Raw genomic sequence first — 55,185 nt, 5'->3', positions numbered from 1 at the left:
ATGCTGCGCGAGAAGCTGGAAACTCTGTTGCCGAACAGCCTGGGGCAAATGGCCGATATCGCCGGACGCTGGCGTGAAAATGTGAAAGCGCAGTTCAGCTCCATGCGTTCACGTCGTCGTTTTTGGGAGCATGCATTTGCCGGACGCTTTGCCAGCCTCGCTTCTGCGGGAAAGCTCGCAGAAGCAGAACGGGCACTGCAACAACAGTTAGAAAATGCGGAAGACATCTCGCATAGCGGACATGTCACGCTGGTCGGTGCCGGGCCCGGTGATGCAGGATTGCTCACCCTTCGCGGGCTGCAGGTGATGCAGCAGGCTGATGTGGTGCTTTACGACCATCTGGTCAGCGAAGAAGTGCTGGATTTAGTGCGCCGCGATGCGGACAAGATTTGTGTGGGTAAACGTGCGGGCAGCCATTCTGTTGCGCAGGAAGAAACCAACCGTCTGCTGGTCGAACTGGCGCAGCAGGGGAAAAAAGTCGTGCGCCTCAAAGGCGGTGATCCGTTTATTTTTGGACGCGGCGGCGAAGAATTACAGGCAGTGCAGGCGGCGGGTATTCCTTTCCAGGTTGTGCCTGGCGTAACCGCTGCTGCCGGCGCGACAGCTTATGCCGGGATCCCGCTGACGCACCGCGATTATGCACAGAGCGTGATCTTCGTGACAGGGCATTGCCGCCCGGAAAATAACGGCGTGCAGTGGGAGACTCTCGCGAAAGGCCAGCAGACATTGGCGATTTACATGGGCACGCTTAAAGCGGCAGAAATCAGCCAGCAATTGATCGCTCATGGTCGCGCAGCGCTTACACCCGTTGCGGTCATCGGACGGGGAACACGTTCTGATCAGCAGGTGCTGACCGGAACACTCGATAATCTTGAACATCTGGCTCAACAGGCGCCGACGCCGGCGTTACTGGTGATTGGTGAAGTGGTGTCACTTCATCAGCAACTGGCCTGGTTTGGGCATCATCCTGAGACTGACGGCACCCAACGCCCGTCGGTTGTGAATTTGGCTTAAAGGATCTGTTATGGACGAAAAACGACTGACTCATTTGCGGCAACTGGAGGCGGAGAGTATCCATATCATCCGTGAAGTGGCTGCTGAATTCGCCAACCCGGTGATGATGTATTCCATCGGGAAAGATTCCTCGGTGATGCTGCATCTGGCACGCAAAGCCTTCTTCCCGGGAACCTTGCCCTTCCCGCTGCTGCATGTGGATACCGGCTGGAAATTCCGCGAAATGTATGAATTCCGCGACCGCACGGCGAAGAATTACGGCTTTGAGCTGCTGGTGCATAAAAACCCGGAAGGTGTGGCGATGGGCATCAACCCGTTCGTGCACGGCAGCGCGAAACATACGGATATCATGAAAACCGAAGGTCTGAAACAGGCGCTGAATAAATACGGCTTTGATGCCGCTTTCGGCGGCGCGCGCCGTGACGAAGAAAAATCCCGTGCCAAAGAACGTATCTATTCGTTCCGTGACCGCTTCCACCGCTGGGATCCCAAAAATCAGCGCCCTGAGTTGTGGCATAACTACAACGGCCAGATTAACAAAGGTGAAAGCATCCGCGTGTTTCCGCTCTCCAACTGGACTGAGCTGGATATCTGGCAGTACATCTATCTGGAAAATATTGAGATTGTTCCGTTATATCTGGCCGCGCCACGTCCGGTGCTGGAGCGTGACGGTATGTTACTGATGGTGGATGACGATCGTATCGATCTGCAACCGGGTGAAGTGATCGAGAAGAAAATGGTGCGTTTCCGCACATTGGGTTGCTGGCCGCTGACCGGGGCTGTTGAATCCGAAGCTCAGACGCTGCCGGAGATCATCGAAGAGATGTTGGTGTCGACCACCAGTGAACGCCAGGGACGCGCGATCGACCGTGATCAGGCCGGGTCGATGGAACTTAAAAAGCGTCAAGGGTATTTCTAAGGAGCCGCAGCTAATGAATAACGCAATTGCACAACAAATCGCGGAGCAGGGCGGCGTTGAAGCTTACCTGCACGCTCAGCAACACAAAAGCCTGCTGCGCTTCCTGACCTGCGGCAGCGTCGATGATGGCAAAAGTACCTTAATCGGACGTCTGCTGCATGACACCCGTCAGATCTACGAAGATCAGTTATCTTCACTACATAACGACAGCAAACGTCACGGAACACAGGGTGAAAAACTCGATCTGGCACTGCTGGTGGATGGCTTACAGGCCGAACGCGAGCAGGGTATTACCATTGATGTGGCATACCGTTATTTCTCTACCGAGAAACGTAAATTCATCATTGCCGATACCCCGGGGCACGAACAGTACACCCGTAATATGGCGACCGGTGCATCGACTTGTGATCTGGCGATCCTGCTGATCGACGCCCGTAAAGGCGTGCTGGATCAAACCCGCCGTCACAGCTTTATTGCGACTTTGCTCGGGATCCGTCATCTGGTGGTAGCCGTTAACAAAATGGATCTGGTGGATTACAGCGAAACGGTTTACGAGCAATTCAAACAGGATTATCTGGATTTCGCTCAGCAACTGCCGACCGATCTGGACATCAAATTTGTACCGCTTTCTGCCCTGGAAGGCGACAACGTCGCCACGCCGGGAGATAAAATGAGTTGGTACACCGGCCCGACTCTGCTCGACGTACTGGAAACGGTCAACGTTATTAACATCCGTGAACAGCAACCGATGCGCTTCCCGGTGCAGTATGTTAACCGCCCGAACCTCGATTTTCGCGGCTATGCGGGAACGCTGGCATCGGGTTCAGTGCGTGTTGGCCAGAAGGTGAAAGTGTTGCCATCGGGTGTGGAATCTACCGTGGCACGCATTGTGACCTTCGACGGTGATTTACAGGAAGCCTGGGCGGGTGATGCCATTACGCTGGTGCTGGCCGATGAACGTGATATCAGCCGTGGCGACACGCTGGTTGATGCGCAAGAAACGGTTAAACCGGTACAACATGCCAAAGTCGATGTTGTGTGGATGGCTGAGCAGCCACTGAGCGTCGGTCAAAGCTATGACATTAAAGTCGGGGGTAAGAAAGCCCGTGCGCGTGTTGAGAATATCGAATATCAGGTTGAAATTAACTCACTGACTCAGCGTGTGGTTGAAAATCTGCCACTTAATGGTATCGGACTGGTGGAACTGGCCTTCGACGAACCTCTGGTGCTGGATAGCTATCAGAGCAACGCGGTGACCGGCGGCATGATTTTTATCGATCGTCTGACCAACGTCACTGTCGGAGCCGGTCTGGTGCGTGAGGCGATTGAACAGGTGTATCAGGAGTCGGATAAATACAGCGCATTTGAGCTGGAACTGAACAGCCTGGTTCGCCGTCACTTCCCGCACTGGGGCGCACGCGATTTACTGGGTGGTAAATAAGATGGTGTCACCGGATGGCACTTTACGTAAAGATGACAACGTTGTCTGGCATCCGCACGCGGTGACACGTGCGGATCGTGAAAAGCAGCAGGGTCATCGCGGTGCGGTGCTGTGGTTTACCGGGCTTTCGGGCTCAGGGAAATCCACCGTGGCCGGTGCGCTCGAGCAGGCGCTGCACCGGCAGGGGGTCAGCACTTATCTGCTCGATGGTGATAATGTCCGCCACGGGCTGTGCCGTGATCTGGGCTTTACCGATGACGACAGGCGCGAAAATATTCGTCGCGTGGGTGAGGTGGCAAAACTGATGGTGGATGCCGGGCTGGTCGTGCTGACGGCGTTCATTTCACCTCACCGCGCCGAGCGTGACATGGTGCGTGATTTGCTGGAAAACGGTCAGTTTGTTGAGATATTTGTGGATACGCCGCTGGCTATCTGTGAGGCACGCGATCCGAAAGGTTTATATAAAAAGGCCCGTGCGGGTGAACTGAAAAACTTCACCGGTATCGACGCAGAATATCAGCCGCCGGAGACCCCGGATGTGCATCTTGATGGTGAACAATTGGTAACACAATTGGTGCCTCAATTATTAGAAGTGATGCGCCAGCGCGCTATTATCAATCCCTGAATGTTACCGGCCAAACGCCACAGAGCGTGCCGGTTTACACTGAAATACAGGGATCAACTATGCAGGCGTTATTGAGCAGACTTGTCAGCCGGAACCGCGTCGATCGTACCGGGGAGATCAGCCTCCGGACACGTGCGCCGATCACGACAACAGACAGTGCAGATACCGAAGAACCGTCCTATTCCATGCAGGGTGGGTTTATCGGTTTTGTCTTCTACTGGCTGGCGTTTGCGATCCCTTTTCTGGTTTATGGTTCTAATACCCTTTTTTTCCTGCTTTACACCTGGCCGTTCTTCCTGGCGCTGATGCCCGTTTCCGTACTGATAGGCATTGCGTTAAGCATGTTCTTTCGCGGTGGCTGGTTCAAAACCTCGGCCGCCAGCGGCATCTGTGTGATTGGCATGTTTTGGACCGTCTTCTCATTCTTGTCTGGCTGGTGATTTTTTCTGGCGGTTTTCCCGGCAAATTCCCTTCACGATGTAACCCATTGTGTCATTCTCACCCATTATTGCGTGCGTAAGTCTGATTCTCACTGGCAATTACCTTGCCACAGTGGAGTCAGAGGGAAAGTTGTGGGATGATTGTCCAGCTTTTTTAGGGGGCGGGGATGGGCAAACTAACACTGCTATTACTGATTTTACTTGGCTGGCTACAGTATTCGCTGTGGCTGGGTAAGAATGGTATTCACGATTATGTACGTGTAAATGATGACGTTCAGGTGCAACAAGTTAATAACGGCAAACTGAAATCACGTAATGATCAACTTTTCGCAGAAATCGACGATTTAAACGGCGGTCAGGAAGCGATCGAAGAACGTGCACGCAACGAACTGGGCATGATTAAACCCGGCGAGACTTTCTATCGTCTGGTGCCTGACAATAAACGTGCGCCGGGCAGCACCGTTTCGCAAAACAACCTGAATCAATAGCCATGAGCCATACCGCAGTTTCCCTTCCAGAGGTCATCGCCGTGTTACCGGCTGCCGGTATTGGCAGCCGTATGCAGGCCGAATGCCCCAAACAATACCTTTCTGTCGGCGGTAAAACGCTGATAGAACATTCAATTTATGCACTGCTGCAAAGCGGCAGCGTCCGTCAGGTTATCGTGGCGCTTAGCCCGCACGACACGCAGTTCGCCCAACTTCCCATTGCCAGCGATCCGCGTATCCGCGTGGTGGCAGGCGGTGCTGAACGGGCTGAATCGGTTATGGCCGGGCTGGATGTTGCCGGAGATAACGGCTGGGTGCTGGTGCATGACGCTGCGCGCCCGTGCCTGCATCCTGATGATCTTAATAATCTGCTGGCGATTGCCACCACCAGCAAAATCGGCGGGATCCTCGCCGCGCCGGTGCGTGACACCATGAAGCGTGGTGAACCCGGTCTGGCAGCAATTGCACATACAGTGGATCGTCAGGATCTGTGGCATGCGCTGACGCCGCAGTTTTTTCCGCTCGAATTATTGAAAACCTGCCTGCGCCGTGCACTCAATGAAGGTGCGGTGGTCACAGATGAAGCCTCTGCAATGGAATATTGCGGTTTTCATCCTTTGCTGATCCCGGCACGGGCCGATAATATCAAAGTCACCAGACCAGAAGATCTGGCCCTGGCTGAATTCTATTTAACCCGCTTATCCCAGGAGGAAAACGCATAATGCGTATCGGTCACGGTTTTGATGTCCATAAGTTTGGCGGAGAAGGCCCGCTGGTGATCGGTGGTGTGCGTATCCCTTATCCGCTGGGTTTACTGGCGCATTCAGATGGCGATGTTGCCTTGCACGCGGCAACTGACGCGCTGCTTGGCGCGGCTGCGCTGGGAGATATCGGCAAGCTTTTCCCGGATACGGATCCTGCATTCAAAGGTGCTGACAGTCGCGAACTGCTGCGCGAAGCTTACCGCCGTATCCGAGCAAAAGGCTACAAGCTGGGCAATCTGGATATCACTATCATTGCACAGGCACCGAAAATGGCTCCGCACATCCCGCAGATGCGTGTGTTTCTGGCCGAAGATCTGCAATGTCATATGGATGACGTCAATGTAAAAGCCACGACCACCGAACAACTGGGCTTTACCGGCCGTGGCGAGGGTATTGCCTGCGAAGCCGTTGCCCTGCTGGTTAAGGAATGATGTTGTGGAAGATTACCGCATGATAGATATGTCCCGTCTCACCTGGTTACTGGGTGAGCCTGTCGCCAGCGGTCAGCTGAAAGCCAATCCCGAAGACTTTATCGTCGAAGAGGATCTGGGTTTTGAGCCGGACGGTGAAGGTGAACATCTGTTGGTGCGGATCCGCAAAAATGGCTGCAATACCCAATTCGTCGCGGAGCAACTGGCGCGTTTCGCCAAAGTGCATCCGCGCGACGTCAGTTATGCCGGTCTCAAGGATCGTCATGCGGTCACGGAACAATGGTTTTGCCTGCATTTGCCGGGTAAGGCTGACCCTGATTTAAGCCAGTTTGACCTCGAAGGCTGCGAAGTTGTCCGCGTCTCGCGCCATCGTAAAAAGATGCGTATCGGCACGCTGAAAGGCAACGCATTTACACTGGTGCTGCGACAGTTAAGCAATATTGCTGATGTTGAAGCACGTCTGGAAAAAATCACCCGGCAGGGCGTACCGAACTATTTCGGTACCCAGCGTTTTGGCCGTGGCGGCAATAATCTGGTGCAGGCGAAACGGTGGGCAACCAACGAAACCCGTCCCAAAGAACGTGCGAAGCGCAGTTTCTATCTTTCCGCCAGCCGTAGCGCGATGTTCAACATTATTGCCAGCCAGCGTCTGGCTGAAGGTTACGTGCGTGAGCCGATGTTGGGCGATGCCCTGCAACTCAGCGGCCGTGGCAGCTGGTTTGTTGCGAAAGCCGAAGAGTTCGTGTCGCTGTTACCGCGTGTTGAAAGCGGTGAATTACTGATCACGGCACCTTTACCGGGTGATGGCCCGCTGGGCACACTCGAAGATGCCGAAGTTTATGAACAGGCCTGTCTCAAGGATCAGGGAGATTTACTGTCGCTGCTCAAGCGCGAGCGAGTCGAACCGGCACGACGTGCCATCATGCTGCAACCGTTGCAGATGCAGTGGCAGCGCTGGGATGATGTCACTCTGGAACTCAAATTCTGGTTACCGGCCGGCAGTTATGCCACCAGCGTGGTGCGTGAACTGATGAATCTGGATGAAAGTGATGCGGATATTACTGAGTAACGACGACGGCGTACTGGCTCCCGGCATACAGGCGCTGGCGTCCGCGCTGCGTGAGTTTGCTGATGTGAAGCTGGTGGCCCCTGATCGTAACCGCAGCGGTGCATCTAATGCGTTGACGCTGGATGGCCCGTTGCGTATTCAGTCTTACCCTAACGGTGATACCGCCGTGATTAACGGTACGCCGACCGACTGTGTGTACCTTGGTGTGAATACGCTGATGCGCCCGAAGCCGGATATTGTGGTTTCTGGCATCAATGCAGGGCCAAATCTGGGCGACGATGTGATCTATTCCGGCACGGTTGCCGCCGCGATGGAAGGACGCCATCTGGGCTTTCCTGCGTTGGCGGTGTCGCTGGACGGACATCAGCATTATGACACGGCAGCAATCATCACCTGCCGGCTCCTCAGGGCACTGGCACGTGAGCCTTTGCGCACCGGCAAGATTTTGAATATTAACGTCCCGGATCTGCCACTTTCGCAGGTCAAAGGGATCAGGGTGACGCGTTGCGGTAGCCGTCATCCGGCCGAGCAGGTATTTTGTCAGCAGGATCCGCGGGGTCAGGACTTGTACTGGATAGGCCCGCCGGGAGATAAATTTGATATCGCACCTGATACTGATTTTGCTGCTGTAGCGCAAGGTTATGTTTCAGTGACGCCACTACAGGTGGATTTAACCGCCTATGCGGCTCAGGATGTCGTGGTCTCATGGTTGGAAAAGGCCGGGGTGAGCGCGAATGGTGAATAAACCGATGTACAACCTGCTGGAACAACTGCGCCAGCAGGGTATTCATGATGAAAAACTGTTGCATGCCATCGAGTCTGTGCCGCGTGAGCGTTTCGTGGATGAGGCCTTTCAGCATAAAGCTTACGAAAACACGGCGTTGCCTATCGGGTCCGGTCAGACCATTTCTCAGCCTTATACCGTGGCGAGAATGACCGAGTTATTGCGCCTTACGCCCTCGTCCCGCGTGCTGGAAATTGGCACCGGTTCAGGCTATCAGACGGCCATTCTGGCACATCTGGTTGAGCATGTTTTCTCGGTTGAGCGCATCAAAGGGTTGCAATGGCAGGCGAAAAGACGCCTCAAGCAACTCGATTTGCATAATGTTTCCACCCGTCATGGTGACGGCTGGCAGGGCTGGCCTTCGCGTGGCCCGTTTGATGCCATTATTGTCACCGCCGCACCTCCTGAAATACCTCAAGATCTGTTACAACAACTCGATGATGGCGGTGTATTAATTCTGCCAGTGGGCGAAGAAAATCAGACATTGCAACGGGTCACCCGGCGTGGTGGTGAGTTTGTTGCAGAGACTATCGAAGCTGTTCGTTTTGTCCCGCTGGTGAAAGGCGAACTCGCCTGACACCGGCCATACGCCGGTACCTTCAGGACTAACTCCTTAAAATTTAAATACAACTGATATATGGTGCTGTACTGGCGATGTTGATAGCATCCACTACAGTTTTTTATGGCACTGCGGCATTCGGGCGAAGACCTGAATGAGTATGTTGCCTGCCCGCACCGTGTCCGGTGACACGAAAAGCGCCAGCTGGCGCGGTGTGCGCGGTTAAAGAGATATTCTGAGATTGCCGTAACGGGGGAAATATGAGCACGGGAAGCCCAATAAAAACACTAAGCCGCATTGCAATGTGTACTTTTATCAGTGCCTGGATGGCGGGATGTACGAACAATTCAACGACATCCGCACCCATCAGCAGCGTCAATGGCGGCGGTAACAGCGGCAATAGTAGTCAGAATACTCTGAATTCTGCTCCGCAAATGGCACCTGCCGTCGGACCCGGCGGACATATTGTTTACAACCGCAGCTATAACTCGATCCCTAAAGGAAGTTATAGCGGCAGCACCTACCAGGTGAAGCGCGGCGACACCCTGTTCTATATTGCCTGGATCACGGGCAATGACTTCCGCGACCTGGCCGCACGCAATAATATTCCTGCGCCATACAGCCTTGAAGTTGGCCAGACAATCCAGATCAATAACGTTTCTTCTGCGGCGAGCACCGGGGGTACGGTAGCGGTCGCAGATGCCACAAATGGTGGTGTTCCGAAAGCTCCAACCGGGGGCATGCTCACAGGTTCTGTGGTTGCATCTCAACCAACTACCACGTATTCTGATTCTTCTGGTAAACAGAATGTAGGCAGGATGTTGCCTTCATCAGGTGCAGTTACTACCACCACAACACCTGTTGCTGTAGCCAGCACTCCCGTCGCCACCTCAACAAATAATGGCGGTCCGGTTTCCTCCTGGAAATGGCCGACTGACGGGAAAATTATCGATAATTTCTCTGCTTCTGAAGGGGGAAATAAGGGGATCGATATTGCTGGTTCGCGTGGACAGTCTGTCGTAGCAACCGCCTCGGGGCGTGTGGTTTACGCGGGTAATGCTCTTCGCGGTTACGGTAATCTGATCATCATTAAACACAATGATGATTACCTGAGCGCCTATGCACATAACGATACAATGCTGGTCCGGGAACAACAAGAAGTGCAGGCGGGACAAAAAATAGCGACTATGGGTAGCACCGGAACCAGTTCAGTAAGATTGCATTTTGAAATTCGTTACAAGGGGAAATCCGTAAACCCGCTGCGTTATCTTCCGCAGCGATAAATCGGGGCAGAGCATCGATTCTGCCCTCGGGACCACGGGTAGGAGCAGCTTATGAGTCAGAATACGCTGAAAGTTAACGAGTTACATGATGATGTAGATTTCGATGAGAACAGCGCTGAAGCCTTTGACGAGAAAGCAATAGTCGAAGAGACTGCCGACAACGATGCTGAAGAAGAATTGTTGTCGCAGACTGTAAGCCAACGAGTGCTGGACGCCACTCAACTGTACCTCGGTGAAATCGGTTATTCCCCTCTGCTTACTGCAGAAGAGGAAGTTTATTTTGCACGACGCGCGTTGCGGGGAGATGTTCCTTCCCGCCGCCGTATGATTGAAAGTAATCTGCGTTTAGTGGTTAAAATTGCCCGCCGCTACAGTAATCGCGGTCTGGCACTGCTGGATCTGATCGAGGAAGGTAACCTGGGTCTGATCCGTGCGGTTGAAAAATTTGATCCTGAGCGCGGTTTCCGTTTCTCTACCTATGCAACATGGTGGATCCGTCAGACGATTGAACGGGCGATCATGAATCAAACCCGTACTATCCGTTTACCCATTCACATCGTTAAAGAACTGAACGTTTACCTGCGTACTGCACGTGAACTTGCACATAAACTGGACCATGAACCGAGTGCTGAAGAGATTGCTGAGCAGCTCGACAAACCGGTACATGACGTCAGCCGTATGTTGCGCCTGAATGAACGCATTACTTCTGTGGATACTCCGTTGGGCGGTGACTCAGAGAAAGCGTTGTTAGATATTCTGGCGGATGAGAAAGACAACGGCCCGGAAGACACCACACAAGATGACGATATGAAACAAAGTATCGTTAAGTGGTTATTCGAGTTGAATGCAAAACAGCGTGAAGTTCTGGCGCGCCGTTTCGGCCTGTTAGGCTATGAAGCAGCGACGCTGGAAGATGTAGGCCGCGAGATTGGCCTGACACGTGAGCGTGTTCGTCAGATTCAGGTAGAAGGTTTGCGTCGCCTGCGTGAAATCCTGCAGGGGCAGGGACTGAGCATCGAAGCATTGTTCCGCGAATAACTTATTCGCCGGGCAGTGGTTGCATCATGTTCTATCCTGTAAGAACAACACATAAAAACGGTGGGTCAATCCCACCGTTTTTTTATGCTTCCTGTTCTGACCAGCGGATATCTACACCATATCTTTCAGACGATATATCCATTCCAGCGCCTGACGTGGCGACAGAGAATCTGCATCGAGAGATTCCAGCGCTTCAACCGCCGGAGACACTTCTTCCGTCAGTAATGCCAATTGCGGGCCATCGACTTTGCTGGCTGCAGCGTTGTTGGACAACGTTTCCAGCTCTTTCAGTTTCTGACGCGCACGCTTAATCACATCTCGCGGAACACCCGCCAGCGCCGCAACGGCCAGACCGTAACTCTTGCTGGCCGCGCCATCCTGTACGCTGTGCATAAAGGCGATCGTGTCGCCGTGTTCAATAGCATCCAGATGAACATTGACCGTGCCTTCCATTTTTTCCGGCAGGGTAGTCAGCTCGAAATAATGGGTGGCGAACAGCGTCATGGCTTTAATACGGCTGGCGAGATTTTCCGCACACGCCCATGCCAGCGACAAACCATCATACGTTGACGTCCCTCTCCCGATTTCATCCATCAATACCAGACTGTTTTCGGTGGCGTTATGGAGGATATTGGCGGTTTCGGTCATTTCCACCATAAAGGTAGAACGCCCCGAAGCCAGATCGTCCGCCGCACCGACACGGGTAAAAATGCGATCCACAGGCCCGATAACAGCGGCTTCTGCGGGCACATAGCTGCCGATATGCGCCATCAGGACGATCAGCGCCGCCTGACGCATATAGGTACTTTTACCGCCCATATTCGGACCGGTGATGATCAGCATGCGCCGTGCCGGAGACATATTCAGCGGGTTGGAAATAAACGGTTCGCTCAGTACCTGTTCAACCACAGGATGGCGGCCACCGGTAATATTAATGCCCGGTTTTTCACTCATCGTCGGACAGGCGTAATTCAATGTGTACGCACGTTCTGCCAGGTTGCTCAGAACATCCAGTTCCGCCAGTGCACTGGCGCTTTGCTGTAATGCGGAAAGGTGTGGCATCAGTAGATCGAACAGCTCTTCGTACAGCGCTTTTTCCAGAGACAAGGCTTTGCCTTTTGAAGTCAGCACTTTGTCTTCGTACTCTTTCAACTCAGGAATGATGTAGCGCTCAGCGTTTTTGAGCGTCTGGCGACGGACATAGTGGATCGGCACCAGATGGCTCTGACCGCGGCTGACCTGAATGTAATAACCATGCACGCCGTTGAAACCGACTTTCAGCGTATCCAGCCCCAGTTTCTCGCGTTCGCGGATCTCTAATCTGTCGAGATAATCGGTCGCGCCGTCTGCCAGGGCTCGCCATTCATCCAGCTCGGCATTGTAGCCCGGTGCGATTACACCGCCATCACGTACCAGAACCGGCGGCGTTTCGATGATTGCGCGCTCGAGCAGTTCCACCAGTTCGGTGAACTCACCGGTTTGTCCGACCAGTGTTTTTACATGTGCGGCGTCGGTTTCCTGCAATATTTCCCGGATTTCCGGCAGTTGCTGCATCGCATGACGCATACGAGCCAGGTCACGCGGGCGGGCGCTGCGCAATGCGAGCCGTGCCAGTATACGTTCGAGGTCGCCGACCTGTCGCAGTACCGGTTGCAGATCTGCCGTGAGATCCTGCAATGCACCGATCGCCTGCTGGCGATGTGTCAGCAATTTGATATCGCGGCTTGGCATGTGGATCCAGCGTTTGAGCATGCGGCTGCCCATCGGCGTGACAGCCTGATCGAGCACGGCCGCCAGCGTGTTTTCTATACCACCGGCCAGATTTTGCGTCAGTTCCAGGTTACGGCGGGTTGCCGCATCCATAATGATACCGTCCTGCTGGCGTTCCATCGTGACGCCCCGGATATGCGGCAGGGCAGTACGCTGGGTATCCTTAACGTATTGCAGCAGACAACCGGCAGCGCGCAGTGCCTGAGTGGCCTGCTCAACGCCGAAGCCGCTTAAATCGCGTGTGCCAAATTGCAGGTTCAGCTGCTGTTTGGCAGTTTCCAGCTCGAATTCCCACATCGGACGGCGGCGCAGGCCACGGCGGGAAGAAATCAGCGACATGGCTTCAAAGCTTTCCGGGTAGAGTAACTCCGCCGGATTGGTGCGCTGTAATTCGGCCGCCATGGTTTCCGGATCATCAGGCTGTGCGACGCGGAAACGGCCGGAACTGATATCCAGCGTGGCGTAACCAAACCCGCGTCCGTCCTGCCAGATCGCCGCCAGCAGGTTATCGTAACGCTCGCTCAGTAATGCTTCGTCACTGACGGTGCCCGGCGTGACGATGCGTACGACTTTGCGTTCAACCGGCCCTTTGCTCAGTGCCGGGTCGCCAATTTGTTCAGCAATCGCAACGGATTCACCGAGCTGGACCAGCTTCGCCAGGTAACCTTCTACTGCATGATAAGGCACACCTGCCATCGGGATCGGCTCACCGGCAGATGCACCGCGTTTGGTCAGGGAGATATCCATCAGTTGCGATGCGCGTTTCGCATCGTCATAAAACAGCTCGTAGAAGTCACCCATACGGTAAAACAGCAGAACATCCGGGTTCTCTGCTTTAAGGCGCAGGTATTGCTGCATCATTGGGGTGTGGGCATCCAGTCCGGTCATATTGTTTTGTTTTTCATTGAGTTGATTCAATTTTAAATCATCCTGTTGGCTCTTACCGCCTGGGGCAACGACTTTACAACGGATCCTAACGTGAGTAGAGCCAAAAAACTACGCTGCGTTCTGAACTTGCGTAACGTCACGCAACTTATCTGAAAATGTAACCTTTCTGCTGTGGTGTAAAGACGGTGATTTTCAGTTTTTTCGGCCTTGATAATGCTCTACCATATCCGCACCTCTTTTTTTGCATGGTTACGGATATCCGATGCGCCATCTGGCAGTCATTCTTCCCCTGGTTCTTATACTTTCTGCATGTAGCAGTCATAAAAGCGCACCTCAGCCTGCAGGTCCGCGAAATCCTTTTTCCGATGGAAGAAATGCCAGCGCGAGTACCGTGCCTGACGGTGGATTTCTGCTCCAGCCGGAGCATACCGGTGCCGTCCAGACCGGCGATTTCGCCTATGATCCGGCCATGAACCAGTTTGTTGACAAAATGGTACGCGAGCATGGATTTGACCGTCAGCAACTGCATGACGTCCTGTCGCAGACTAAGCGTCTGGCCTTTGTCTTAAGACTGATGGATCAGCAGGCACCTTCCGGCCCGCCATCGACCGTGCCGAACGGGGCGTGGAATCGCTACCGCAGTAAATTCATTACGCCGGATAACGTGCAAAATGGCGTGGTGTTCTGGAATCAATATCAGGATGCGTTACAGCGTGCAGAGCAGGTTTACGGCGTGCCGCCAGAAATCATTGTGGGTATTATCGGTGTGGAAACCCGCTGGGGGCGCGTAATGGGTAAAACCCGTATTATTGATGCGCTGGCGACCTTATCCTTTGCCTATCCGCGTCGGGCTGAGTATTTTTCCGGCGAACTGGAAACCTTCCTGTTGATGTCGCGCCGTGAAGGCGACGATCCCCTGAGTCTGCGCGGTTCTTTCGCGGGCGCGATGGGCTATGGTCAGTTTATGCCTTCGTCTTATAAAGATTATGCCGTCGATTTTAATGGCGACGGTCATGCTAACCTGTGGGATCCCATTGATGCCATCGGCAGTGTCGCTAATTATTTCAAGGCCCATGGCTGGACGAAGGGCGCGCCGATTGCGGTACCGGCAGCGGGGCAGGCACCCTTGCTTGAAAATGGCTTTAAAACCAAGTATCCGTTATATACGTTGAAAGCGGCGGGGCTGAGCCCGTTGGGTTCACTGGGTAACTACCAGGAAGCAAGCCTGCTGCGCCTTGATATGGGCACTAATTATCAGTACTGGTACGGACTGCCGAACTTTTACACTATTACCCGTTATAACCACAGCGTTCATTATGCGATGGCGGTATGGCAGTTAGGTGAGGCAGTGAAAGCGGCACGTTAATGCCGGTTCAGGAATTGTTCATGGGGGCCGCAAAACGCGGCCCTTCTTTTTTGTTTTTATGCCAATTCTGAATACATCGCGCAAAACGCGTCGACATGACTCACAGACCTGAAGAGAAATGCTAACATCAGGTCAGTTTCAGATGACCTGCCAGGAGGGAATATGGACGAGAAACGTTTACATGAGCTGAGTGTGGAAATCGGCGCTGCGCTTAAAGCACACGGACTATGGATCACATGCGCAGAATCCTGCACTGGCGGGCTGATTGCTAAATCCATCACGGATATTGCTGGCAGTTCCGCCTGGTTTGATCGCGGATTTGTCACTTACAGCAATGCGGCCAAGCATGAATTGCTGGGTGTGCGCGAAAGCACGCTTGAACAATATGGTGCGGTGAGTGAGCAGGTGGTGCATGAAATGGCAGTGGGTGTTCTGCACGCAGCGGGCGCGGACGTTGCCGTTTCGGTAAGCGGTATTGCCGGTCCTGATGGCGGTTCCGAAGAAAAACCTGTCGGCACTGTCTGGTTTGGTTTTGCCGGTAAAAACGGGCATGTTCTGATGGTTAAACAGCATTTTTCCGGCGATCGCGAAGCGGTGCGTTTGCAAGCCGCTGTTTTTTCGCTACAAACAGCATTGGATGAGTTTATTAAAAATTAGTCTTGATACTGTATGAGCATACAGTATAATTACTGCCAATTACCTGTACATAAATTATATTCAATGATGCAGGCGGGATGTTCCCCTGTATCAGACGAGGAGTAAAAATGGCTATTGATGAGAACAAGCAAAAAGCGTTAGCTGCAGCACTGGGCCAGATCGAAAAGCAATTCGGTAAAGGCTCCATCATGCGTCTGGGGGAAGATCGCTCCATGGACGTCGAAACGATCTCTACCGGCTCTTTGTCTCTGGATATCGCGTTAGGTGCTGGCGGCTTGCCAATGGGCCGTATTGTTGAAATTTATGGTCCTGAATCGTCCGGTAAAACCACACTGACCTTGCAGGTTATCGCGGCTGCACAGCGTGAAGGCAAAACCTGTGCGTTCATCGATGCAGAACATGCGCTGGACCCTATCTACGCTAAAAAACTGGGTGTAGATATTGATAACCTGCTGTGTTCACAGCCAGATACCGGAGAGCAGGCGCTCGAAATCTGTGATGCGCTGACCCGTTCAGGTGCAGTTGACGTTATCATCGTTGACTCCGTGGCAGCACTGACACCAAAAGCTGAAATCGAAGGCGAAATTGGTGACTCTCATATGGGCCTTGCAGCACGTATGATGAGCCAGGCAATGCGTAAGCTTGCCGGTAACCTGAAAAACGCCAACACCCTGCTGATCTTCATCAACCAGATCCGTATGAAAATCGGCGTAATGTTCGGTAACCCGGAAACGACTACCGGCGGTAATGCCCTGAAATTCTACGCCTCTGTACGTCTGGATATCCGTCGTATTGGTGCTATCAAAGAAGGTGATGTGGTTGTCGGTAGCGAAACGCGTGTGAAAGTTGTAAAGAACAAAATCGCAGCGCCATTTAAGCAAGCTGAATTCCAGATCATGTACGGCGAAGGTATCAATATCAACGGCGAACTGATCGACCTGGGCGTGAAGCACAAACTGATCGAGAAAGCCGGTGCCTGGTACAGCTACAACGGTGAGAAGATTGGTCAGGGTAAAGCAAACTCTTGCAACTACCTTAAAGAAAACCCGAAAGTCGCTGCAGAGCTGGACAAAAAACTGCGTGATATGTTGCTGAGCGGTACCGGTGAGCTGAGTGCTGCGACCATTGCTGAAGATGCTGACGACAATATGGAAACCAGCGAAGAATTTTAATTTCGCGGTTGTCTGACAGAGACATTTGAAGGCAGGGGATAGTTATCCGTGACTTTCAGAAGTCGTTAAAATGCCAGTCTGGTTTCCAGACTGGCATTTTGCATATCAGGGGAAACCTTATGCACGATGAAAAAGCGCCCAATGAAAAAATTATCGACCTGAAAAAACTGCTGGAAGAAGTGGCGCAGAACAGTGAGTCCACGCTGTTTGAGCCCCCAAAAAAAGAGGGTGATGCGGCTAAAATCAACACCCTGATGAACCGCGCTATGCGTTTGCTTTCTCAGCGTGATCACGGTGAAGCCGAGTTGCGTCGTAAATTGCTCACTCCACCGATGCCTTTTGTTAAACCTCAGAATAAGAAAAACAGTGGGTTATCGCGTAAAAAGCCGGAGCAAAATGCATTTGCTGACGAAGAAGCGGTGAGAGGTAAACCTGAGCCACGGCCTGTGCCAGAAGCCATTTCGGAAGAACATGTGCAGGCGGTGATTGATTACTGCTATCAACATCACTGGCTCGATGATGCCAAATTTGCCAGCCGCTATATCTCTGGCCGCAGTCACAAAGGTTACGGTGCGGTGCGCATTCGTTCGGAATTACTGCAAAAAGGTGTCGATAAAGAAATCATCACCGTGGCGCTGGAAAACACTGATGTTGACTGGTGTGTTCTGGCACGGGATTTGGCAGTCAGGAAATTTGGTGAAAATTTACCGACCGACTGGAAGGAAAAATCGAAAGTTCTGCGTTATTTACTCTATCGGGGCTTCTTTCAGGAAGAAATACAGTCTATTTATCGCGATTTTGACGATTGACCGCATACGGTATTTTACTTCCCCGCGCAGAAATTTTATCTTATCCGCACTTTTTCGTTCGTGAGCTGTACAGATTGCTGTCATATACAGCGTTATCCGGCTCAAGAGCCGTTCTTCCAGCATGATTCCGGGACATTTATGAGCAAGAGCACCGCTGAGATCCGTCAAGCGTTTCTCGATTTCTTCCATAGTAAGGGACACAACATTGTTTCAAGCAGTTCGCTTGTCCCGACAAACGATCCGACACTGTTGTTTACCAATGCCGGGATGAACCAATTTAAAGACGTTTTCCTCGGTCTGGATAAGCGCGATTACAACCGCGCCACCACGTCTCAGCGTTGTGTACGTGCGGGCGGTAAGCATAATGACCTCGAAAATGTCGGCTATACCGCACGTCATCATACCTTCTTCGAGATGCTGGGTAACTTCAGCTTCGGTGATTACTTTAAGCACGATGCCATCAACTACGCCTGGGAATTACTGACCGGCGAAAAGTGGTTCAACCTGCCGAAAGAGAAGCTGTGGGTCACCGTCTATGAGACTGATGACGAAGCTTTCGACATCTGGGAGAAAGAAGTCGGCGTTCCAAAAGAACGTATTATCCGCATTGGCGATAATAAAGGCGGTGCATTCGCTTCTGATAACTTCTGGCAGATGGGCGATACCGGTCCGTGCGGCCCTTGTACTGAGATATTCTATGATCATGGCGATCACATCTGGGGCGGCCCTCCGGGTTCTGCTGAAGAAGATGGCGACCGTTATATAGAAATCTGGAACCTGGTGTTCATGCAGTTCAACCGTCAGGCTGACGGCACGATGTTGCCTCTGCCAAAACCATCTGTAGATACCGGGATGGGGCTTGAGCGTATCACGGCGGTTATGCAGCATGTGAACTCCAACTACGATATCGACCTGTTCCAGAAACTGATCGCGGCAGTGGCAGACGTCACTGGCGCGACCGATCTGACCAACAAATCACTGCGCGTTATTGCTGATCATATCCGTTCATGTGCATTCCTGATTGCGGACGGTGTGATCCCATCGAATGAAAACCGTGGCTATGTGCTGCGTCGTATCATTCGTCGTGCAATCCGTCACGGCAATATGCTGGGCGCGAAGGACACTTTCTTCTACAAACTGGTTGCTCCGCTGATTGAAGTTATGGGTCCGGCTGCGACGGAACTGAAAGAACAGCAGGCGATGGTTGAGCAACTGCTGAAAACCGAAGAAGAACAGTTTGCCCGTACCCTGGAACGTGGACTGGCGTTGCTGGACGAAGAATTGTCCGCATTGGAAGGCGACACTCTGGACGGCGAAATTGCTTTCCGTTTGTATGACACCTTTGGTTTCCCGCTGGATCTGACTGCTGACGTGTGCCGGGAGCGTAATCTGAAAGTGGATGAGGCTGGTTTCGAAAAAGCGATGGACGTTCAACGCCGCCGTGCGCGTGAGTCCAGTGGTTTCAGCGCGGACTATAACAGCATGGTGCGTGTTGATGGCGTCACTCAGTTCTCCGGTTACGAACATCTGCAGCGCCATTCCAAAGTCGTGGCGTTGTTTGTCGATGGTCAGCCCGTGAATGATATTCAGGCTGGCGTTAATGCTATTGTGGTTCTGGATGATACGCCGTTTTACGGTGAGTCTGGTGGCCAGGTGGGTGATAAAGGCGTTCTGAAAACGGCTGCTGGCATCTTCTCTGTTTCTGATACCCAGAAATATGGTAAAGCGATCGGCCATCAGGGCGCACTGAACGCGGGTAAACTGAGTGTCGGCGACAGTGTCGAAGCAGAAGTTGATGCCGCACGCCGTGACCGCATCCGTCTGAACCACTCTGCAACGCACTTGCTGCATGCTGCGCTGCGTCAGGTGCTGGGCAAGCATGTGGCTCAGAAAGGCTCTCTGGTTAACGATAACTATCTGCGTTTCGACTTCTCGCATTTTGAAGCAATGAAACCAGAAGAAATCCGTCAGGTAGAAGATCTGGTGAATGCTCAGATCCGTCGCAATTTGCCTATCCAGACCACCATCATGGATCTGGACGAAGCGAAAGAAAAAGGGGCAATGGCGCTGTTTGGTGAGAAGTATGAAGACAGCGTTCGTGTACTGAGCATGGGGGATTTCTCTACCGAATTGTGTGGCGGTACGCACGCCAGCCGTACTGGCGATATCGGTTTGTTCCGTATTCAGAGTGAATCCGGTACTGCAGCTGGTGTTCGTCGTATTGAAGGGATTACCGGTGAAAACGCGATTAATGCACTGCATCAGCAAAGCGATTTGCTCCAGGATGTGGCGCATTTAGTGAAAGGCGATGTGAACAGCATCACCGATAAAATCCGTTCTTTGATTGAACGTTCACGTGTACTGGAAAAAGAACTTCAGCAGGTGAAAGGTCAGCAAGCCGCGCAGGAAAGTGCCTCACTGTCCAGCCAGGCGAAAGAAGTGAAAGGGGTTAAGCTGTTGGTTCGTCAACTGGATAACGTAGAGCCTAAAATTCTGCGTACGATGGTTGATGACCTGAAAAATCAGCTGGGATCAGTAATTATCGTTCTGGCAACCATTGCTGATGATAAAGTCAGCCTGATTGCTGGTGTCACGAAAGATCTGACCGATCGTGTTAAAGCCGGTGAGCTGATTGCTTCTGTGGCACAGCAGGTCGGTGGAAAGGGCGGCGGTCGTCCAGATATGGCTCAGGCAGGCGGCAGTGATGTGCAGGCATTACCTGCCGCTCTGGCGACGGTTGAAGCCTGGGTTGAAGCTAAGCTGTAATAAGAAATAAATAGCTAACCATGAAAACGCCATAATCTATTGTGCTGTATGGCGTTTTCAGTCTTAATGGCGCTGTAAGCTTCGCGATTAAAGTCGCGACAATGATGATATCGGCTAAACTTAAAGTACACATGGCTGAAGTTGCAGGCTGCTTACATTTTATGTAGGGGTCATGGCTTACGTTTTACCCGCTTATGATCGATAATGGCCGGGAAACTGAGAGACCCGACTCTTTTAATTATTCAAGGAGCAAAGAATGCTTATTCTAACTCGCCGAGTTGGTGAAACCCTCATGATTGGCGATGAGGTTACTGTTACCGTTTTAGGTGTTAAAGGTAATCAGGTGCGCATTGGTGTGAATGCGCCGAAAGAGGTCTCTGTTCACCGTGAAGAGATTTATCAGCGTATTCAGGCTGAAAAGTCTCAACAGTCGAGTTACTGATTTACGAGGCGTCTCGCTAATGGCGAGGCGCTGAACCTCTTTTATGTGCCTTATCATTTATCCCTCCTTCGTTTCCCTGCATTTTCTTTTTTAATTTCTTCCTGTGTTTTATCTCCCGTGTTGTCTTTTCCTGAAAATGAAGGCGTTTTTTTCGCGTTCACGGTCATTTTTTGCATTCAAACTGCTCAGGTTGCGCGTGAAATGTCCAAACGGGTGATTGTTAGGAAAAAAGGGTTTGACTTATAAGGGCCAGAAAGTAATATGTGCGCCACGCAGTGCCGATGAGCTTGAACAAAGTTAGTCAGCACACTCGAAAGAGGCGTATGGTGAGGTGGCCGAGAGGCTGAAGGCGCTCCCCTGCTAAGGGAGTATGCGGTCAAAAGCTGCATCCGGGGTTCGAATCCCCGCCTCACCGCCATTTAAAATGCACCCATAGCTCAGCTGGATAGAGTACTCGGCTACGAACCGAGCGGTCGGAAGTTCGAATCTTCCTGGGTGCACCATACTTTCCTGAGCGTATGTTGATTTGCAATCAAATGAGCGTGACGGGCAAACGCAAAAGCGGATGCAGTAAGGAAAATGGTCAGGTAAATCTGCAGTAAGAATCAAAATGCACCCATAGCTCAGCTGGATAGAGTACTCGGCTACGAACCGAGCGGTCGGAAGTTCGAATCTTCCTGGGTGCACCATATTTTGTGTGTGTTGAAGCGATGATAAGATTTTACATTGTCCTCAACATGCAGATAGCACGAAGGAAGATAACGTTGCTGAAGCAACGGCCCGCAGGGCGAGGCGATAGCCGAGTAATCTTCCTGGGTGCACCATTCTTTCTCTAAGTATTTCCCGAAAAAAAAATCAGTATTACCCCCCCCTGCACCCATAGCTCAGCTGGATAGAGTACTCGGCTACGAACCGAGCGGTCGGAAGTTCGAATCTTCCTGGGTGCACCATATTCTAAACATGTTTGAGCGACGGCTTTCGTATAGAGTCCTCCGGCATGAAGGTAGCACGAAGGAAAATAACGTTGCTTTAGCAACGGCCCGCAGAGCGAGGCCCTGCCGAGTAATCTTCCTCGGTGCACCAGATTAGAAAACCCGCTTCGGCGGGTTTTTTGCTTTTTACATTTCGCAGCTGTTTCTCCTTCTTCTTTTTCATTTTTCTGGCCTTTCTGACGTGTTCGTATGTGCTGTGTACGTGGACAAAATGCGACTTTCTACAGACTTTGCGATAAAGTAGTTTTCCAGTTTTTTCGTGATCACGGAGCATCCCGATGTACGATCGATACGAAGGGCTAATATTTGATATGGATGGCACCATATTGGATACCGAACCTACGCACCGTAAGGCATGGCATCAGGTATTGACCAAATACAATATGCAGTTTGATGTCGCATCCATGGTTGCTCTGAATGGTTCTCCGACCTGGCACATCGCCAGGTTTGTTATAGACAGTAATAATGTTGAGATGGATCCCCATCTTCTTGCAGCTGAGAAAACGGCTGCAGTGCAGGAAATGTTACTCGATACCGTGCGGCCTTTACCGCTAATTGATGTCGTCAAATCCTATCATGGGCGCCGGCCAATGGCGGTAGGAACGGGCAGCGAGCACTGGATGGCGGATGCATTGTTACGACATTTAGGATTGCGCGATTACTTTGATGCGATTGTGGGTGCCAACGATGTGAAGAACCACAAACCGGCACCGGACACGTTTTTGCGCTGTGCGGAGCTGATCGGCGTGCCTCCTGAAAAATGTGTCGTCTTTGAAGATGCAGATTTCGGTATTGAGGCAGCAAAACGCGCCAATATGGATTTTGTGGACGTACGTAAGCTGTGAGTAGCGCCCTGGCGCTGGCTTCCTTATTCGGCAGCAGCTTTTTAAGCGCCACATTACTGCCTGGAAATTCAGAAGTTTTATTAGTGGCTTTATTGTCAGCTGGCAGCGCAATGCCAGCTGCACTGGTTTTGTCTGCATCTGTTGGCAATACCTTAGGCGGCATAACCAACGTCATCATCGGACGCTTTCTGCCACAGCTTAAGCCTCAGCGTGGACTCAATATTGCACAAGGCTGGCTGAAGCGCTTCGGACCCCCGGCATTATTGCTAAGTTGGTTACCGGTGATGGGTGATGTGTTGTGTGTATTAGCAGGTTGGTTGCGAATGCCGTGGGGGCCTGTAGTCTTTTTCATGCTTATCGGAAAAGCGGTGCGTTACATACTTTTGACTTTTGTAACGCTGGAGGGGCTCTCATGGTTCGGTTAGATTGGCATCAGCTATCAATTATGGTCACATCTATGCAGATTCAGTATGCTTGCAAATTAATGGTTTCACCGAACGGGAGGTCAATTTGATCCCGGATGTATCTCAGGCGCTTTCCTGGCTGGAAGCCCACCCTCAGGCATTAAAAGGTATTCGTCGTGGTATCGAGCGTGAAACGCTTCGGGTTAATCCTGATGGTTCATTAGCGACGACGGGACACCCGGAATCTTTAGGTTCAGCTCTGACGCATCGCTGGATCACCACCGATTTCGCTGAAGCCTTATTAGAATTCATTACGCCCGTCGATGACAATATTGAACATCTGATGGCGTTTCTGCGTGATATTCATCGTCACGTGGCCCGTGAGCTTGGTGACGAGCGTATGTGGCCGTTCAGCATGCCGTGCTTTATCGAATCAGGGCAGGATATTGAACTGGCACAATATGGCGCCTCGAATGTCGGGCGTTTCAAGACGCTTTATCGCGAAGGCCTGAAAAACCGCTATGGCGCACTGATGCAGGTAATTTCCGGCATCCATTACAATTTTTCGTTGCCAATGACGTTTTGGCAGGAGCGGTTGGGTGTTACCGATACCGAAAGCGGGAAAGAGGCCATCTCTGCAGGTTATTTCAAACTCATCCGAAACTATTACCGTTTTGGTTGGGTGATCCCGTATCTGTTTGGTGCGTCGCCTGCAATCTGTTCCTCATTCCTGAAAGGCCGTGTAACGGATCTGCCTTTTGAATATACCGAAGGTGGGTTGTGTTATCTGCCTTATGCGACATCGTTGCGCCTGAGTGATTTAGGGTATACGAATAAGTCGCAGAGCAATCTGGGTATCACTTTTAATGATCTGAACACCTATGTTCAGGGTGTGAAGAAAGCGATCCGCACACCGTCTGCTGAATATGCGGAAATGGGGGTGAAAAAGGACGGCAAGTATCTCCAGCTGAACACCAATGTGTTACAGATTGAGAACGAACTTTATGCGCCAATCCGGCCTAAGCGCGTCACCAAATCGGGTGAAACCCCTTCGGATGCGCTGATGCGCAGCGGGATTGAATACATTGAAGTCCGTTCGCTGGACGTTAATCCGTTCTCGCCAGTCGGTATCGATGCAACCCAGGCGCGTTTCCTGGATCTGTTTTTGGTATGGTGTGCTTTAGCCGATGCGCCGGAAATGAACAGTGATGAGTTGCTTTGTACGCGCAAAAACTGGAACCGCGTCATCCTTGAAGGGCGTAAACCGGGTCAGACAATTGGTATTGGGTGTAACGATGAACGTCAGCCATTAGCCAGCGTCGGCAAAGCATTGTTTGCTGATCTGAATCGGGTGGCTCAGGTCATGGATAATCAAAACGGTGATCATCTTTACCAGGATGTCTGTAAAGAGTTAGCTGCTGCGTTTGATGATCCTGAACTGACTTATTCTGCCCGCATCCTCAAAGATCTGAAACAGCAGGGCCTCGGTAACCTCGGGCTGGACTTGGCGGAAAAATATCGGCAGATGCTGGTGAGTGAACCGCTGGAAGTGTTGGATGAAAGTGCCCTGCTGGCTGAGCAGGATGGTTCATGGCAGCGTCAGCGCAACCTGGAAGCCAGTGATAAGCTAAGCTTTGAAGAATACCTGGCTGCAAATGCAGGCAGTAGTGATAAGTAGAAAAGAAAAAGGCCACAATTAATGTGGCCAAATAAACATCTCTGTTTACAGGGATGATGATAACAAATGCGCGTCTTTCACTAATTAAGACCCGCATGCTGGGAAAAGGTTTCCTGAGTTCGCAAAAAAAATTAATTTATTTAGGAGAGGTGACGATATGCCACTGTTGGATAGCTTTACCGTAGACCATACCCGTATGGCAGCACCTGCTGTTCGCGTCGCAAAAACCATGAATACCCCGCACGGGGATACCATCACTGTGTTCGATCTGCGTTTCTGCCGCCCGAACATTGAAGTGATGCCGGAACGTGGTATCCATACGCTTGAGCACCTGTTTGCGGGTTTCATGCGTAATCATCTGAACGGTAACGGTGTGGAAATCATTGATATTTCTCCGATGGGTTGCCGTACCGGTTTTTACATGAGCCTGATCGGTGTGCCGGAAGAGCAACGGGTTGCTGACGCCTGGAAAGCAGCAATGGCTGACGTTCTGAAAGTGAAAGAACAGCGCCAGATCCCAGAGCTGAATGAATACCAGTGCGGGACTTACGAAATGCATTCCCTGCAGGAAGCCCAGGAAATCGCACAACACATTATCGATCATGATGTTGTCGTGAACCGTAACGATGATCTGGCTCTGCCAAAAGAGAAATTGTCTGAACTGCACATCTAGTTTTTAGTTCGTGTTGATGACAAAAAAGACGCGAAGTTCGCGTCTTTTTTATGTCTGAAATTCAGAGGGTTAGTGCTGATTTACAGTGCTTTGCAACGGTTGTAACGGCCGGACCTGCACCTGTTTAATCATGTTGTCCTGTACATCCAGGATCTCAACTTCATAATCTTCAATGCGCAGGCTGGTTCCGATTGTCGGGATCTCTTCCAGTACTTCCAGCAGCATGCCGTTGATCGTTCTTGCTTCTTCGGCGGGAAGATGCCAGTTAAAGGCTTTATTCAGTTCCCGCACGTTCGCACTGCCTTCAATCAGCACTGAGCCATCGCTTTGTGGCGTGACTTCTTCAGCCAGCGTCGGTGACATTGAGGTTGTGAAATCGCCGACGATTTCTTCGAGGATATCCTCAACCGTGACCAGCCCCTGAATATCACCGTATTCATCAACCACGATGCCCACTTTCTTTTTATTCCGCTGGAATTTTACCAACTGAATGTTCAGCGGGGTGCCTTCCGGAATGTAGTAAATCTCATCAGCGGCGCGCAGCAGATTTTCTTTGGTAAACTCTTTTTTCTCGGTCATCAGGCGATAAGCTTCGCGCAAACGCAACATCCCAATTGCGTCGTCGAGTGAGTCCCGATAAAGCACAATACGGCCATGAGGCGAGTGAGTAAGCTGACGAATAATCGACTTCCAGTCGTCGTTGATATCAATACCAACGATTTCATTGCGCGGCACCATGATGTCATCAACAGAGACTTTCTCCAGATCAAGCACGGAAAGCAGCATGTCCTGATTTCGGCGCGAGATATTGGAGCGAGACTCGTTCACGATGGTACGCAGTTCTTCTTTACTGACGGCATCACTGAGGCTGGTGGTGGTTTTGATGCCGAACATTCTCATCAGCAAACGCGAGAGACTGTTAAGGATCCACACCAGCGGCATCATAATGGTCTGCAGCGGACGCAACAAAATGCTGCTCGGGAAGGCGATACGTTCAGGATTCAGTGCGGCAAATGTTTTAGGCAGCACTTCTGCAAACAGCAGAACGACAAATGTCAGGACGCCCGTGGCAATTGCCACACCGGCATCGCCGTACAGACGGATACCCACAATAGTTGCCAGAGCGGAAGCAAGGATGTTGACCAGATTGTTGCCGATAAGTACCAGGCTTATCAGCTGATCCGGGCGTTTTAACAGCTTTTCGACGCGCCGCGCCGCGCGGTTACCTTGTTTAGCCAGGTGACGTAACCGGTAACGGTTGAGTGTCATCATACCGGTTTCGGAGGCTGAAAAATAAGCCGAAACCACCACCATGATGATCAATGTGATGATCAGGGTTGTTGTTGAGACGTGCTCCAACGGGTATTCCTTTTAATTAATGAACCATGATTTGCTGGATCAGGCGACTGCCAAAATAGGCAAGGGTCAATAGGATGGCGCCCGCCATGCTGAACCATACCACGCGACGGCCACGCCAGCCTTCGTGATAATGGCCCCACAGCAGGACGATATAAACGAACCATGCCAGTATCGATAAGACGGCCTTGTCGATATTCTCCGGGCTGAACAGGTTGTTCAGATACAGTAATCCGGTGCACAGCGTCAGTGTCAGTAAAATCACGCCAATCTGGGTGATGTGAAAAAGTTTGCGTTCAATACTCATCAGCGGCGGCATATCAGCCGTAAACGTCAGGCGTTTATTCTTCAGCTGATAATCCAGCCATGCCAGCTGCAACGCATAAAGAGCGGCAATCATCAGCGTAGCATAAGAGAACAATGCCAGGCCGATATGTACCAGTAAGCCTTTGCTTTCCTCAAGGTGCGTGATGAACTCACCCGGAAGAAACGTCACGAACGCCAGATTGATCAGCGAAAAACTGTAAACAATAGGCAAAACGAACCAGCCGCGATTGCGCGAGGCGACGATGGTCATTACCGTTCCGATGATTAAACTGACTACCGAGCCGATATTGACCAGGCTGAGGTTCTGGCCGGTGCTGACATCAAAAATACGCTGCTGCAACGCCACGGCGTGGCAAACCAGTGCCACCACAACAGACATCAGTGCTAAGCGCCGGTATGCGCTGTTCTTCCGGATGATGCTCGGAATAATCAGTGCAAGGCTGAACAGATAGGCCAACATGGCGACGAGAGCAAAAACTGACATAGCGTTTCGGTTGCATCGAAAAGTGAATGAGAACCGCAGTATAACGTTACCCGCGTCACGCTCCAACCTATCTGAGATGCCAAAGCAGAGATCGTCCGCACTTCGTGTTATAATCCCGCAATTACGTCGCAAAAGCGGCCTGTCATTACGTTGAGCAAGAGACGATGTTTGAGAATTTAAGCGATCGATTGTCGCGCACACTGCGCAATATCAGCGGCCGCGGGCGGCTGACCGAAGAGAATATCAAAGAGACATTACGTGAAGTGCGTATGGCGTTACTGGAAGCGGACGTTGCGCTGCCGGTCGTGCGTGACTTCATCAACCGGGTGAAGGAAAGCGCTGTTGGCCATGAGGTCAATAAGAGTCTGACGCCGGGTCAGGAATTCGTCAAAATTGTCCAGAAAGAACTGGAAACCGCGATGGGTGAGGCTAACACCGAACTCAACTTAGCGGCACAGCCTCCGGCTGTGGTGCTGATGGCAGGTTTACAAGGTGCCGGTAAAACAACCAGCGTCGGTAAACTGGCGAAATTCCTGAAAGAAAAGAAAAAGAAAAAAGTACTGGTCGTGTCCGCCGACGTTTATCGCCCGGCGGCGATCAAGCAGCTGGAAACCCTGGCGCAACAAGTTGAAGTGGATTTCTTCGCGTCTGACGCGCAGGAAAAACCGGTTGATATCGTTAACCGTGCCCTGCAGCAGGCGAAACTGAAATTCTACGACGTGTTGATTGTCGATACTGCCGGCCGTTTACACGTCGACGAAGCGATGATGGACGAAATCAAACAGGTACATGCCGCGATTAATCCGGTGGAAACCTTGTTTGTTGTCGATGCCATGACCGGTCAGGATGCTGCGAATACCGCAAAAGCGTTTAACGAAGCGCTGCCGCTGACCGGTGTGATCCTGACGAAAGTGGATGGTGATGCCCGTGGCGGTGCTGCGCTGTCGATTCGTCATATCACCGGCAAACCGATCAAATTCCTGGGCATGGGTGAAAAAACCGATGCACTGGAGCCGTTCCATCCGGATCGTATTGCCTCCCGTATTCTGGGCATGGGCGACGTTCTCTCTCTTATCGAAGACATTGAGAGTAAAGTTGACCGCGCGCAGGCAGAAAAACTGGCCAGCAAACTCAAAAAAGGCGACGGCTTTGACCTGACCGATTTCCTCGAGCAGCTCAAGCAAATGCGTAATATGGGTGGCATGGCGAGTATGATGAGCAAACTGCCGGGTGTCGGTCAGTTGCCGGATAACGTCAAATCCCAGATGGATGACAAAGTGCTGGTGCGGATGGAAGCGATCATCAATTCGATGACGCTGAAAGAGCGCGCTAAGCCAGAGATTATTAAAGGTTCCCGTAAGCGTCGTATCGCGATGGGTTCCGGCATGCAGGTGCAGGACGTCAACCGCTTACTTAAGCAGTTCGACGATATGCAGCGCATGATGAAGAAAATGAAGAGTGGCGGCATGGCGAAAATGATGCGTGGCATGAAAGGTATGATGCCACCGGGTTTCCCTGGCCGTTAATCGACGTCACTGCCTATATATCAGCCATATAGGCGGCTCATGCAAAATGGTGGCTAAGGTTTCTACGCTTTAGATTGCTTTTTGCGCCAAAATGAGTAAAATTTTCGGGCTTTTTATATTGCAACCAGACCCCGTTCCCCGATGGGGTCTGGTTGTTTTATTAACTAAAGAGGATGTTATGGTAACAATTCGTTTAGCACGTGGCGGCGCAAAAAAGCGTCCGTTTTATCAAGTAGTAGTGACCGACAGCCGCAACGCTCGTGACGGTCGTTTCATCGAACGCGTAGGTTTCTTCAACCCATTGGCTTCTGGCCAGGCTGAAGCACTGCGTATGGATCTGGACCGTGTTGCCCATTGGGTTGGTCTGGGTGCTACCGTTTCTGATCGCGTTTCTGCGCTGATCAAAGACGCTAAGAAAGCAGCTTAATCTGTCGCGGTGGTGGCAATGAGCAAGCAATCCAATCCAGTGGTACCCGCTGAGCCGTTAGTCCTTGGCAAAATGGGTTCAACATACGGCATTCGTGGTTGGCTCAGAGTGTTTTCATCCACCGAAGACGCTGAAAGCATCTTTGACTACCAGCCCTGGTTTATCCAGCGTGCCGGTAAATGGCAAGTTGTCGAGCTGGAAGGCTGGAAACGCCATACTCAGGACCTGATTATCAAAGTCAAAGGCGTTGATGATCGGGATGCGGCGAATCTTCTGACCAATTGCGAAATTGTTGTCGATTCAAAGCAACTGCCTCCACTGGAAGACGGTGACTACTACTGGAAAGACCTTTTTGGTTGCCAGGTAGTGACAACTTCCGGTTACGAACTGGGCAAAATCATCGATATGATGGAAACCGGTTCTAACGATGTGATGGTAGTTAAAGCCAACCTGAAAGATGCCTTCGGACTCAAGGAGCGGTTGATTCCGTTCCTCGATGGGCAGGTTATCAAGAAAGTCGATCTCACTACTCGCACTGTTGAAGTAGATTGGGATCCTGGTTTTTGACCTCCGTAGTGTTTACTCATGTAAACAAGGTCTGGTTGAGCGGTCAAACATTTGGAAGGGGTAGGCTATGTGGATCGGTATAATTAGCCTGTTTCCTGAAATGTTCCGCGCAATTACGGATTACGGGGTAACTGGCCGGGCAGTTAAGAATGGCCTGTTGAGCGTAAATTGCTGGAGTCCACGTGATTTCGCATACGATCGACATCGTACCGTGGATGAGCGCCCTTACGGCGGTGGTCCCGGAATGCTGATGATGGTGCAACCCTTACGGGAAGCCATTCATGCAGCAAAAGCAGCGGCAGGCGAAGGTGTGAAAGTGATTTATCTTTCACCTCAGGGGCGCAAGCTGGATCAAACCGGTGTTTGCGAACTGGCGGCTCATCAGAAAATTATTCTGGTTTGTGGCCGTTATGAAGGGATCGATGAGCGCATAATCAAAACCGAAATTGATGAAGAATGGTCAATTGGCGATTATGTTCTTAGCGGTGGAGAGTTGCCGGCAATGACTCTGATTGATTCAGTTTCCCGTTTTATACCGGGTGTTCTGGGTCGTCAGGCTTCAGCAGAAGAAGATTCTTTCGCTGACGGATTGTTGGATTGTCCCCATTATACCCGCCCTGAAGTGTTGGAAGGCATGGAGGTACCGCCAGTTTTACTGTCGGGAAATCATGCTGATATACGTCGCTGGCGCCTGAAACAGTCGCTGGGTCGAACCTGGCTTAGAAGACCTGAACTTCTGGAAAACCTAGCTCTGACTGACGAGCAAGAGGTGTTGCTAAGAGAGTTCCAAAAGGAACATCGGCTTAGTCAACAAAACTATGAAGGGAACGCCAAAGCATAACGCGAGGCCGTCCCGATATATCAGTTTACCTAGGGTAAGAGACATATTATGAGCAATATCATTAAACAAATCGAACAAGAGCAGATGAAGCAAGACGTACCTGCATTCCGTCCAGGTGATTCTCTGGAGATTAAGGTATGGGTCGTTGAAGGTTCTAAAAAGCGTCTGCAGGCATTCGAGGGCGTGGTTATCGCTATTCGTAACCGCGGTCTGCACTCTGCATTCACTGTTCGCAAAATTTCTAACGGCGAAGGTGTTGAGCGTGTATTCCAGACTCACTCCCCGGTAATCGACAGCATTACTGTTAAACGCCGTGGCGCCGTTCGTAAAGCTAAACTGTACTACCTGCGTGAGCGTACTGGTAAGTCTGCTCGTATTAAAGAGCGTCTTAACTAAGGTATCGCTAACGCGACATCTACTAGTTAATATAGAACAAGGGGTTAGCCATCGGCTAACCCCTTTTTTTGCATCAATGACCACATATTGACTACGCAGCAGAAGGCTGGCTACCCGGCTTTGAGATAACCCTGGCGACCGATTCATGCGTAGCAAACGTGCAACTGCATTCAATATTCTGGCACTGATGATAGCGTTCTTTTGTTGATTCACTCAGATAACGGCTTGAGCGTGTATGGGCGACCTTTCCACAAAGCGGACAATGCATCATAAAAACCTCCGGCATGACAGGTAAGCGATGAGGTCATTATGAAACTCATAACTTGCAAAAGCAAGTTAATATTATGAAATTGAAGATTGATAGGTCATATCTGCAACATAAAGCTTCAGATTCAATGTCGTCGTGAAACCTTTTTCATTAAGATTATGAACGGCTGAATCGATGATCCAGCGCTGGTTGTCTATCACCTCTTTAAACCCCTGCACGTTGACCGGCGTTTGTGCGCTCAGGTCTGCGCGCCCCTGCGCCAGACGGATGCTAAAGGAGGCCGAATCTGCCTGAACCTGATTAAACACAGAGTCAGCTGCGCGTTTTGCGGTTTCCTCGTCAGGAAATATTTTGGCGAGCTGGAGAACGTTACCTTTTGTGCCTGCGGTATAACTTTTTTCAGACGTATTTTTTAGCGCGACATTGCTTGTTGTTGCCGTTTTAATGTCATGCCATCGGGCATTCACTCCCTCATAGGCCTTCTTGTCGGCAATTTTGAAAATATGGTTATCACCGTCACTTCGAGTGAGGGTCTTCCAGGGAAGCGGTTGCCCGGAAGCGGTACGGCCTGTGCCTGGTTTGAAAAATAAAATAGCGCCATTTTTCACGGTTACCTGAGCACCGTAAAGCTGCGCCAGCCGGGTCAGGAAATAGCCGTCATTCTCTTCCGTCTGGTCAATATGTGGGATCTTAATGCTGTCGAGTTCCGGCGGGATGACCGGCAGGAATAATTGGTTGCGGCTGGAAATCATGCGGATAATCGCGCCAAGCGTGTAATCATCGTAGGACTGGCTGAGTTTTGTCTCGAAAGAACCCCGAAAATCGGCACTCCGGGCAGTAACATCGATCCTGTCCGGTGAACCCTGATGATTCACAGTATCTACCGTGAAATAACCACAGTCATATAACGCCTGCTTCGACCATCCGAGGTGCAGATGTAAAATCGTCCCGTGGGCTGGCATTTGAAGCTGACCATCACTGTCGTCGAAAGTCAGGGTCAGGGTGTCCGCCTCAAAGCCACTTTTGTCAGTCACTGTCAGGCTGATAATGCGGTCAGAGATATTTTGCTCAAGCACCTTATTTTTGATCTTTAAGCTAAAAACAGGCGCGATGCGTGCGCCGACAGGTAACTGCAAATCAGTAAGCATGATCAGGCTCCGCTGGCGAAATTGCTGAGTGCCGAACTGGCCTTGTTATATAAGCCCTCGGCCTGAGTTAGCAGATCGCCGAACATGGCGGCCTGAGATTCATCGACGCGCGTCAGATTGAGCGTGAAAGTGATGCTTCGCGCCTGGCCGTTGGAGTTAAACTCGGCATTGTCATTGGCTATGCTTTTGATCACGAACATGCCGTAAATCGTCCCACTGCCTTCAATGAGCGGCCATGCGCGCCCGGAGTCCGCCATAACCTGCAGGGCTTGCAGATACCGTACTCCACCGGTGACTTCGGGCAACAGTTGCCCTTTGAGGGTCATGGTCTCTTCACCCAGTCCAAGAAATTGCGAGACCGGGCGCTGTCCAAACCGGGTATTGGTGCCCCAACCATAATTTACCTGACGGGAAGTATTCTGATACGGCAGCGTGTTTAATTTAAACACGAATAAACCCAGCGACATCATCATGGGTAAATCCCTCCGTTGTTGTACTGGCTGAGAAGATTATTGGTATTGTTCCATTCCCGCTGGTTTAACGAATCCTCGATCCAGGTTCTGATCTGGTTATGATCCGTCTCCGGTGTCGCGGTGAAACTTAAGTTCACGGTCGTCGCCCGGTTATCCGTCAGGTTGTTGGCCACGCTGCTTTTAGCTGGCTGATACAGGTTCAGCGCGCCGCCGGTTGGGGATATGCTGTCTGATGGGGGTGCTGAGATATCCGGGCGTTCAGCGGGATCACTGTCGCCAAAAAGGGAGTCCCATCCTTTTTTTGCCCAGTTGAAGACTTCGCCAATTTGGGAGACGGCTTTATTGAGCGTGACGAAAATCTCCCCGATCGCTTCTCCGACCGCTTTGCCGATATCAGTGAAGCCGCTCAGGGTGTTCTGTGTGAAGTGAATGGGCTCAAACAAATCCGTAATCCATCCCAGCGCGGTTCTGAACGGTGCAAACGCGCCACTTATTGGCCCCATTGCCGCAGTAAATCCGTCAATCATTCCTCCGACAAAGGCACTGATCGGCTCCCAGAGTTTCACCACCGCAATTCCAATCCCGGCAATTAATGCGATGACCGGCAGAAGTGGCAGACCGATGGCCGTGAACGCCGCGGCAATCATGCCACCGGCACCGGTGAACAGCGTCCCCAGCAAACCGGCGCCCGCCATCAGCATATTGATACCACCCAGTACCGGCGCAACGACCATGCCGAGCGAGCCCAGCCCACCGATGATGCCGGTGATGCCTAACGCCAGACCGAGCAGCGTATTCACCAGCAGCGGGTTGTCGGTGATCCAGGTATTGATCGTGCCCAGCCAACGGGTGGCGGTTTGCGTCAGTTCGCGCAGGGCGGCATTTTGCCCGTCAAAAAGATTGATACGGATAGTGTCCCAGGTGGCAAATAACTTGGTGATATCGCCATCCAGATTATCGCCTTTGACGGTAATGGCCATTTGCGCTGCAGATGTTTCCCCGTTCAGTTGAGCCGGTGTTTTGGTCAGTATCTGATCGGCATTCATTCCTGTTTGTGCTAATGCCTGTTGTCTGGCGACAACTTCAGCGGGCGAATGACCTGAAGAGGCCATCGACAGGCTTTGCTGGCGTAATGCCGCCAGTTGTGGATCGTCATTTTTCAGTCCGAGGACCGACTGCACTTCAGCCAGTCCAGCCTCCAGATCTGCACCCGGTTTGAGAAAATTTTGCGTCAGTGCCAGTTTCGGTTGTGCAAAGGAAAGGGCTGATGAACTGAAATTTTTTAACTGACCAATTTTCAGTTCGCGATTTTTAAACTGTTGCCCGATCTCCAGCCCTTTTTGTTCCATTTGCATCGGGCGTTGCTGCCGCAGCTTTTCTAAGGACTGGCTGGCCACCTTTTTTTTCAGGCCAGAAAATGCCTGCGCTTCGGTCTTACTGTCCGGGGCGAACAGTGACGTTTCAAACTGAAGGGAAGCATCAACCATATCTTCTGAAACAACGCTGAATAACGTCTTCCCGGGCAGCGCGAGCAGGTTTTTCCTGACCCTGTCTGTTTCTGCCTTGAAGACGGCCAGATCCTGATTTATTTTTTCAAGCGTGTCGGGTAACTGTTCAAGATTACTCATCTGTTTTTACTCCGCTGCGTTGCAGTGCCTTATGTCGCCAGTTCAACAGATCGGTGAGTGACATGCCGTCCATCTCGGACGGCGGCCAGTGAAAGATCACCGCGATATCAGCCATCAGGTCATCCACGGTGAGACGGGGCGCAATGCTTACACCACCGGTTTCGGCGATAAAAAACCAATCACCTTGCCTGCCAGCGCGATCAGATCGGGAAGCTCCAGGCGTGAGCACTCTTCTTTGGTCAGGTTCGGATAAGTGATGCGCGGCAAAATAGTGATCAGAGCATCCACATCGGCGTTTGCCAGCGCCGCGAGGCCGATGCCCCGCAGGCTGCCCGCTGTCGGTTTAGTCACCTGAATTTCAGTGATTTCCATTTCACCGCGTTTTAGCGGAACATCTAAAATCACGGTGTTGTCGTTGATGTCAGTAAGATTCATACGTTTCCTGCTTAATCGGAGATGAAGCTGGCAATAGCTGCCAGCTTGGGGAAGAGATTACAAGCCGAGTGCGGTGCGATGTTCCGCCAGACGGTCAACGCCGTTGACGATTTCCACCATATTGACGGTGTCGATCTCGATCAGTTCTTTACCGTCGATAGTGAGTTTGAAGTACGTACACTGGGTGGTGACTTTGGTCTCAGTGTCTTCACCTTGTTTGTACTCGCCGAAATCAAACTCTTTGTGGCGGCCGCGCATCATCACTTCAACTGCCGACACATCGCCGGTGTCGTCACGTTGCAATGAACCGGCAAAACGCAGCGGAATGTCTGATGTGCTGCCCCATTGCTGCAGAACCAGCTCATCCAGACCGCCGATGGACCATTCCAGTGTCAGCGCGTCGTCATCCAGCCCGAAGTCCACCGCAACCGAACCGCTCATGCCGCCGCCGCGATAGTTTTGCAGTTTGCGGGTGAGTTTCGGCAGTGTCAGCGAAGAGACCAGACCGAGGTAGCTGTTCCCGTCATTAAACAGGTTCAGGTATTTCAATTTCTTTGGAAGTGCCATGAGTCTTTGTCTCCTTAGCTGTTAATGGACGCGGCAAAGTTCACCAGATAAGAGTCGGTGATTCGCTGGCGCAGGGTCAGATCTTCCAGTGGAGGAACCGGGGTGTAGTCGTAATCGATGTAGAGTTTGCCAGCTTTCAGCGTTTCCGCTGTATTCGCGGTTTCGTCGTACCAGCAGTCACCGTCAATGATGTAACCCGCTGATTTCATTTCACGCATTTTGGCTTTGATGCCGTCGATCATGTCGCGAACCAGCGTCGGGGTCATCGGCTTATCGACCGCCCACATGTGTGCTTCCGCCATGGTATCAGCCAGAATTTGCGCGGTGCGGGTGTAGTTTTCAAACAGGAACATCGTGTCATCGCTACAGGTACGGTTGCCCCAGAAGCGGAAACCGTCTTTGCGCACCAGCGTCGTCACACAGGCTTCGTTCAGTAAATCGGCATCGGTGCCGGTGGCCTGCAAATCCCAGAAGACACTGGCGGACAGACCGGTAACACCATTGACGCCGACGTTTGACAGGGTTTTATGCCAGCCTGTTTCCTGGTCGATTTTGGCGCGTAAGCCCAGAGCACGAGCGGTGGCATAAGCGATATCGGACTGGCTGGTGGCGGTATTCCAGTTAATAAAGTCCGGCCAGATCAGCATCAGTTCGCGCTGACTGAAGTTTTCACGGTATTTAATCGCATCTGAAATCGTTTTTGCGCCATATACGCCGACATAACCAAAGGCACGCAGCTGCTGGCAAACACCCGCCAGTGCGGTTGCCACGGCCTGATTATCGAGACCTGGAACACCGAGAATGCGTGGTTTAACGCCAAGCTCAGCCTGAGCAGAAAGCAGTGCTTTCATGCCGGTGTAACGGCCATTGGCATCAGAACCGCCGATAATATTGCTGGTAGTCTCAGCCTCATCTTCGCCCGTGGCAACACGCACCACGACGGTGACCGGTTTACACTGGTCAGCAATCGCCAGAAGCGCTGCGCGCAACGTCCCGCTGGTGCCTGCTTTACCGCTGGCTGCCAGAACATCAGTGATCAGAACCGGAGTATTCAAAGGGAAAATGGTCGCATCCGCATCTTCTGCGGTACAAACCATGCCGATAATTGCTGTGGAAACGGTGGAAATAATGCGGGTGCCGTCGTTGATTTCGACGACACGTACGCCGTGATGATAATCAGCCATCAGGGTGACTCTCTCTGTTGTGGGGGTGAAGCAAGGATGCCGGTTCTCAACAGAAAGCGCATTTCATTAGGGGCGTGAGGGGAATGGCACAACAGAGGGAGGAACAAAAAAGAGATAATGATAATTATCCCTTTGAGAAATTAGGAATTTTAGGCGTATTGCTAAGGGTCAGACGGCCCGGACAATATAATTAAAAGCGATATTGCGAGGACGGGTTTCATTGCCACCAGTAGATGATGTTGGGACTGGTGGGGCATAATCATAACCCTTATAACTGTTATTTGATAAGTGCCCAGGGACCTCATATGTCCCTGAATTCAATTCGGAACTATCTGATGTCGGCGCGTTATGTGTATGAGCAATAATAGAATGATCTTGGGAGCTACAGATCAATCGCCCTGTATCAACTCCCCTTCCATCATCCCAGCCACGAATAAACTCCCCGCGTAAGTCAGGTAATAAGCCAGATGGATAGGCTAATGCCAGTTTAGGATATTTTGCCTTATCAAATGCCGCGCCATTACATTTCAACCATCCTGCTGGTGGCGTTGCTGTCGGCCAGGGAAGGGGAATGCCAACAGGCAGATCGTATTGTGGATGTGGATTCACAGCCGCCACATGCTTCGCCATCAGATCATCCGCATACGCCTTAACCTCAATGACTTTATCATCGACATATTTGCGTGTTGCCAGTACCACTGACGGGTCAATTTTCAGCGTTACCGCGTCCGTGCTGTTTACCACTAAAATCATACGAACCGTCTGCGTCCGGCCGCTGCCTTCCTGTAATTGGGGTTTATAGGTTTCAGGGCAGTTGGCGATAGCAATCAGCGTATTGTCCTGATCAAATAAGCCAATTTCTCGGATCCAGAATCCGCCCTGATCTTCAGGAATGATCTGTTCGGCGATAATCTGATTAGTATTCGCCGGATCAACGCTAAGTGCGTTGAGTGAGGCACGACGCTTTTCGCCAATCAATTTTGTTTGCGCCGGATCGGGCGTTGGCAAAATACCGCCGCCATCACCGACCGCCATTTGGGTCAGGCTCAGTTGGGTACCCAGCGCCGTAGCATTGGCCAGTTTTGCTGCCCCCAGATTGGTCAGCAACGCATAATATTTAGCTGTCATAGTTCACTCTCAGGTTGTCGATTAAATGAATGGCTGAACCGGTAAACGCGGATCCGGATGCGGTAATGGTTTCGGGGAAATAGGGATAAACTGTGAGTTCTTCGCCGTCGTAAGTGGCTGCCGCAATATAAAAATCTCCTGTCACGTCCAGATTGATGGAGAGGCCAATCAGATGGCGGCTACAGGGTTTGGCATCGGTGATCAGTCGTTCGAGTTCCTGATACATTTCTTCCGTAATGCCTGTTTCAAGAACACCCACATCAAGCCGGAATGTGCCGGGCGCATCGTGGGTCTGCCACCATTCGGTGACGCGGATTAAATATCCGAGCGGTTCAACGACCCGCCGCAAAGCCCCGATAGTGCCCTTATGTTTATGAACGAACCAGGCCGCGCGAACTGCGGAGCGTTTCGCTGGTTCCGTCCAGTTTTCATCCCAGCGGTCTACCGAAAATGCCCAGGCAAGATAGGGTAGTAATTCCAGCGGACAGAAATCAGGATCCCAGAGTTCACGAAGAGGAACGCTGAGATTACCGATTTGCGATAACGCCTGTGCGGCCGCGACTTCAAGTTGTGTGGAACCGGAAGGTAAAAGACGGTCACTCATCCGAGCCTCCCACTGTCAGTGAGTAACCGGTACAGAGTGACGCCTGAGTTTTATCAAGCACGATATCCGCCAGCGGCGATGACAACTCGACCCGCTGAATGCCTTCAACATGCAAAGCGGCATAGATGGCAGAAAGCCGGATATCGCGGCCTAGCCGACTTTGCGTATTGATATACGTTTTTAACTGCGCTTCTGATGCCGCCCGGACAGGCTCAATTTCAGGTGTGGGTAAGACATACAGCACGGCATCAATCTGATAAGGCACAATATCTGCCGCCTGCACAGTGACGCGGTCGGCGACAGGCCGGACATCTTCATCGTTCAGTGCCTTCTCCACGGCAACGAGCAAATCAGCGGAGGCAACGCCATCGTTGTCACGTGACAAAATGGTGACTGTCACTTCTGCGGGAGACAGGCTGATGGCCGATGCATCCGCGATGCGTCCGTCTGCCGAGCGCGCATGATATTCGTAAGCGCCTGTCGGCCCTGCCACGCTCAGCCCTTCGAATGCCTGAGGAATACGCATACGTAAATCGCTATCGGCTTCTAAAACGGCGGCTGTTGGTGGGATTGTATTGATATCCGCAGGCTGTAGAACCAGGCGCTGAACGTTGAAATTCGCCGCCAGCTGATCCAAATCACTGCCCGTCGCATAGGCAACCATCACCGCGCGGGCGGCTTCGTTAACACGCTGGCGCAGGATCAGTTCTCGGTACGCGTTTTCCTGCAACAGTTTGACCAGTGGCTCGGATTCCAGCGTCAGCGTGCGGCTGATGGCCTCCTGCTGATCGGCGGGATAGAGCGAAATCAGCGTTGTTTTACGTGCTTTAAGCAGGCTTTCATAATCCAGTTCTTCGACCACATCAGGGGGCGGTAACTGGCTCAAATCGATCGTTGCCATAAGTATCAGCTCACAGGAATATTCAGGGAAAAATCCGTTGCCGTGTCGGTACGGCTTCCGGTCAGTTCCACCACCATCTTGCCGTCGTAACCGGTGTCGAAAGTGATGGCATTGAGTGAAATGCGGGGTTCCCACTGCAACAATGCGGTGTAGCAAATTGCCATCATCTGCAGTCGCAGGGCGCCGTTTTGCGGCTGGTCGATCAACTCTGAAAGCAGCGAACCGTAAGTGCGGCGCATCACTCTCGAGCCCACCGGCGTATTCAATATGTCGCTGACGGACTGGCGGATATGGTCGAGATCCTCAATGGCGATACCGCTGTTTCTGTTCATTCCCAGATATTTTGGATTGCTCATTGCGGGCCTCCTGTCTGACCGCTGCCTGTCTGTACACCGCTGTGCCGGTGGGTATGCACAACAATGCCGTTGGATGTCAGGTTGCCGCCGCTGTGGGTTAAGTTGCCGGTCAGCGTGCCGCCTTGTTTCACTTCGAGTGAACCTGTCGTCAGTTTGCGGGTGCACACCACTTCCGGCGTATCCAGCGTGATGCGGGTGCTGGCGGTACAGCGGATTTCGGGTGCGGTAACGTCCACTTTCTGCGTCGCATTGATCACGGCGGTTTTGATGCCGGTGACCTTCAGTGCACTGGTTTCCGGTTCGTACTCAAAAATGGCACCGTCCGGAAAGGCCAGATGAAGGGCGTCCGCCGAGGATGAAGGTGCGGGCGAGGCATCGGAGAAAACCGCCGGCAAAACGAATGCCGTATTGAGTTCGCCACCCATCGAGAGCAGTAAGACCTGTTCACCGACGGAGGGTGCCCACCAGCTACACGTGCGTCCGGCACGGTGCGTCATCCACGGCAACCAGGCCGTCACATTGCTGCCTGTGGCAACGCGGCAGCGGGCGTTGGCAAGATCCAGTTCTGAGACCTTGCCGATGCGCACCATATTGCCAATCAGCCGCATCATGTCGTTGAGTTGAAGAGTTGTGTTCATGAGATAAAGGATGCCGTTTCAGAGGGTTGGGCGACAACCTGTGGCCGTCCGACAGTGGATGGCACAACGAGGCGTTGAGTTACACGGTCCAGCTGCTGATCAGTTCGCCGTTGAGATAAACCTGACGCGGCAGCGCCACGTTTTCCGGCAGCGGGGGCTCCGGCAGATGAGTGATCGTGCGCACCTCATCCTTGTCACTTACCTGGACGCGTTCCGTCAGTTGCAGCGTCAGAACGAGGCTTCGTTCCTGATGAGTGAAGGTAAAATCATTCAGCCGGTGCAGGGCGTTGCCCAAAACTTCAGGCTGACTGACCTGTAGCCAGTCGAGAACGGTAACGACGGCCAGATCAACCAGCGTTTCGCTCAGCGTATCGTCAGTGATCGTCATCGTCAGCGGATAGCGGTACTCAAAAGAAAGCGACGGTGCGGATGTGGCCACCACGTTGCCCGGCCCGGTGGCGATCACCAGTTTTTCAGGTGCGGCCGCAAGCAGGGGAATTCGTTCAATGAGCCGTTGTTGCAACTGAATCGGTTTTTGCATGTTGTGCCTCCTGACACTGTTTGATGGCTTCAATTTGTAAGCCGCAATCCATCAGCGCGGACTCCAGCTGAAGAATGTCGGCACTCAGGTCCTGGTTAGTGGCGGGATGACTGGCCGGTATCGGGCAGGAACTCACTGCCGGACAGCCAACGTAAATAATCGCTGGCGGAGCTGAAGGCGGGGCGCTGGTGCAGCCGGCTAATATCAGCAGGCAACCCGTTGTCAGCCCACTGACGGGTTTGCGAATTTTCATAGAGGCTCCTCAGCCTTTGTTGTTCACGGGCTTGCATCACCTGTTGAGCGGCGCTCAGGTTTTTGCGTAATGACAGTTCCGCCTGTTCACGCTGACGCATTTGTTGGTTTAACAGGATGATCAACTGCTCCCGTTGATGTAACTGTGTGCTCAGGGCGTCACGTTGCTGACGGCTCTTATCGAGGTCGTGCTGTAATGAGCGGTTGGAAAGTATCAACATGGCAACCAGCAAAGTCATTGCGGCCAGAACGGCCAGAAATATGCGCATTCATATCCCTTTCAGGCAGAGGGCACGTTCGGCGTTTCGCCTGCGTTCCAGACCCCGGTTGCGTTCGCCATTGACGAAAACCCACCGTGGCAGCTGATCACAGGCTTGTCGCCATTGCCATTTGTTGATGAAAAACGCCAGTGTTGATCTACACGCGGCACCGGTACCGACGTTAAAACTGAAGGACACCACAGCATCAAAAACCGGTTGAGGCATCGTGACCGGCATGCATTTTTTGATGGCACGCTCGGTTTGCTGAATATCGGCCAGCAGGTTTTCAGCGGCCTGATGTTCAGTTATTTCCCGTGCCGGTTTAACGCCTGCCGTATGGCCAATACCGCTGGTCCATGCCCCGGCGCTGCACTGATAGGGTTGCAGCTGACAGCCTTCAAAGTCGGTGATCAGCCGCAATCCTTCTTCCGACACCTGCAATGACAGGTAGCCCGGCAATGCCGCCATCAGCCCTAACACGACGGCAACGCTGCAGCGTTTAAGAGTTGAGGTTTTCATAGTCGTCTTTGCTCAGGCTTTTACGTGCCAGCAACTGGTAGCTTTTGCGCCGGTAGTACCAGTTGATCAAAAACGTGCCGACACCCACTGCTGAGCCGATCAGAAAGGCAACATCTTGCGAGGTCAGACTGGCAAGCCAGGTCAGCGAGGTGGCTATAAAATAGGCACAGCCTGAACTGATGCGTTCTGTATTCAGTCCCATAATTTGAGAACCTCCTGTACGGGTTGTTCTGCTATGTCTGGCATATCGACGGCTGTGCCATGGGGTAATAACGGGCCTAAATCCGCGATGCCAGTATTGGCGGCATACACTTTTTCGACGACGGACGCCGTGCGGTTGTAATAGCGCCAGCATAGGGAATCGAGGGTATCGCCCTGTTGTGCATAAATTTTCATGGGTTTTTCTCCGCAAGTGAATGAAATCGTCAGGGGGTGAGTTCAGTCTGCGTAATAGCACGCCGGGAGACAATCTGAGAGGGGTGTGAAACGGCTGGCACAACAGATAAGCAGGCAGTGAAGACAGGGAGAGGGCGGGGCGCTTACTCCGGAGGGAAACCGGTCGGGCAAGCGCCAGCAATGTTGATGACTACCGCTGCGGAGTCTGGCAATCAGTGGGTGTCGTCAGCGCTCCCGTTGCAATACACAGCGTCCTGATTTTCGTCAGTCAGCGCCTGGCTGGCCAGCTCTGAGATCAGTGACATCACGACCAGAAATTCTTTTGGATTGCATTGCGCCGTCTGCGAAATGTCTGCGATCAATTGTATCCTGGACAACGTTAGCTGTTGTTTAGTCAGGTTTTCCATTTTCTCCCCTCGCCAGATACTGTGTTTATATACAGTATTCTTTAATTGATGTAATACGTCAACAGTCAGGGTATTTCAAAATTTATAATTCATTGAATTTATGCATGAATTTTTATTGGCGTGGTTTTTGTATCAATTCAGACCGTCATCATTAGGTCGGGAGGCGGTTAAACGTTTCTTCTTCCATGAGTAGCTTTTGCGAGATTTGACGATTCAGATTGTTTCTCGCGTTGACCTGTTTAATACGCGGCCACAAGCGTTGTGTGAAAACTGTCATCAGGAAATGAAACGCAGCGCGACCCCTTTTGTTTCCAGCAAAAAGGTATATCGCTGATATAAAAGTGTTCGCAGGCAACGGGGCAGCGTTGCCAGCTGAGAAAGCGCTGTTTGCTGGCGCTGACAAAAATCACGAGTCAGGGGCTTTTCCAGCGGACTGCTGAGCGCCGCGCGGGGGGGCATTCCACCACCAGCCGCCCGGGAAACCTTGCCCGGCTCTCCGGTTAAGCGCGGGCGGCGGTAAAGCAAGTGTTCTGTCTGTGATATTATCTGTCATACTGGCTTTTCCAAAAATGAAATATGGGAAGCCTTCCGGAAATAATATTATTCCCAGTGAGTTGATTAATTTGAATGGTGTTAATTCAGCTGTTTATACTGGCCGGTAATTCTTTCTTTTGAGTTCTTCAATTTCCTGACATTCAATACATCGCTGTACACCTGAGATGATGTTCCTGCGTTGTTCCGGGATGGAAGCTTCGCAATCCACACAGAACAAGGCCGACGGTTCAGGCTGTGTGCGGGTTGCCTTTGATATTTGCGCTTCAAGTACTCTCAGTTGGTATTCCTGTGATTCATCTATCCAGTCGGTCATGAATAAAGTTCTCCTGTAAATATCGTCATGAAATGGTGAAGGGATAATAAAGCCTGAGTAATTTTCAATTGCTCTTCGTCACTTAATTGTGAATAGGTCAGAAAAGTATGATGTTGTTTAAAGCCAGCATGAAAACATAATGTGGTTTTCCATTTTTCAGGGGCCTGATCAAAAATAACCTCAACCCGACTTTTATTCCGGGGGAAATAGGTTTCTTTCAGATGAGCGATATGGCGCAGGCCAGCCTGGCGCTGCTGCTCCGTTCCTAAAAACATCGCATCTCCTTATTTCTCCACGACGCCGTAAATTTGGTATCATGGTCGTCTGTCGGTACATTACATAATCAATCTAAGCTTGCATTTGCGAGTTGTCAAGATGATATTTACAGATTCAGGAGTTTTCGCCAGATGCAATTAGATGAACTTGAAGGTGGAAAAGCTGTTCTGACGCGTATGCTTCAGGCTTACGGCTTTAGCATGCAGAAGGAACTGGGGGATCTGTATGGATTGTCATCTGGCACGATAAGTACTTGGGTAAGAAGGGATTATTTCCCCGGTGATGTTGTCGTCGCCTGTGCGCTGGATACCGGTGTCTCGTTGCGCTGGCTGGCAACGGGCAAAGGTACGATGCAAGATGCCAATGCTTCAGCTGCCGGGGTATCAGGTGAAATCCACCAGCTTAAAAAATTAAGATTGCGTGGCGGCACGCTTGAGGAAGAAGGCCTCTGGGCTGTTGACCCGTCACTGCTGGACGATTCGCTGGCACAGCCTGCGTATATAGTGAAGGGCAACCATTCGTGGATTATCGATCTGGGCAGTACGCATCCCGGCAATGGCCGCTGGCTGCTGGATATCGATGGTGACCTGGATGTTTACGATGTGGCCCGCATTCCAGGTAACCGCCTGAAGGTGAGCCGTCAGGAAAGTCATTTCGAATGCGGTGTTGATGAAGTGACTGCTTTAGGGCAGGTGTTTATTACTCTGGATCGTAACCTGTAGATTTCTCTTCCTCAGCAACATCTGCGTTGCTGAGGCTATTCCCAATCTCGTCCTCACTCCTCCTCTCTTAATGATTACGGCCTCTGCGGATAAATCGTATGTAATAATTACGGTACAGTCATTTCGATCCTGACGCCCTTTATGTAAATAAAACTTTCCATAAAATGTCTTATTGCCGTCAATTGGTAATTTTATGTTTACAAGTAAGGCTTGCTAAGTTTACGCGCTGTGTTAATGTTGTCCGCAGATGCCGCCGTGGCAACCCCTTTTCCTTATAACGGAACACGATCATGCAAAAAGATGCCCTGAATAATGTTCACATCACTGCTGAACAAATCCTTATCACTCCTGAAGAGCTGAAAAACCGTTTTCCTTTGAGTGTCAGTGATGAAAACAGTATTTCCGAAGCTCGTAAAACCATCGCGGATATCGTCCATGGTCGTGATCCTCGTCTTCTGGTGGTATGTGGCCCGTGTTCGATTCATGATGTTGATGCAGCGCTGGATTACGCACGTCACCTGAAAACCCTGGCGGCGGAACTGAGTGATCGTTTGTACATCGTCATGCGCGTGTACTTTGAAAAACCGCGCACGACTGTTGGCTGGAAAGGGTTGATTAACGATCCGCACATGGATGGGACGTTTGATGTGGAAGCGGGTCTGCACATTGCCCGTGATTTACTGCTGCAACTGGTCGGCATGGGGTTGCCGCTGGCGACAGAAGCGCTGGATCCCAACAGCCCGCAATACTTAGGCGATCTGTTCAGCTGGTCAGCGATCGGTGCGCGTACCACAGAATCGCAAACACACCGGGAAATGGCGTCTGGTTTGTCAATGCCGGTGGGCTTCAAGAATGGGACTGACGGCAGCCTGGGCACAGCGATCAATGCGATGCGTGCGGCAGAAATGGCGCACCGCTTTGTGGGGATCAATCAGGCTGGTCAGGTTTGTTTGCTGCAGACTCAGGGCAACCCGGACGGACATGTTATTTTACGCGGCGGCAAAACGCCAAACTACAGCGAACTTGATGTGCAGGCTTGTGAAAAACAGATGGCCGATGCGGGACTCCGTCCTTCCTTGATGATAGATTGCAGTCACGGTAACTCAAACAAAGACTATCGTCGCCAGCCTGTTGTGGCTCAGTCCGTCATCGACCAGATTAAAGCCGGCAACCGTTCTATCACGGGGCTGATGCTGGAAAGTCATCTGAATGAAGGCAGCCAGTCTTCTGAACAACCGCGTTCAGAAATGAAATACGGTGTGTCTGTCACGGATGCCTGCATTAACTGGGAAACGACGGAAAGCCTGCTGCGCAGGATGCATCAGGAACTGGGCGACGCGCTGGCGACACGAATCGCAGGAGAGTAAGTTTTTATGGTGGCAGAACTTAACGCGTTGCGCGATCAGATCGATGACGTAGATAAAGCGTTGTTAGATCTCTTATCACGGCGTCTGGCGCTGGTGGCAGAAGTCGGGGAAGTCAAAAGCCGTTATGGTTTGCCGATTTATGTGCCTGAACGGGAAGCGGCAATGCTGGCTTCACGCCGTCAGGAAGCGCAGAACCTCGGTGTTCCGCCCGATCTGATTGAAGATGTATTGCGCCGCGTGATGCGTGAGTCCTACTCAAGCGAAAACGACAAAGGCTTCAAAACGCTGCATCCGGCACTGCGCCCGGTGGTGATTATCGGCGGAAACGGGCAGATGGGGCGTTTATTCACCCGTCTTCTGGAGCTTTCCGGCTATCAGGTAAAGGTGCTGGAACAGGAAGACTGGCCGCAGGCAGAGACGCTGCTGGCTGATGCCGGTATGGTGATTGTCAGTGTACCCATCCACCTGACCGAAGAGGTCATTGCCCGACTGCCTAAACTACCTGAAGATTGCATTTTGGTGGATCTGGCGTCGGTGAAAAACCGTCCGTTGCAGGCGATGCTGGCGGTGCATGAAGGGCCGGTTCTTGGTTTGCATCCGATGTTTGGTCCGGACGTCAGCAGCCTGGCAAAACAGGTGGTGGTGTACTGTGACGGCCGCGAACCTCAGGCCTATCAGTGGTTGCTGGAGCAGTTGCAGGTCTGGGGCGCGCGGTTGCATAAAATCAGCGCCGTCGAACATGACCAGAACATGGCTTTTATTCAGGCGCTGCGCCATTTCGCGACCTTTGCGTACGGCATGCATTTATCAGAAGAGAATGTGCAAATCGAACAGTTACTGGCATTGTCTTCACCGATTTATCGTCTCGAACTGGCGATGGTCGGACGGCTATTTGCGCAGGATCCTCAGCTTTACGCTGACATCATTATGTCGTCAGAAAGCAATCTGGCGCTGATCAAACGTTACTATCAGCGTTTTGGTGATGCCCTTGCTCTGCTGGAAAGCGGCGATAAACAAGCATTTATCGATAAATTCAGACAGGTTGAGCACTGGTTTGGCGATTATGCGCCGCGTTTCCTGAAAGAAAGTGGTGCGTTACTGCGCCAGGCAAACGACAATCGCAAGTAATTTCATAAGCAGGTGAACAAAAGGGCGTTGCTTGGTGCAGCGCCCTTTTTGTTTGCGCCATTACAGATCGACGGAGACGACGTTTTCGCTTGGATAACAGCCGAGAACTTTCAGCGAGCGGGTGATAGGTGCCAGATCTTTCAGCGCCTTTTTCATCTCTTCTGAACGCAGGTTCGCCTGCACATCGATATAAAACATCTCTTCCCACGGATTGCCGTTAATCGGGCGTGATTCCAGTTTGGTCATGATAATGCCCTGGTCGCGCAACACCAGAAGTGCGTTCACCAGCGCCCCCGCTTGCTGGCCGGTTGCCATAATCAGTGTGGTTTTAGCCGGAACCTGATCCGTCACTTCAATGGCTTTGCGCGCCAGGATAATGAAGCGGGTGATATTTTCCTGCTGATTCGCCAGATTATGTTCCAGTACCTGCAACTTATACAACGCACCACCGGCTTCGCTGCCCAGTGCGGCCACGTGGGGAGAACTGGCTGCCGCCACTTTTTCCATCGCTGCTGCAGTACTTTCACAATATTCAATTTTCCAGTGAGGGAAGCGGTTAATGAACTGGCTGCATTGCTGGAAGGGTTGCGGATGGCTATAGACCGTCTGAATCTGCGACAAATCAGTGTCAGTCGCGACCAGTACACAATGGTTAATAGGATTAGTCAGTTCACCTACAATTGACAAGCTGGTGTGTTGCAGCAGATCGTAAACGTCATTGATTGAGCCTGAACTGGTATTTTCAATCGGTAATACTGCGTAATCGGCCTGACCGGTTTCTACCTGAGAGAAGATGTCCTGAAATTTCTGGCAACCACATTCGATGAACTGGTCGAAATGACGGGCGGCAAACTGACGCGCGGCGAGATGAGAATATGAACCTTTCGGACCGAGGAAAGCGATGCGTGCTGAGTCAGAAGGGGTTTTGTTCAAATGTTGCTGCAGGAGCGCCTGCTGCGTGAGAACGGAATCTTCAATGATCAGCTGATAAACACGGGTGATGTAATGCCCGTCAAGTCCCTGCTTTTTTCCTTCCTGAATCAGTGTGTTAATCAGGTCTGCTTCACGTTCTTTATCGCGGATAGGGCGGTGAGAGTGCATTTTGGATTGCGCGACTTCAATTGCCATCGTACGTCGTTCCGCCAGCAGAGCCAGCAGTTTCAGGTCTAATGCGCTGATACGTTCACGCAGTGCCAGTAATGAGTTCTCGGTCATGTTGTTACCCTTTTAAATGTTCTTTCTTTCAGCAAAATGTGTAAAACGCAGGCATAAAAAAAGCCCCCTTTTCAGGAGGCTTTATTGTTCGTCTTCGCATTCATTCTTTCGCGACGAAACGCCTCCCAATCAGGGGAAGGTAAAAAAGAATGCGAAGAAAAACAGACGGGTATACATGTATGCCTTGTTTCCATGAGTTTGAGCAGAGTCTTAAAGTAACCGCAGGCTTTTCCTTGTGTCAATAACATTTCCTTCAGGCACAAAAAACGCGCTCCTCGGAGCGCGTTGTTACTGACATGTCGGATAACCCGGTTATTCCTCTTCTTCCTGCACCGGTTCCAGATTGAGTTCTTTGACGCCGGATTCTGCACGGCGAGCCTCACCCTTATGCTGCGCTTTGTTGAGTTGTCGCTCAAGTTTGGTCGTCATTTCGTTAATCGCAGCGTACATATCATCGTGCGTGGCGCTGGCAACCAGTTTCCCGTTTGGGGTACTGATGGTCGCATCGGCGACAAATCCCTGAGGTTCTTTAGACAGGATTATGTGCGGGTTAATGAGCTGAGTTTGCCATTTATCCAGTTTTTTCAGACGGCCTTCGATGTGTTCACGAATCGCGGTGGTGATGTCCATTTGTTTACTGGTAATGTTGACTGTCATATAACTTACCTCTCTTCTTTCCGTCTCCGATGAATCCAACATACCAGCCTTTTTTACGAAATGCGTCCCCAAACTCACGGTTTTTTGTCACTTTTTGTCAACTTTGGCGTTTATGTGATACAGGGTAATTAATGGCCGGAAAGACCTTGAGACTTCATTCAGGAGCAGGCATGATTGATAGGATCAGTGCGTTATTCTTTCCTGTTTTTCTGCGTTTCCCCCTAGAAAAAAGCCAAAAAAAAACGGCAGCCTCAGCTACCGTTTGTCTACGGACATGTAAAATTACGCTGCACTGTTAGCCGCAATAATTTTCGCGACTTTATCAGCCTGAGTGTTCAGCTGCAGTTCGCGGTAGGCGTTTTCCATCAACGGCAGCGCATCATGCGTTGCTTTAGTATCCGGATAATCTTTCAGCATTTGCTCTACACGGTTAACGACAGCGACGTAAGCACCGCGTTTAGTGTAGTATTGCACCACTGACAGCTCGTACTTCGCCAAACGATCTTTCAGGAATACCAAACGTTTAGTCGCGTCAGTGGCGTACTGGCTGTTTGGATACGTGTGGATCAGCTGGCTGAAATCACGGAATGCTGCACGTGCATGCTGTGGATCACGGTCTGAACGATCAACACCGAAAAATCCTTGCAGTGCACTGTCATCCAACGCCATATCCGTTAAACCACGCATATACATGACGTAGTCAATATTCGGATGTGTTGGGTTCAGACGCATAAAGCGATCAATAGAAGCCTGAGCCATAGGCAAGTCAGCAGACTTGTAATAGGCATAAATCAGATCTAACTGAACTTGCTGCGAGTAAGGCCCAAACGGATAGCGGTTATCGAGCGCTTCTAATTGCGCAATAGCGCCTTTAAAGTTACCGTCCTGCAGCTTTTGCTGGGCAGTAGCATAAAGGACGTTAGGCGGGTTATCGGGAACCGTTTCTTTGGAACTGGAGCAACCGACCAGCGCCAGGCTCAACGTGGCTGCTGCCACCAGATATTTCACACGCGTCATGACGTTTTGATTATCCTCAGGTGTTATTCTGGGAGACTGTCCGTTAAGCTCCCGACAAAGACCAGCTACAATAGCACATTATTTTAAACGGCATCGCCGTGAAAACCCAACGTTAACCAAGAAGCTGCATATGGCACAACAAGTACAACTCACCGCAACGGTGGCCGAATCTCAACTCGGTCAACGGTTAGATCAGGCTTTGGCCGAATTGTTCCCTGATTATTCAAGATCTCGTATAAAAGATTGGATCCTTGAAGACAGGGTCACGGTCAATGGCAAAAAAGTGACCAAACCAAAAGAAAAAGTGTTGGGTGGCGAGGCTATCGCAATCGATGCGCAAATTGAAGAAGAAGCGCGTTGGCTGCCACAAGATATCGCTTTAGATATCGTGTATGAAGATACTGATATTTTAGTCATCAATAAACCTCGCGATCTGGTTGTTCATCCGGGCGCAGGAAATCCTGATGGCACAGTACTGAATGCGTTGCTGCATTATTACCCGGCAATTATTGATGTGCCGCGCTGCGGCATTGTGCACCGCCTGGATAAAGATACTACCGGCCTGATGGTGGTCGCGAAGTCTGTGCCCGCACAAACGCATCTGGTGACTGCACTTCAGGCTCGCGAAATTACCCGCGAATATGAAGCCGTGGCGATTGGTACAATGACGGCAGGCGGCACAGTGAATGAGCCGATTGCGCGCCATTCCACCAAACGTACACATATGGCGGTCCATCCGACAGGTAAACCGGCGACGACACACTATCGCATTATGGAGCATTTCCGTGCTCATACGCGTCTGCGCTTGCGTCTGGAGTCCGGACGTACCCACCAGATCCGTGTGCATATGGCGCACATTAACCATCCTCTGTTAGGCGATCAGCTTTATGGCGGCCGCCCGAGACTGCCTAAAGGTGCCTCGGAATCGTTTATTAATATGTTGCGCGGATTCGATCGTCAGGCTCTTCACGCTACCATGCTGCGCCTTTATCATCCGGTCACCGGTATTCAGATGGAATGGCATGCGCCACTTCCCCAGGATATGGTTGACCTGATCAGTGCGCTTAAAGCAGATACCGAAGAGTTCAAGGATCAGATGAACTGGTAATGTGCGCACTTATCAAGCCTCAGTGGCCGCAACCGGCAACGGTGCGGTCATGTGCGACGACCCGGGAGGGCGGTGTCAGTTTGCCTCCTTACGGGGCGCTTAATCTTGGCGATCATGTCGGAGACTCCCCTGAACATGTCGCTTTGAACCGTCAGCGTATAGTCGAACTCGGCGGGCTGCCAGCTTCACCACATTGGCTGGAGCAGGTTCATGGTACCGACGTTGTTCGTTTAACGGCGCATATTCCCCGCAGTCCTTCTTTAATTGCTGATGCGGCTTATACCCGCGAACCAGGTGTTGTTTGCGCAGCAATGACAGCTGACTGCTTGCCGGTGCTGTTCTGCAGCATGAACGGTGATGAAGTGGCAGCAGCCCATGCCGGTTGGCGTGGTTTGTGTGCGGGGATATTAGAAAATACGGTAGCCTGTTTTGACGCCGCTTCCAAAGACATCATGGCATGGATGGGACCGGCAATCGGCCCTTCGCATTTTGAGGTCGGTGGAGAAGTACGCGAAGCCTTTATGGCTGTGAACGGTGCGACATCTGCGGCTTTTAGACCCGTTGGCGCGAAATTTATGGCTGACATTTACCTGCTCGCACGGCTGCGCTTACAGTCGGCTGGCATCACAGCTATCTACGGCGGCGAACATTGCACAGTCACTGACAGCCGTAAATTTTACTCTTACCGGCGCGACGGCGTAACCGGACGGCTGGCAAGTTTAATTTGGCTGATATAACCTATCGAATCAAGACGATCCATCGCGCATAACAGCAGTCCTCTGAATATACTGCCAAGATAACCTTGAAAACGTGAGGGTTGACCTCATTTAATCTCCAGTAGCAATTTTGTTCAGTATTGGAGGTGTTATGCGTCTGGATCGTCTTACCAGCAAATTCCAGCTTGCCCTCGCGGATGCCCAGTCACTCGCGCTCGGGCGCGACAATCAATTTATCGAACCTGTTCACCTGATGAGCGCATTACTCACTCAGGAGGGCGGAACCGTGCGTCCTTTATTAACGGCGGCCGGGGTAGATACCCAGAAACTGCGCACGGACGTTGATCAGGCTTTGGGGCGTTTGCCGCAAGTTGAAGGTACCGGCGGCGATGTTCAACCATCCCATGAGCTGGTACGTGTTTTAAATCTTTGTGACAAATTGGCACAACAACGTGCCGATACCTTTATCTCTTCAGAACTGTTTGTTCTGGCCGTGATGAAAGACCGTGGCTCTTTAACGGATATGTTAAAAGCCTGCGGTGCCACGGCCGATAAAATGACAGCTGCCATCGATCAAATGCGTGGGGGTGAGAAAGTGGATGATCAGAATGCCGAAGATCAACGTCAGGCATTGAAAAAATTCACTATCGATCTGACCGAACGTGCCGAGCAGGGCAAACTGGATCCGGTCATTGGTCGTGATGAAGAAATTCGCCGGACCATTCAGGTTCTGCAACGTCGTACTAAAAATAACCCGGTACTGATTGGTGAGCCTGGTGTCGGTAAAACCGCGATTGCAGAAGGGCTGGCACAACGCATCATTAATGGTGAAGTGCCGGAAGGTCTGAAAAATAAACGTGTGCTTTCATTAGATATGGGCGCGCTGGTGGCCGGTGCTAAATATCGCGGGGAATTTGAAGAACGACTGAAAGGTGTTCTGAGCGATCTCGCTAAACAGGAAGGTAATGTCATTCTGTTTATCGATGAGTTGCACACCATGGTTGGTGCCGGTAAAGCCGATGGCGCAATGGATGCCGGGAATATGCTTAAACCGGCGTTGGCGCGGGGTGAACTTCACTGTGTGGGCGCGACGACATTAAATGAGTATCGTCAGTTTATCGAAAAAGATGCGGCGTTAGAGCGTCGGTTCCAGAAAGTGTTTGTTGCTGAGCCTTCTGTCGAAGATACCATTGCTATTTTGCGTGGTCTGAAAGAACGCTATGAGCTGCACCACCATGTGCAGATTACTGACCCGGCCATCGTTGCGGCGGCGACATTGTCGCACCGTTACATTTCCGACCGTCAGTTACCGGATAAAGCGATTGACCTTATAGATGAAGCGGCATCCAGCATTCGTATGCAAATGGATTCCAAACCTGAATCTCTGGACCGTCTGGATCGCCGTATTATCCAGCTCAAACTGGAACAGCAGGCGCTGAAAAAAGAGTCTGATGATGCCAGTGTGAAACGTCTGGAAATGCTGGAAGCCGAACTGAGCCAGAAAGAGCGTGAATATTCTGAGCTGGAAGAAGAGTGGAAAGCTGAGAAAGCGTCACTGACCGGCACCCAGAATATTAAAGCCGAGCTGGAGCAGGCGAAGATTACGCTTGAGCAGGCCCGGCGTGTTGGCGACCTGGGACGTATGTCAGAATTGCAGTACGGGAAAATTCCTGAGCTTGAAAAACAACTGGCTGCAGCGACCCAGGCGGAAGGTAAGACCATGAAACTGCTGCGCAACCGCGTGACAGATGTGGAAATTGCCGATGTGCTGGCGCGCTGGACCGGCATTCCGGTGGCGCGGATGCTTGAAAGTGAACGTGAAAAACTGTTGCGTATGGAAGAAGAGCTGCATAACCGTGTGATCGGCCAGAATGAAGCGGTGGAAGCGGTATCAAATGCGATTCGTCGTAGTCGCGCAGGGCTGTCAGATCCAAACCGCCCGATCGGGTCATTCTTGTTCCTGGGGCCGACGGGTGTAGGTAAAACCGAGCTGTGTAAGGCGCTGGCAACATTCCTGTTTAACAGTGATGACGCGATGGTTCGCATCGATATGTCGGAGTTTATGGAGAAACACTCAGTTTCACGTCTGGTCGGTGCGCCTCCGGGTTATGTCGGTTATGAGGAAGGCGGCTACCTGACAGAAGCGGTTCGTCGCCGTCCTTACTCTGTCATTTTATTAGATGAAGTAGAGAAGGCGCACCCGGATGTGTTCAACATCTTATTACAGGTGTTAGATGACGGTCGCTTAACGGACGGGCAGGGCAGAACGGTCGATTTCCGTAATACGGTAGTCATTATGACCTCTAACCTGGGCTCTGACATTATTCAGCAGCACTTTGGCGAGGCGAGCTATGCGCAGATGAAAGAATCGGTCATGGAAGTGGTTACACACAGCTTCCGTCCGGAATTCATCAACCGTATAGATGAAGTCGTTGTGTTCCATCCGCTGGGCCATGCGCATATTAAAAATATCGCGAAGATTCAGTTGGAGCGTTTGTATAAACGTCTGGAAGAACATGGCTACTCGGCAACGCTGACCGATGCGGCGCTTGAATTGCTGGGTAATACCGGATTTGACCCGGTTTATGGTGCGCGTCCATTGAAGCGTGCTATCCAGCAAGAGATTGAGAACCCGCTGGCTCAGCAAATCTTGTCCGGCAAGCTGATCCCAGGTAAGCCAATTACTGTCGATGTGGAAAATGATCACATCATCGCAAGACAGTAAATAGATAAGTCGCGGTCTTAAACGGGCTCCGGAGCAATCCGGGGCCCCTTTTTTATACATTTCTTGTTCGTTATTAATTCGTTTGATGGATTTATGAACATTTGATAAAAAAAGTGAAATTAGCCCTTGCGGCCTGCTGAGAACTCCCTATAATGCCGCTCCATCGACAGGGAACAACGTGAACAACATCACGAAGTAACCGGGTCGGAAAGATTAAAAACAGCGGCAACCGGATGAAATAAACGGTTGACACTGAATGAGGAAGGCGTAATATACGCCACCTCGAGTTAGCAAGCGAAAGCGCGTAACTCACTGCTCTTTAACAATTTATCAGACAATCTGTGTGGGCACTCACAAGACGATATCAGCCACCTCGGTGGCAAAAAATATCAAGTCTTAGAGTGACCAAGCAGTAATTCATTTAGTTGAATTATTACGAA

At 51.4% G+C, this 55,185-nt stretch carries 65 protein-coding genes, 4 tRNA genes and 1 other annotated feature (1 of these 70 only partly in view); of the genes, 38 read left to right on the top strand and 31 right to left on the bottom strand.

The features are described from left to right. From cysG to rpoS, 13 genes are all read left to right on the top strand, one after another. Positions 1–1,014: the 3' portion of a siroheme synthase CysG gene (gene cysG, locus EVX52_RS14940; protein WP_129991593.1), read on the top strand. Its footprint begins 411 nt before the window's first position; the window shows 1,014 of its 1,425 coding nt (coding positions 412–1,425); its start codon lies off the left edge, out of view; the stop codon is at positions 1,012–1,014. Positions 1,015–1,024: 10 nt separating this feature from the next. Then, positions 1,025–1,933, top strand: coding sequence for a sulfate adenylyltransferase subunit CysD (cysD, locus tag EVX52_RS14935; RefSeq protein ID WP_101078459.1), 909 nt, complete (start codon positions 1,025–1,027; stop codon positions 1,931–1,933). A gap of 13 nt (positions 1,934–1,946) precedes the next feature. Then, positions 1,947–3,374: a sulfate adenylyltransferase subunit CysN gene (cysN, locus tag EVX52_RS14930; protein ID WP_129954585.1), complete on the top strand. Its 1,428-nt coding sequence runs from the start codon at positions 1,947–1,949 to the stop codon at positions 3,372–3,374. 1 nt (position 3,375) lies between these two features. After that, on the top strand, positions 3,376–3,999 hold the full coding sequence (cysC, locus tag EVX52_RS14925; RefSeq protein WP_129991592.1) for an adenylyl-sulfate kinase: 624 nt from the start codon (positions 3,376–3,378) through the stop codon (positions 3,997–3,999). 59 nt (positions 4,000–4,058) lie between these two features. After that, on the top strand, positions 4,059–4,439 hold the full coding sequence (locus tag EVX52_RS14920) for a DUF3561 family protein (RefSeq protein WP_129954589.1): 381 nt from the start codon (positions 4,059–4,061) through the stop codon (positions 4,437–4,439). A 167-nt stretch (positions 4,440–4,606) separates the two neighbouring features. After that, positions 4,607–4,927, top strand: coding sequence for a cell division protein FtsB (ftsB, locus tag EVX52_RS14915; RefSeq protein WP_013574012.1), 321 nt, complete (start codon positions 4,607–4,609; stop codon positions 4,925–4,927). A gap of 2 nt (positions 4,928–4,929) precedes the next feature. Beyond that, complete coding sequence (ispD, locus tag EVX52_RS14910; RefSeq protein ID WP_129991591.1) at positions 4,930–5,649, top strand: 2-C-methyl-D-erythritol 4-phosphate cytidylyltransferase; 720 nt, start codon at positions 4,930–4,932, stop codon at positions 5,647–5,649. Continuing rightward, positions 5,649–6,122: a 2-C-methyl-D-erythritol 2,4-cyclodiphosphate synthase gene (gene ispF / locus EVX52_RS14905; RefSeq protein WP_129954593.1), complete on the top strand. Its 474-nt coding sequence runs from the start codon at positions 5,649–5,651 to the stop codon at positions 6,120–6,122. Before ispD ends, ispF begins: the two co-directional genes overlap by 1 nt. 22 nt (positions 6,123–6,144) lie before the next feature. Next, positions 6,145–7,191, top strand: a complete 1,047-nt coding sequence (truD, locus tag EVX52_RS14900) for a tRNA pseudouridine(13) synthase TruD (RefSeq protein ID WP_165385183.1) — start codon at positions 6,145–6,147, stop codon at positions 7,189–7,191. Beyond that, positions 7,172–7,936 (top strand): 5'/3'-nucleotidase SurE, encoded by a 765-nt coding sequence (gene surE / locus EVX52_RS14895; RefSeq protein WP_165383757.1) that lies wholly within the window; start codon positions 7,172–7,174, stop codon positions 7,934–7,936. The genes truD and surE overlap by 20 nt, the downstream gene beginning before the upstream one ends. Further along, on the top strand, positions 7,926–8,552 hold the full coding sequence (locus tag EVX52_RS14890) for a protein-L-isoaspartate(D-aspartate) O-methyltransferase (protein ID WP_129991590.1): 627 nt from the start codon (positions 7,926–7,928) through the stop codon (positions 8,550–8,552). Before surE ends, EVX52_RS14890 begins: the two co-directional genes overlap by 11 nt. Before the next feature lie 242 nt (positions 8,553–8,794). Further along, entirely contained in the window at positions 8,795–9,817 is a 1,023-nt protein-coding gene (gene nlpD / locus EVX52_RS14885) for a murein hydrolase activator NlpD (RefSeq protein ID WP_129954596.1), read from the top strand. 51 nt (positions 9,818–9,868) lie between these two features. Beyond that, positions 9,869–10,855 (top strand): RNA polymerase sigma factor RpoS, encoded by a 987-nt coding sequence (gene rpoS / locus EVX52_RS14880; protein WP_013574019.1) that lies wholly within the window; start codon positions 9,869–9,871, stop codon positions 10,853–10,855. Between the two features lie 111 nt (positions 10,856–10,966). Here rpoS and mutS read toward each other — a convergent pair whose 3' ends face one another. Continuing rightward, a complete protein-coding gene (gene mutS, locus EVX52_RS14875; RefSeq protein ID WP_129954637.1) occupies positions 10,967–13,513 on the bottom strand; it encodes a DNA mismatch repair protein MutS in 2,547 nt (848 codons plus the stop codon). Positions 13,514–13,775: 262 nt separating this feature from the next. Here mutS and mltB point away from each other — a divergent pair, with 262 nt between their 5' ends. The 6 genes from mltB to csrA all read left to right on the top strand — a co-directional run bounded on the left by mltB (position 13,776) and on the right by csrA (position 20,725). After that, positions 13,776–14,879, top strand: coding sequence for a lytic murein transglycosylase B (mltB, locus tag EVX52_RS14870; RefSeq protein WP_129954597.1), 1,104 nt, complete (start codon positions 13,776–13,778; stop codon positions 14,877–14,879). 162 nt (positions 14,880–15,041) lie between these two features. After that, positions 15,042–15,536 (top strand): nicotinamide-nucleotide amidase, encoded by a 495-nt coding sequence (gene pncC / locus EVX52_RS14865; RefSeq protein ID WP_129954598.1) that lies wholly within the window; start codon positions 15,042–15,044, stop codon positions 15,534–15,536. Positions 15,537–15,643: 107 nt separating this feature from the next. Continuing rightward, positions 15,644–16,708 carry a recombinase RecA gene (gene recA, locus EVX52_RS14860; protein WP_129991589.1) on the top strand — a complete coding sequence of 355 codons (1,065 nt, stop codon included), beginning with the start codon at positions 15,644–15,646 and terminating at the stop codon, positions 16,706–16,708. A gap of 254 nt (positions 16,709–16,962) precedes the next feature. Next, positions 16,963–17,517, top strand: coding sequence for a recombination regulator RecX (gene recX / locus EVX52_RS14855; RefSeq protein WP_238486042.1), 555 nt, complete (start codon positions 16,963–16,965; stop codon positions 17,515–17,517). Between the two features lie 138 nt (positions 17,518–17,655). After that, positions 17,656–20,283, top strand: coding sequence for an alanine--tRNA ligase (alaS, locus tag EVX52_RS14850; protein ID WP_129954600.1), 2,628 nt, complete (start codon positions 17,656–17,658; stop codon positions 20,281–20,283). Positions 20,284–20,539: 256 nt separating this feature from the next. Further along, complete coding sequence (csrA, locus tag EVX52_RS14845; RefSeq protein ID WP_000906486.1) at positions 20,540–20,725, top strand: carbon storage regulator CsrA; 186 nt, start codon at positions 20,540–20,542, stop codon at positions 20,723–20,725. 53 nt (positions 20,726–20,778) lie between these two features. On the opposite strand, the gene EVX52_RS25705 is transcribed toward csrA, so the two are convergent. Then, complete coding sequence (locus EVX52_RS25705) at positions 20,779–20,901, bottom strand: hypothetical protein (RefSeq protein ID WP_255466753.1); 123 nt, start codon at positions 20,899–20,901, stop codon at positions 20,779–20,781. Positions 20,902–21,050: 149 nt separating this feature from the next. On the opposite strand from EVX52_RS25705, the gene EVX52_RS14840 reads away from it, so the two are divergent. The 8 genes from EVX52_RS14840 (at position 21,051) to luxS (ending at position 25,317) form a co-directional block, all read left to right on the top strand. Then, positions 21,051–21,143: transfer RNA gene (locus EVX52_RS14840), tRNA-Ser, on the top strand. A gap of 8 nt (positions 21,144–21,151) precedes the next feature. Beyond that, positions 21,152–21,228: transfer RNA gene (locus EVX52_RS14835), tRNA-Arg, on the top strand. A 109-nt stretch (positions 21,229–21,337) separates the two neighbouring features. Further along, positions 21,338–21,414, top strand: a tRNA-Arg gene (locus EVX52_RS14830). A 184-nt stretch (positions 21,415–21,598) separates the two neighbouring features. Next, positions 21,599–21,675, top strand: a tRNA-Arg gene (locus tag EVX52_RS14825). A gap of 320 nt (positions 21,676–21,995) precedes the next feature. Then, positions 21,996–22,562, top strand: a complete 567-nt coding sequence (gene yqaB / locus EVX52_RS14820; protein WP_129954601.1) for a fructose-1-phosphate/6-phosphogluconate phosphatase — start codon at positions 21,996–21,998, stop codon at positions 22,560–22,562. Continuing rightward, positions 22,559–22,987, top strand: coding sequence for a YqaA family protein (locus EVX52_RS14815; protein WP_129991588.1), 429 nt, complete (start codon positions 22,559–22,561; stop codon positions 22,985–22,987). Before yqaB ends, EVX52_RS14815 begins: the two co-directional genes overlap by 4 nt. Before the next feature lie 85 nt (positions 22,988–23,072). Continuing rightward, positions 23,073–24,644, top strand: a complete 1,572-nt coding sequence (gshA, locus tag EVX52_RS14810; RefSeq protein WP_129954603.1) for a glutamate--cysteine ligase — start codon at positions 23,073–23,075, stop codon at positions 24,642–24,644. 157 nt (positions 24,645–24,801) lie between these two features. Further along, the gene (luxS, locus tag EVX52_RS14805; protein WP_129991587.1) at positions 24,802–25,317 is read left to right on the top strand and encodes an S-ribosylhomocysteine lyase; all 516 of its coding nucleotides are present in this window, start codon (positions 24,802–24,804) and stop codon (positions 25,315–25,317) included. A 69-nt stretch (positions 25,318–25,386) separates the two neighbouring features. On the opposite strand, the gene EVX52_RS14800 is transcribed toward luxS, so the two are convergent. Then, positions 25,387–26,676: an HlyC/CorC family transporter gene (locus EVX52_RS14800; protein ID WP_129954605.1), complete on the bottom strand. Its 1,290-nt coding sequence runs from the start codon at positions 26,674–26,676 to the stop codon at positions 25,387–25,389. Positions 26,677–26,692: 16 nt separating this feature from the next. Continuing rightward, a complete protein-coding gene (locus tag EVX52_RS14795) occupies positions 26,693–27,484 on the bottom strand; it encodes an inner membrane protein YpjD (protein WP_129954606.1) in 792 nt (263 codons plus the stop codon). 164 nt (positions 27,485–27,648) lie between these two features. Between EVX52_RS14795 and ffh the strand changes: the two genes are divergently transcribed. From ffh to rplS, 5 genes are all read left to right on the top strand, one after another. After that, complete coding sequence (ffh, locus tag EVX52_RS14790) at positions 27,649–29,010, top strand: signal recognition particle protein (protein WP_129954607.1); 1,362 nt, start codon at positions 27,649–27,651, stop codon at positions 29,008–29,010. A 178-nt stretch (positions 29,011–29,188) separates the two neighbouring features. Further along, entirely contained in the window at positions 29,189–29,437 is a 249-nt protein-coding gene (gene rpsP, locus EVX52_RS14785; RefSeq protein WP_015689395.1) for a 30S ribosomal protein S16, read from the top strand. Between the two features lie 18 nt (positions 29,438–29,455). After that, a complete protein-coding gene (gene rimM / locus EVX52_RS14780) occupies positions 29,456–30,004 on the top strand; it encodes a ribosome maturation factor RimM (protein ID WP_129954608.1) in 549 nt (182 codons plus the stop codon). Between the two features lie 67 nt (positions 30,005–30,071). Continuing rightward, on the top strand, positions 30,072–30,845 hold the full coding sequence (trmD, locus tag EVX52_RS14775) for a tRNA (guanosine(37)-N1)-methyltransferase TrmD (protein ID WP_013574037.1): 774 nt from the start codon (positions 30,072–30,074) through the stop codon (positions 30,843–30,845). Positions 30,846–30,893: 48 nt separating this feature from the next. Then, positions 30,894–31,241 carry a 50S ribosomal protein L19 gene (rplS, locus tag EVX52_RS14770; protein ID WP_013574038.1) on the top strand — a complete coding sequence of 116 codons (348 nt, stop codon included), beginning with the start codon at positions 30,894–30,896 and terminating at the stop codon, positions 31,239–31,241. A gap of 91 nt (positions 31,242–31,332) precedes the next feature. Here rplS and EVX52_RS14765 read toward each other — a convergent pair whose 3' ends face one another. The 23 genes from EVX52_RS14765 to EVX52_RS14660 all read right to left on the bottom strand — a co-directional run bounded on the left by EVX52_RS14765 (position 31,333) and on the right by EVX52_RS14660 (position 44,089). Next, the gene (locus EVX52_RS14765; protein WP_129954609.1) at positions 31,333–31,512 is read right to left on the bottom strand and encodes an ogr/Delta-like zinc finger family protein; all 180 of its coding nucleotides are present in this window, start codon (positions 31,510–31,512) and stop codon (positions 31,333–31,335) included. 71 nt (positions 31,513–31,583) lie between these two features. Further along, complete coding sequence (locus tag EVX52_RS14760; protein WP_129991586.1) at positions 31,584–32,657, bottom strand: contractile injection system protein, VgrG/Pvc8 family; 1,074 nt, start codon at positions 32,655–32,657, stop codon at positions 31,584–31,586. Between the two features lie 2 nt (positions 32,658–32,659). Next, positions 32,660–33,130, bottom strand: a complete 471-nt coding sequence (locus EVX52_RS14755) for a phage tail protein (RefSeq protein WP_129991585.1) — start codon at positions 33,128–33,130, stop codon at positions 32,660–32,662. Beyond that, a complete protein-coding gene (locus EVX52_RS14750; protein ID WP_129991584.1) occupies positions 33,127–34,758 on the bottom strand; it encodes a phage tail tape measure protein in 1,632 nt (543 codons plus the stop codon). The genes EVX52_RS14755 and EVX52_RS14750 overlap by 4 nt, the downstream gene beginning before the upstream one ends. Continuing rightward, complete coding sequence (locus EVX52_RS14745; RefSeq protein WP_013574043.1) at positions 34,751–34,885, bottom strand: GpE family phage tail protein; 135 nt, start codon at positions 34,883–34,885, stop codon at positions 34,751–34,753. The genes EVX52_RS14750 and EVX52_RS14745 overlap by 8 nt, the downstream gene beginning before the upstream one ends. A gap of 20 nt (positions 34,886–34,905) precedes the next feature. Beyond that, on the bottom strand, positions 34,906–35,193 hold the full coding sequence (locus EVX52_RS14740; RefSeq protein ID WP_015695934.1) for a phage tail assembly protein: 288 nt from the start codon (positions 35,191–35,193) through the stop codon (positions 34,906–34,908). A 57-nt stretch (positions 35,194–35,250) separates the two neighbouring features. Further along, positions 35,251–35,760 carry a phage major tail tube protein gene (locus EVX52_RS14735; RefSeq protein WP_015695935.1) on the bottom strand — a complete coding sequence of 170 codons (510 nt, stop codon included), beginning with the start codon at positions 35,758–35,760 and terminating at the stop codon, positions 35,251–35,253. A gap of 14 nt (positions 35,761–35,774) precedes the next feature. Continuing rightward, a complete protein-coding gene (locus EVX52_RS14730; RefSeq protein ID WP_129991583.1) occupies positions 35,775–36,944 on the bottom strand; it encodes a phage tail sheath protein in 1,170 nt (389 codons plus the stop codon). Positions 36,945–37,112: 168 nt separating this feature from the next. Next, complete coding sequence (locus EVX52_RS14725; protein ID WP_129991582.1) at positions 37,113–38,072, bottom strand: phage tail protein; 960 nt, start codon at positions 38,070–38,072, stop codon at positions 37,113–37,115. After that, positions 38,062–38,676 (bottom strand): phage tail protein I, encoded by a 615-nt coding sequence (locus tag EVX52_RS14720; protein ID WP_129991581.1) that lies wholly within the window; start codon positions 38,674–38,676, stop codon positions 38,062–38,064. Before EVX52_RS14720 ends, EVX52_RS14725 begins: the two co-directional genes overlap by 11 nt. Continuing rightward, complete coding sequence (locus EVX52_RS14715; RefSeq protein WP_129991580.1) at positions 38,669–39,577, bottom strand: baseplate assembly protein; 909 nt, start codon at positions 39,575–39,577, stop codon at positions 38,669–38,671. The genes EVX52_RS14720 and EVX52_RS14715 overlap by 8 nt, the downstream gene beginning before the upstream one ends. Before the next feature lie 5 nt (positions 39,578–39,582). Next, positions 39,583–39,933: a GPW/gp25 family protein gene (locus EVX52_RS14710; protein WP_015695940.1), complete on the bottom strand. Its 351-nt coding sequence runs from the start codon at positions 39,931–39,933 to the stop codon at positions 39,583–39,585. Then, positions 39,930–40,571: a phage baseplate assembly protein V gene (locus EVX52_RS14705; protein ID WP_129991579.1), complete on the bottom strand. Its 642-nt coding sequence runs from the start codon at positions 40,569–40,571 to the stop codon at positions 39,930–39,932. Before EVX52_RS14705 ends, EVX52_RS14710 begins: the two co-directional genes overlap by 4 nt. A gap of 79 nt (positions 40,572–40,650) precedes the next feature. Next, on the bottom strand, positions 40,651–41,112 hold the full coding sequence (locus EVX52_RS14700; RefSeq protein ID WP_129991578.1) for a phage tail protein: 462 nt from the start codon (positions 41,110–41,112) through the stop codon (positions 40,651–40,653). Further along, positions 41,075–41,317 carry an Rz1-like lysis system protein LysC gene (gene lysC / locus EVX52_RS25585; RefSeq protein ID WP_240783477.1) on the bottom strand — a complete coding sequence of 81 codons (243 nt, stop codon included), beginning with the start codon at positions 41,315–41,317 and terminating at the stop codon, positions 41,075–41,077. Before lysC ends, EVX52_RS14700 begins: the two co-directional genes overlap by 38 nt. Beyond that, positions 41,208–41,633, bottom strand: coding sequence for an Rz-like lysis system protein LysB (gene lysB / locus EVX52_RS14695; protein WP_129991577.1), 426 nt, complete (start codon positions 41,631–41,633; stop codon positions 41,208–41,210). The genes lysC and lysB overlap by 110 nt, the downstream gene beginning before the upstream one ends. Then, positions 41,634–42,143: a lysozyme gene (locus EVX52_RS14690; protein ID WP_129991576.1), complete on the bottom strand. Its 510-nt coding sequence runs from the start codon at positions 42,141–42,143 to the stop codon at positions 41,634–41,636. Further along, a complete protein-coding gene (locus EVX52_RS14685; protein WP_015695945.1) occupies positions 42,124–42,345 on the bottom strand; it encodes an HP1 family phage holin in 222 nt (73 codons plus the stop codon). The genes EVX52_RS14690 and EVX52_RS14685 overlap by 20 nt, the downstream gene beginning before the upstream one ends. Continuing rightward, on the bottom strand, positions 42,336–42,539 hold the full coding sequence (locus EVX52_RS14680; RefSeq protein WP_129991575.1) for a tail protein X: 204 nt from the start codon (positions 42,537–42,539) through the stop codon (positions 42,336–42,338). Before EVX52_RS14680 ends, EVX52_RS14685 begins: the two co-directional genes overlap by 10 nt. A gap of 212 nt (positions 42,540–42,751) precedes the next feature. Then, a complete protein-coding gene (locus tag EVX52_RS14675) occupies positions 42,752–42,946 on the bottom strand; it encodes a hypothetical protein (protein ID WP_129991574.1) in 195 nt (64 codons plus the stop codon). Between the two features lie 276 nt (positions 42,947–43,222). After that, positions 43,223–43,405, bottom strand: a complete 183-nt coding sequence (locus EVX52_RS25580; RefSeq protein WP_238483569.1) for a hypothetical protein — start codon at positions 43,403–43,405, stop codon at positions 43,223–43,225. Between the two features lie 187 nt (positions 43,406–43,592). Then, positions 43,593–43,814: a TraR/DksA C4-type zinc finger protein gene (locus EVX52_RS14665; protein ID WP_129954613.1), complete on the bottom strand. Its 222-nt coding sequence runs from the start codon at positions 43,812–43,814 to the stop codon at positions 43,593–43,595. Next, on the bottom strand, positions 43,811–44,089 hold the full coding sequence (locus EVX52_RS14660; protein WP_129991573.1) for a hypothetical protein: 279 nt from the start codon (positions 44,087–44,089) through the stop codon (positions 43,811–43,813). Before EVX52_RS14660 ends, EVX52_RS14665 begins: the two co-directional genes overlap by 4 nt. Before the next feature lie 132 nt (positions 44,090–44,221). Here EVX52_RS14660 and EVX52_RS14655 point away from each other — a divergent pair, with 132 nt between their 5' ends. The 3 genes from EVX52_RS14655 (at position 44,222) to tyrA (ending at position 47,307) form a co-directional block, all read left to right on the top strand. Beyond that, positions 44,222–44,812, top strand: coding sequence for a helix-turn-helix domain-containing protein (locus EVX52_RS14655; protein WP_129954615.1), 591 nt, complete (start codon positions 44,222–44,224; stop codon positions 44,810–44,812). 290 nt (positions 44,813–45,102) lie between these two features. Next, a complete protein-coding gene (locus EVX52_RS14650) occupies positions 45,103–46,179 on the top strand; it encodes a 3-deoxy-7-phosphoheptulonate synthase (RefSeq protein ID WP_129954616.1) in 1,077 nt (358 codons plus the stop codon). A gap of 6 nt (positions 46,180–46,185) precedes the next feature. Next, positions 46,186–47,307, top strand: a complete 1,122-nt coding sequence (gene tyrA, locus EVX52_RS14645) for a bifunctional chorismate mutase/prephenate dehydrogenase (RefSeq protein WP_129954617.1) — start codon at positions 46,186–46,188, stop codon at positions 47,305–47,307. A gap of 60 nt (positions 47,308–47,367) precedes the next feature. Here the strand turns inward: tyrA and pheA are convergent, their stop codons facing one another. The 4 genes from pheA to bamD form a co-directional block, all read right to left on the bottom strand. Beyond that, complete coding sequence (gene pheA / locus EVX52_RS14640) at positions 47,368–48,522, bottom strand: bifunctional chorismate mutase/prephenate dehydratase (RefSeq protein WP_129954618.1); 1,155 nt, start codon at positions 48,520–48,522, stop codon at positions 47,368–47,370. A gap of 53 nt (positions 48,523–48,575) precedes the next feature. Then, positions 48,576–48,700: a sequence feature (Phe leader region), on the bottom strand. Beyond that, positions 48,652–48,699, bottom strand: a complete 48-nt coding sequence (locus tag EVX52_RS25765; RefSeq protein ID WP_370278350.1) for a hypothetical protein — start codon at positions 48,697–48,699, stop codon at positions 48,652–48,654. Its footprint overlaps the feature before it by 48 nt. A 134-nt stretch (positions 48,701–48,834) precedes the next feature. After that, positions 48,835–49,179, bottom strand: coding sequence for a ribosome-associated translation inhibitor RaiA (raiA, locus tag EVX52_RS14635; protein ID WP_129954619.1), 345 nt, complete (start codon positions 49,177–49,179; stop codon positions 48,835–48,837). 282 nt (positions 49,180–49,461) lie between these two features. Then, a complete protein-coding gene (gene bamD, locus EVX52_RS14630; protein WP_013574066.1) occupies positions 49,462–50,196 on the bottom strand; it encodes an outer membrane protein assembly factor BamD in 735 nt (244 codons plus the stop codon). Between the two features lie 130 nt (positions 50,197–50,326). On the opposite strand from bamD, the gene rluD reads away from it, so the two are divergent. The 3 genes from rluD to clpB all read left to right on the top strand — a co-directional run bounded on the left by rluD (position 50,327) and on the right by clpB (position 54,745). Next, a complete protein-coding gene (rluD, locus tag EVX52_RS14620; protein WP_129954620.1) occupies positions 50,327–51,304 on the top strand; it encodes a 23S rRNA pseudouridine(1911/1915/1917) synthase RluD in 978 nt (325 codons plus the stop codon). After that, positions 51,304–52,041 carry a purine nucleoside phosphorylase YfiH gene (yfiH, locus tag EVX52_RS14615; RefSeq protein ID WP_129991572.1) on the top strand — a complete coding sequence of 246 codons (738 nt, stop codon included), beginning with the start codon at positions 51,304–51,306 and terminating at the stop codon, positions 52,039–52,041. The genes rluD and yfiH overlap by 1 nt, the downstream gene beginning before the upstream one ends. A 130-nt stretch (positions 52,042–52,171) precedes the next feature. Beyond that, positions 52,172–54,745 carry an ATP-dependent chaperone ClpB gene (gene clpB, locus EVX52_RS14610; RefSeq protein ID WP_129954622.1) on the top strand — a complete coding sequence of 858 codons (2,574 nt, stop codon included), beginning with the start codon at positions 52,172–52,174 and terminating at the stop codon, positions 54,743–54,745. The last annotated feature ends 440 nt before the right edge of the window (positions 54,746–55,185 follow it).

This window comes from Rahnella sp. CFA14(1/10) (assembly GCF_004195095.1).
Lineage (GTDB): Bacteria > Pseudomonadota > Gammaproteobacteria > Enterobacterales > Enterobacteriaceae > Rahnella > Rahnella perminowiae.
The sequence above is the reverse complement of the archived record's forward strand: the minus strand, read 5'-3'. Positions and strand labels throughout refer to the sequence as shown.

Excerpts from the sequence above, each read along its gene's own strand:
- EVX52_RS25580 (WP_238483569.1), bottom strand. The coding sequence starts at position 43,405 with ATGCCCCCCCGCGCGGCGCTCAGCAGTCCGCTGGAAAAGCCCCTGACT.
- cysN (WP_129954585.1), top strand. The coding sequence starts at position 1,947 with ATGAATAACGCAATTGCACAACAAATCGCGGAGCAGGGCGGCGTTGAA.
- EVX52_RS14720 (WP_129991581.1), bottom strand. The coding sequence starts at position 38,676 with ATGAGTGACCGTCTTTTACCTTCCGGTTCCACACAACTTGAAGTCGCG.
- trmD (WP_013574037.1), top strand. The coding sequence starts at position 30,072 with ATGTGGATCGGTATAATTAGCCTGTTTCCTGAAATGTTCCGCGCAATT.
- rluD (WP_129954620.1), top strand. The coding sequence starts at position 50,327 with ATGGCACAACAAGTACAACTCACCGCAACGGTGGCCGAATCTCAACTC.
- rimM (WP_129954608.1), top strand. The coding sequence starts at position 29,456 with ATGAGCAAGCAATCCAATCCAGTGGTACCCGCTGAGCCGTTAGTCCTT.
- EVX52_RS14920 (WP_129954589.1), top strand. The coding sequence starts at position 4,059 with ATGCAGGCGTTATTGAGCAGACTTGTCAGCCGGAACCGCGTCGATCGT.
- cysD (WP_101078459.1), top strand. The coding sequence starts at position 1,025 with ATGGACGAAAAACGACTGACTCATTTGCGGCAACTGGAGGCGGAGAGT.
- EVX52_RS14730 (WP_129991583.1), bottom strand. The coding sequence starts at position 36,944 with ATGGCTGATTATCATCACGGCGTACGTGTCGTCGAAATCAACGACGGC.
- EVX52_RS14760 (WP_129991586.1), bottom strand. The coding sequence starts at position 32,657 with ATGCTTACTGATTTGCAGTTACCTGTCGGCGCACGCATCGCGCCTGTT.
- lysB (WP_129991577.1), bottom strand. The coding sequence starts at position 41,633 with ATGCGCATATTTCTGGCCGTTCTGGCCGCAATGACTTTGCTGGTTGCC.
- bamD (WP_013574066.1), bottom strand. The coding sequence starts at position 50,196 with ATGACGCGTGTGAAATATCTGGTGGCAGCAGCCACGTTGAGCCTGGCG.
- raiA (WP_129954619.1), bottom strand. The coding sequence starts at position 49,179 with ATGACAGTCAACATTACCAGTAAACAAATGGACATCACCACCGCGATT.
- ffh (WP_129954607.1), top strand. The coding sequence starts at position 27,649 with ATGTTTGAGAATTTAAGCGATCGATTGTCGCGCACACTGCGCAATATC.
- EVX52_RS14740 (WP_015695934.1), bottom strand. The coding sequence starts at position 35,193 with ATGAATCTTACTGACATCAACGACAACACCGTGATTTTAGATGTTCCG.
- yfiH (WP_129991572.1), top strand. The coding sequence starts at position 51,304 with ATGTGCGCACTTATCAAGCCTCAGTGGCCGCAACCGGCAACGGTGCGG.
- EVX52_RS14715 (WP_129991580.1), bottom strand. The coding sequence starts at position 39,577 with ATGGCAACGATCGATTTGAGCCAGTTACCGCCCCCTGATGTGGTCGAA.
- EVX52_RS14750 (WP_129991584.1), bottom strand. The coding sequence starts at position 34,758 with ATGAGTAATCTTGAACAGTTACCCGACACGCTTGAAAAAATAAATCAG.
- ispD (WP_129991591.1), top strand. The coding sequence starts at position 4,930 with ATGAGCCATACCGCAGTTTCCCTTCCAGAGGTCATCGCCGTGTTACCG.
- EVX52_RS14660 (WP_129991573.1), bottom strand. The coding sequence starts at position 44,089 with ATGTTTTTAGGAACGGAGCAGCAGCGCCAGGCTGGCCTGCGCCATATC.
- luxS (WP_129991587.1), top strand. The coding sequence starts at position 24,802 with ATGCCACTGTTGGATAGCTTTACCGTAGACCATACCCGTATGGCAGCA.
- clpB (WP_129954622.1), top strand. The coding sequence starts at position 52,172 with ATGCGTCTGGATCGTCTTACCAGCAAATTCCAGCTTGCCCTCGCGGAT.
- mutS (WP_129954637.1), bottom strand. The coding sequence starts at position 13,513 with ATGACCGGACTGGATGCCCACACCCCAATGATGCAGCAATACCTGCGC.
- mltB (WP_129954597.1), top strand. The coding sequence starts at position 13,776 with ATGCGCCATCTGGCAGTCATTCTTCCCCTGGTTCTTATACTTTCTGCA.
- EVX52_RS14680 (WP_129991575.1), bottom strand. The coding sequence starts at position 42,539 with ATGAAAATTTATGCACAACAGGGCGATACCCTCGATTCCCTATGCTGG.
- EVX52_RS25705 (WP_255466753.1), bottom strand. The coding sequence starts at position 20,901 with ATGCAAAAAATGACCGTGAACGCGAAAAAAACGCCTTCATTTTCAGGA.
- EVX52_RS14710 (WP_015695940.1), bottom strand. The coding sequence starts at position 39,933 with ATGAGCAATCCAAAATATCTGGGAATGAACAGAAACAGCGGTATCGCC.
- csrA (WP_000906486.1), top strand. The coding sequence starts at position 20,540 with ATGCTTATTCTAACTCGCCGAGTTGGTGAAACCCTCATGATTGGCGAT.
- surE (WP_165383757.1), top strand. The coding sequence starts at position 7,172 with ATGCGGATATTACTGAGTAACGACGACGGCGTACTGGCTCCCGGCATA.
- pncC (WP_129954598.1), top strand. The coding sequence starts at position 15,042 with ATGGACGAGAAACGTTTACATGAGCTGAGTGTGGAAATCGGCGCTGCG.
- cysC (WP_129991592.1), top strand. The coding sequence starts at position 3,376 with ATGGTGTCACCGGATGGCACTTTACGTAAAGATGACAACGTTGTCTGG.
- EVX52_RS14690 (WP_129991576.1), bottom strand. The coding sequence starts at position 42,143 with ATGAAAACCTCAACTCTTAAACGCTGCAGCGTTGCCGTCGTGTTAGGG.
- rpsP (WP_015689395.1), top strand. The coding sequence starts at position 29,189 with ATGGTAACAATTCGTTTAGCACGTGGCGGCGCAAAAAAGCGTCCGTTT.
- EVX52_RS14735 (WP_015695935.1), bottom strand. The coding sequence starts at position 35,760 with ATGGCACTTCCAAAGAAATTGAAATACCTGAACCTGTTTAATGACGGG.
- EVX52_RS14725 (WP_129991582.1), bottom strand. The coding sequence starts at position 38,072 with ATGACAGCTAAATATTATGCGTTGCTGACCAATCTGGGGGCAGCAAAA.
- tyrA (WP_129954617.1), top strand. The coding sequence starts at position 46,186 with ATGGTGGCAGAACTTAACGCGTTGCGCGATCAGATCGATGACGTAGAT.
- EVX52_RS14755 (WP_129991585.1), bottom strand. The coding sequence starts at position 33,130 with ATGATGATGTCGCTGGGTTTATTCGTGTTTAAATTAAACACGCTGCCG.
- EVX52_RS14655 (WP_129954615.1), top strand. The coding sequence starts at position 44,222 with ATGCAATTAGATGAACTTGAAGGTGGAAAAGCTGTTCTGACGCGTATG.
- rpoS (WP_013574019.1), top strand. The coding sequence starts at position 9,869 with ATGAGTCAGAATACGCTGAAAGTTAACGAGTTACATGATGATGTAGAT.
- rplS (WP_013574038.1), top strand. The coding sequence starts at position 30,894 with ATGAGCAATATCATTAAACAAATCGAACAAGAGCAGATGAAGCAAGAC.
- ftsB (WP_013574012.1), top strand. The coding sequence starts at position 4,607 with ATGGGCAAACTAACACTGCTATTACTGATTTTACTTGGCTGGCTACAG.
- alaS (WP_129954600.1), top strand. The coding sequence starts at position 17,656 with ATGAGCAAGAGCACCGCTGAGATCCGTCAAGCGTTTCTCGATTTCTTC.
- EVX52_RS14890 (WP_129991590.1), top strand. The coding sequence starts at position 7,926 with ATGGTGAATAAACCGATGTACAACCTGCTGGAACAACTGCGCCAGCAG.
- EVX52_RS14765 (WP_129954609.1), bottom strand. The coding sequence starts at position 31,512 with ATGATGCATTGTCCGCTTTGTGGAAAGGTCGCCCATACACGCTCAAGC.
- ispF (WP_129954593.1), top strand. The coding sequence starts at position 5,649 with ATGCGTATCGGTCACGGTTTTGATGTCCATAAGTTTGGCGGAGAAGGC.
- yqaB (WP_129954601.1), top strand. The coding sequence starts at position 21,996 with ATGTACGATCGATACGAAGGGCTAATATTTGATATGGATGGCACCATA.
- EVX52_RS14650 (WP_129954616.1), top strand. The coding sequence starts at position 45,103 with ATGCAAAAAGATGCCCTGAATAATGTTCACATCACTGCTGAACAAATC.
- EVX52_RS14705 (WP_129991579.1), bottom strand. The coding sequence starts at position 40,571 with ATGAACACAACTCTTCAACTCAACGACATGATGCGGCTGATTGGCAAT.
- EVX52_RS14795 (WP_129954606.1), bottom strand. The coding sequence starts at position 27,484 with ATGTCAGTTTTTGCTCTCGTCGCCATGTTGGCCTATCTGTTCAGCCTT.
- recA (WP_129991589.1), top strand. The coding sequence starts at position 15,644 with ATGGCTATTGATGAGAACAAGCAAAAAGCGTTAGCTGCAGCACTGGGC.
- EVX52_RS14700 (WP_129991578.1), bottom strand. The coding sequence starts at position 41,112 with ATGCAAAAACCGATTCAGTTGCAACAACGGCTCATTGAACGAATTCCC.
- recX (WP_238486042.1), top strand. The coding sequence starts at position 16,963 with ATGAACCGCGCTATGCGTTTGCTTTCTCAGCGTGATCACGGTGAAGCC.
- EVX52_RS14675 (WP_129991574.1), bottom strand. The coding sequence starts at position 42,946 with ATGGAAAACCTGACTAAACAACAGCTAACGTTGTCCAGGATACAATTG.
- pheA (WP_129954618.1), bottom strand. The coding sequence starts at position 48,522 with ATGACCGAGAACTCATTACTGGCACTGCGTGAACGTATCAGCGCATTA.
- EVX52_RS14665 (WP_129954613.1), bottom strand. The coding sequence starts at position 43,814 with ATGACCGACTGGATAGATGAATCACAGGAATACCAACTGAGAGTACTT.
- nlpD (WP_129954596.1), top strand. The coding sequence starts at position 8,795 with ATGAGCACGGGAAGCCCAATAAAAACACTAAGCCGCATTGCAATGTGT.
- EVX52_RS14685 (WP_015695945.1), bottom strand. The coding sequence starts at position 42,345 with ATGGGACTGAATACAGAACGCATCAGTTCAGGCTGTGCCTATTTTATA.